Origin of the sequence: Pontiella sulfatireligans (assembly GCF_900890705.1) — a bacterium.
Lineage (GTDB): Bacteria > Verrucomicrobiota > Kiritimatiellia > Kiritimatiellales > Pontiellaceae > Pontiella > Pontiella sulfatireligans.
This window is the reverse complement of sequence record NZ_CAAHFH010000002.1, coordinates 691,332-748,290: the sequence shown is the minus strand read 5'-3', so window position 1 is coordinate 748,290 and position 56,959 is coordinate 691,332. Positions and strand designations below refer to the sequence as shown.

General features: G+C 55.3%; 52 protein-coding genes, 1 tRNA gene and 1 pseudogene (1 of these 54 running past the window's edge). 28 read left to right on the top strand and 26 right to left on the bottom strand.

Annotated elements, in window-relative coordinates; all coding sequences use genetic code 11:
• Positions 1-986: 986 nt before the first annotated feature.
• Together SCARR_RS16195 and SCARR_RS16190 are read left to right on the top strand one after the other, a co-directional pair.
• Positions 987-4,757, top strand: coding sequence for an autotransporter domain-containing protein (locus tag SCARR_RS16195; protein ID WP_168433368.1), 3,771 nt, complete (start codon positions 987-989; stop codon positions 4,755-4,757).
• A gap of 483 nt (positions 4,758-5,240) precedes the next feature.
• A complete protein-coding gene (locus tag SCARR_RS16190; protein ID WP_136062710.1) occupies positions 5,241-6,065 on the top strand; it encodes a hypothetical protein in 825 nt (274 codons plus the stop codon).
• 84 nt (positions 6,066-6,149) lie between these two features.
• Here the strand turns inward: SCARR_RS16190 and prmC are convergent, their stop codons facing one another.
• The 3 genes from prmC to SCARR_RS16170 all read right to left on the bottom strand — a co-directional run bounded on the left by prmC (position 6,150) and on the right by SCARR_RS16170 (position 9,782).
• Positions 6,150-7,013 carry a peptide chain release factor N(5)-glutamine methyltransferase gene (gene prmC, locus SCARR_RS16185; RefSeq protein ID WP_136062709.1) on the bottom strand — a complete coding sequence of 288 codons (864 nt, stop codon included), beginning with the start codon at positions 7,011-7,013 and terminating at the stop codon, positions 6,150-6,152.
• A gap of 195 nt (positions 7,014-7,208) precedes the next feature.
• Entirely contained in the window at positions 7,209-8,741 is a 1,533-nt protein-coding gene (locus tag SCARR_RS16175) for a sigma 54-interacting transcriptional regulator (RefSeq protein ID WP_136062707.1), read from the bottom strand.
• 123 nt (positions 8,742-8,864) lie between these two features.
• A complete protein-coding gene (locus SCARR_RS16170) occupies positions 8,865-9,782 on the bottom strand; it encodes a DUF368 domain-containing protein (protein ID WP_136062706.1) in 918 nt (305 codons plus the stop codon).
• A gap of 93 nt (positions 9,783-9,875) precedes the next feature.
• Between SCARR_RS16170 and SCARR_RS16165 the strand changes: the two genes are divergently transcribed.
• From SCARR_RS16165 to SCARR_RS16135, 7 genes and pseudogenes are all read left to right on the top strand, one after another.
• The gene (locus tag SCARR_RS16165; RefSeq protein ID WP_136062705.1) at positions 9,876-10,121 is read left to right on the top strand and encodes a NifU family protein; all 246 of its coding nucleotides are present in this window, start codon (positions 9,876-9,878) and stop codon (positions 10,119-10,121) included.
• Between the two features lie 199 nt (positions 10,122-10,320).
• A complete protein-coding gene (locus tag SCARR_RS16160; RefSeq protein ID WP_136062704.1) occupies positions 10,321-12,570 on the top strand; it encodes a response regulator in 2,250 nt (749 codons plus the stop codon).
• An 83-nt stretch (positions 12,571-12,653) separates the two neighbouring features.
• A complete protein-coding gene (locus tag SCARR_RS16155; RefSeq protein ID WP_136062703.1) occupies positions 12,654-14,138 on the top strand; it encodes a type IV pilus twitching motility protein PilT in 1,485 nt (494 codons plus the stop codon).
• A 185-nt stretch (positions 14,139-14,323) separates the two neighbouring features.
• Positions 14,324-14,788 (top strand): annotated as a pseudogene (locus tag SCARR_RS29310) (AMP-binding protein); the annotation flags it as partial.
• A gap of 2 nt (positions 14,789-14,790) precedes the next feature.
• Positions 14,791-14,973 carry a hypothetical protein gene (locus tag SCARR_RS16145; protein ID WP_136062702.1) on the top strand — a complete coding sequence of 61 codons (183 nt, stop codon included), beginning with the start codon at positions 14,791-14,793 and terminating at the stop codon, positions 14,971-14,973.
• A gap of 541 nt (positions 14,974-15,514) precedes the next feature.
• Positions 15,515-15,736: a translation initiation factor IF-1 gene (gene infA, locus SCARR_RS16140; RefSeq protein ID WP_136062701.1), complete on the top strand. Its 222-nt coding sequence runs from the start codon at positions 15,515-15,517 to the stop codon at positions 15,734-15,736.
• 97 nt (positions 15,737-15,833) lie between these two features.
• Positions 15,834-17,375, top strand: coding sequence for a sodium-dependent transporter (locus tag SCARR_RS16135; RefSeq protein ID WP_136062700.1), 1,542 nt, complete (start codon positions 15,834-15,836; stop codon positions 17,373-17,375).
• On the opposite strand, the gene SCARR_RS16130 is transcribed toward SCARR_RS16135, so the two are convergent.
• From SCARR_RS16130 to SCARR_RS16085, 11 genes are all read right to left on the bottom strand, one after another.
• The gene (locus SCARR_RS16130; protein WP_136062699.1) at positions 17,309-17,824 is read right to left on the bottom strand and encodes a hypothetical protein; all 516 of its coding nucleotides are present in this window, start codon (positions 17,822-17,824) and stop codon (positions 17,309-17,311) included. The two genes, SCARR_RS16135 and SCARR_RS16130, sit on opposite strands and share 67 nt — an antisense overlap.
• A gap of 144 nt (positions 17,825-17,968) precedes the next feature.
• Complete coding sequence (locus SCARR_RS28235) at positions 17,969-18,106, bottom strand: hypothetical protein (protein WP_168433367.1); 138 nt, start codon at positions 18,104-18,106, stop codon at positions 17,969-17,971.
• Positions 18,107-18,147: 41 nt separating this feature from the next.
• Positions 18,148-18,963: a 3-deoxy-8-phosphooctulonate synthase gene (kdsA, locus tag SCARR_RS16125; RefSeq protein WP_136062698.1), complete on the bottom strand. Its 816-nt coding sequence runs from the start codon at positions 18,961-18,963 to the stop codon at positions 18,148-18,150.
• A gap of 163 nt (positions 18,964-19,126) precedes the next feature.
• A complete protein-coding gene (gene tnpA, locus SCARR_RS16120; protein WP_136062697.1) occupies positions 19,127-19,573 on the bottom strand; it encodes an IS200/IS605 family transposase in 447 nt (148 codons plus the stop codon).
• Positions 19,574-19,639: 66 nt separating this feature from the next.
• Positions 19,640-20,431: a 3-deoxy-manno-octulosonate cytidylyltransferase gene (gene kdsB / locus SCARR_RS16115; RefSeq protein WP_136062696.1), complete on the bottom strand. Its 792-nt coding sequence runs from the start codon at positions 20,429-20,431 to the stop codon at positions 19,640-19,642.
• A complete protein-coding gene (locus tag SCARR_RS16110; protein WP_168433366.1) occupies positions 20,432-21,277 on the bottom strand; it encodes a DUF3108 domain-containing protein in 846 nt (281 codons plus the stop codon).
• Between the two features lie 44 nt (positions 21,278-21,321).
• On the bottom strand, positions 21,322-21,789 hold the full coding sequence (locus tag SCARR_RS16105) for a deoxycytidylate deaminase (protein WP_136062694.1): 468 nt from the start codon (positions 21,787-21,789) through the stop codon (positions 21,322-21,324).
• Positions 21,790-21,985: 196 nt separating this feature from the next.
• Positions 21,986-22,837, bottom strand: a complete 852-nt coding sequence (locus SCARR_RS16100; protein WP_136062693.1) for a peptidase — start codon at positions 22,835-22,837, stop codon at positions 21,986-21,988.
• Between the two features lie 39 nt (positions 22,838-22,876).
• Positions 22,877-23,152: a type II toxin-antitoxin system RelE/ParE family toxin gene (locus SCARR_RS16095; protein WP_136062692.1), complete on the bottom strand. Its 276-nt coding sequence runs from the start codon at positions 23,150-23,152 to the stop codon at positions 22,877-22,879.
• Positions 23,149-23,406: a type II toxin-antitoxin system Phd/YefM family antitoxin gene (locus SCARR_RS16090; RefSeq protein WP_136062691.1), complete on the bottom strand. Its 258-nt coding sequence runs from the start codon at positions 23,404-23,406 to the stop codon at positions 23,149-23,151. Before SCARR_RS16090 ends, SCARR_RS16095 begins: the two co-directional genes overlap by 4 nt.
• Before the next feature lie 154 nt (positions 23,407-23,560).
• Positions 23,561-24,238 (bottom strand): transposase, encoded by a 678-nt coding sequence (locus SCARR_RS16085; protein ID WP_136062690.1) that lies wholly within the window; start codon positions 24,236-24,238, stop codon positions 23,561-23,563.
• Positions 24,239-24,440: 202 nt separating this feature from the next.
• Here SCARR_RS16085 and SCARR_RS16080 point away from each other — a divergent pair, with 202 nt between their 5' ends.
• The 3 genes from SCARR_RS16080 to SCARR_RS16070 all read left to right on the top strand — a co-directional run bounded on the left by SCARR_RS16080 (position 24,441) and on the right by SCARR_RS16070 (position 26,683).
• The gene (locus SCARR_RS16080) at positions 24,441-25,565 is read left to right on the top strand and encodes an epoxyqueuosine reductase (RefSeq protein ID WP_136062689.1); all 1,125 of its coding nucleotides are present in this window, start codon (positions 24,441-24,443) and stop codon (positions 25,563-25,565) included.
• Between the two features lie 94 nt (positions 25,566-25,659).
• The gene (locus SCARR_RS16075; RefSeq protein ID WP_136062688.1) at positions 25,660-26,175 is read left to right on the top strand and encodes a nitroreductase family protein; all 516 of its coding nucleotides are present in this window, start codon (positions 25,660-25,662) and stop codon (positions 26,173-26,175) included.
• On the top strand, positions 26,162-26,683 hold the full coding sequence (locus SCARR_RS16070; RefSeq protein WP_136062687.1) for a hypothetical protein: 522 nt from the start codon (positions 26,162-26,164) through the stop codon (positions 26,681-26,683). Before SCARR_RS16075 ends, SCARR_RS16070 begins: the two co-directional genes overlap by 14 nt.
• Positions 26,684-26,745: 62 nt before the next feature.
• On the opposite strand, the gene SCARR_RS16065 is transcribed toward SCARR_RS16070, so the two are convergent.
• The 3 genes from SCARR_RS16065 to serC form a co-directional block, all read right to left on the bottom strand.
• Complete coding sequence (locus SCARR_RS16065) at positions 26,746-27,117, bottom strand: hypothetical protein (protein WP_136062686.1); 372 nt, start codon at positions 27,115-27,117, stop codon at positions 26,746-26,748.
• Between the two features lie 75 nt (positions 27,118-27,192).
• Positions 27,193-27,267, bottom strand: a tRNA-Arg gene (locus SCARR_RS16060).
• A 153-nt stretch (positions 27,268-27,420) separates the two neighbouring features.
• Positions 27,421-28,494, bottom strand: a complete 1,074-nt coding sequence (gene serC / locus SCARR_RS16055) for a 3-phosphoserine/phosphohydroxythreonine transaminase (protein ID WP_136062685.1) — start codon at positions 28,492-28,494, stop codon at positions 27,421-27,423.
• A 265-nt stretch (positions 28,495-28,759) separates the two neighbouring features.
• On the opposite strand from serC, the gene SCARR_RS16050 reads away from it, so the two are divergent.
• The 9 genes from SCARR_RS16050 (at position 28,760) to SCARR_RS16010 (ending at position 39,084) form a co-directional block, all read left to right on the top strand.
• Entirely contained in the window at positions 28,760-30,061 is a 1,302-nt protein-coding gene (locus tag SCARR_RS16050; protein ID WP_168433365.1) for a homoserine dehydrogenase, read from the top strand.
• 80 nt (positions 30,062-30,141) lie between these two features.
• Positions 30,142-31,488 carry an aspartate kinase gene (locus tag SCARR_RS16045; protein WP_136062683.1) on the top strand — a complete coding sequence of 449 codons (1,347 nt, stop codon included), beginning with the start codon at positions 30,142-30,144 and terminating at the stop codon, positions 31,486-31,488.
• Between the two features lie 208 nt (positions 31,489-31,696).
• Complete coding sequence (locus tag SCARR_RS16040) at positions 31,697-32,176, top strand: DUF6036 family nucleotidyltransferase (protein WP_222846340.1); 480 nt, start codon at positions 31,697-31,699, stop codon at positions 32,174-32,176.
• 146 nt (positions 32,177-32,322) lie between these two features.
• Positions 32,323-33,915 (top strand): citramalate synthase, encoded by a 1,593-nt coding sequence (cimA, locus tag SCARR_RS16035; protein WP_136062682.1) that lies wholly within the window; start codon positions 32,323-32,325, stop codon positions 33,913-33,915.
• 19 nt (positions 33,916-33,934) lie between these two features.
• Positions 33,935-34,396, top strand: a complete 462-nt coding sequence (locus SCARR_RS16030) for a PIN domain-containing protein (RefSeq protein WP_136062681.1) — start codon at positions 33,935-33,937, stop codon at positions 34,394-34,396.
• Positions 34,386-34,616, top strand: coding sequence for a hypothetical protein (locus SCARR_RS16025; protein WP_136062680.1), 231 nt, complete (start codon positions 34,386-34,388; stop codon positions 34,614-34,616). The genes SCARR_RS16030 and SCARR_RS16025 overlap by 11 nt, the downstream gene beginning before the upstream one ends.
• An 82-nt stretch (positions 34,617-34,698) precedes the next feature.
• Positions 34,699-37,350, top strand: coding sequence for a valine--tRNA ligase (locus tag SCARR_RS16020; protein WP_136062679.1), 2,652 nt, complete (start codon positions 34,699-34,701; stop codon positions 37,348-37,350).
• 132 nt (positions 37,351-37,482) lie between these two features.
• Positions 37,483-38,361 carry a lipoyl synthase gene (lipA, locus tag SCARR_RS16015; protein WP_136062678.1) on the top strand — a complete coding sequence of 293 codons (879 nt, stop codon included), beginning with the start codon at positions 37,483-37,485 and terminating at the stop codon, positions 38,359-38,361.
• Positions 38,362-38,376: 15 nt separating this feature from the next.
• On the top strand, positions 38,377-39,084 hold the full coding sequence (locus SCARR_RS16010) for a glycosyltransferase family 2 protein (RefSeq protein WP_136062677.1): 708 nt from the start codon (positions 38,377-38,379) through the stop codon (positions 39,082-39,084).
• Here SCARR_RS16010 and SCARR_RS16005 read toward each other — a convergent pair.
• Positions 39,053-39,889, bottom strand: a complete 837-nt coding sequence (locus SCARR_RS16005; RefSeq protein ID WP_136062676.1) for an MBL fold metallo-hydrolase — start codon at positions 39,887-39,889, stop codon at positions 39,053-39,055. The two genes, SCARR_RS16010 and SCARR_RS16005, sit on opposite strands and share 32 nt — an antisense overlap.
• Before the next feature lie 168 nt (positions 39,890-40,057).
• Between SCARR_RS16005 and rpoN the strand changes: the two genes are divergently transcribed.
• The gene (rpoN, locus tag SCARR_RS16000; protein ID WP_136062675.1) at positions 40,058-41,503 is read left to right on the top strand and encodes an RNA polymerase factor sigma-54; all 1,446 of its coding nucleotides are present in this window, start codon (positions 40,058-40,060) and stop codon (positions 41,501-41,503) included.
• Between the two features lie 64 nt (positions 41,504-41,567).
• On the opposite strand, the gene yidC is transcribed toward rpoN, so the two are convergent.
• Genes yidC through rpmH form a run of 4 tightly spaced genes read right to left on the bottom strand, consistent with a single transcriptional unit; the run spans position 41,568 to position 44,204 of the window.
• On the bottom strand, positions 41,568-43,328 hold the full coding sequence (gene yidC / locus SCARR_RS15995) for a membrane protein insertase YidC (RefSeq protein WP_136062674.1): 1,761 nt from the start codon (positions 43,326-43,328) through the stop codon (positions 41,568-41,570).
• Positions 43,329-43,346: 18 nt separating this feature from the next.
• A complete protein-coding gene (yidD, locus tag SCARR_RS15990) occupies positions 43,347-43,583 on the bottom strand; it encodes a membrane protein insertion efficiency factor YidD (protein ID WP_136064647.1) in 237 nt (78 codons plus the stop codon).
• Complete coding sequence (gene rnpA, locus SCARR_RS15985; RefSeq protein WP_136062673.1) at positions 43,573-44,052, bottom strand: ribonuclease P protein component; 480 nt, start codon at positions 44,050-44,052, stop codon at positions 43,573-43,575. Before rnpA ends, yidD begins: the two co-directional genes overlap by 11 nt.
• Before the next feature lie 14 nt (positions 44,053-44,066).
• Positions 44,067-44,204 carry a 50S ribosomal protein L34 gene (rpmH, locus tag SCARR_RS15980; RefSeq protein ID WP_136064645.1) on the bottom strand — a complete coding sequence of 46 codons (138 nt, stop codon included), beginning with the start codon at positions 44,202-44,204 and terminating at the stop codon, positions 44,067-44,069.
• Positions 44,205-44,451: 247 nt separating this feature from the next.
• Here rpmH and SCARR_RS15975 point away from each other — a divergent pair, with 247 nt between their 5' ends.
• The gene (locus SCARR_RS15975; protein WP_136062672.1) at positions 44,452-45,000 is read left to right on the top strand and encodes a hypothetical protein; all 549 of its coding nucleotides are present in this window, start codon (positions 44,452-44,454) and stop codon (positions 44,998-45,000) included.
• Positions 45,001-45,240: 240 nt separating this feature from the next.
• Entirely contained in the window at positions 45,241-45,711 is a 471-nt protein-coding gene (locus SCARR_RS15970; RefSeq protein WP_136062671.1) for a tetratricopeptide repeat protein, read from the top strand.
• A 21-nt stretch (positions 45,712-45,732) separates the two neighbouring features.
• On the opposite strand, the gene SCARR_RS15965 is transcribed toward SCARR_RS15970, so the two are convergent.
• From SCARR_RS15965 to SCARR_RS15955, 3 genes are all read right to left on the bottom strand, one after another.
• Positions 45,733-46,521, bottom strand: coding sequence for an alpha/beta hydrolase family esterase (locus SCARR_RS15965; protein WP_136062670.1), 789 nt, complete (start codon positions 46,519-46,521; stop codon positions 45,733-45,735).
• Positions 46,522-46,618: 97 nt separating this feature from the next.
• Entirely contained in the window at positions 46,619-47,842 is a 1,224-nt protein-coding gene (locus SCARR_RS15960) for a SpoIIE family protein phosphatase (RefSeq protein WP_136062669.1), read from the bottom strand.
• A gap of 68 nt (positions 47,843-47,910) precedes the next feature.
• Positions 47,911-49,035 carry a substrate-binding domain-containing protein gene (locus SCARR_RS15955; protein WP_168433363.1) on the bottom strand — a complete coding sequence of 375 codons (1,125 nt, stop codon included), beginning with the start codon at positions 49,033-49,035 and terminating at the stop codon, positions 47,911-47,913.
• 110 nt (positions 49,036-49,145) lie between these two features.
• Between SCARR_RS15955 and SCARR_RS15950 the strand changes: the two genes are divergently transcribed.
• The 4 genes from SCARR_RS15950 to SCARR_RS15935 all read left to right on the top strand — a co-directional run bounded on the left by SCARR_RS15950 (position 49,146) and on the right by SCARR_RS15935 (position 54,678).
• Positions 49,146-50,057, top strand: coding sequence for a carbohydrate kinase family protein (locus SCARR_RS15950; RefSeq protein WP_136062667.1), 912 nt, complete (start codon positions 49,146-49,148; stop codon positions 50,055-50,057).
• Positions 50,054-51,790, top strand: coding sequence for a purine-cytosine permease family protein (locus SCARR_RS15945; protein WP_136062666.1), 1,737 nt, complete (start codon positions 50,054-50,056; stop codon positions 51,788-51,790). The genes SCARR_RS15950 and SCARR_RS15945 overlap by 4 nt, the downstream gene beginning before the upstream one ends.
• Before the next feature lie 79 nt (positions 51,791-51,869).
• On the top strand, positions 51,870-53,363 hold the full coding sequence (locus tag SCARR_RS15940; RefSeq protein ID WP_136062665.1) for a mannitol dehydrogenase family protein: 1,494 nt from the start codon (positions 51,870-51,872) through the stop codon (positions 53,361-53,363).
• Between the two features lie 109 nt (positions 53,364-53,472).
• Positions 53,473-54,678: a carbohydrate porin gene (locus SCARR_RS15935; RefSeq protein WP_168433362.1), complete on the top strand. Its 1,206-nt coding sequence runs from the start codon at positions 53,473-53,475 to the stop codon at positions 54,676-54,678.
• Positions 54,679-54,696: 18 nt separating this feature from the next.
• On the opposite strand, the gene SCARR_RS15930 is transcribed toward SCARR_RS15935, so the two are convergent.
• Positions 54,697-56,959: the 3' portion of an SNF2-related protein gene (locus tag SCARR_RS15930; RefSeq protein WP_136062663.1), read on the bottom strand. The gene runs 353 nt beyond the window's last position; the window shows 2,263 of its 2,616 coding nt (coding positions 354-2,616); its start codon lies off the right edge, out of view; the stop codon is at positions 54,697-54,699.

Genomic DNA, 56,959 nt, shown 5'->3' with positions numbered 1-56,959 from the left:
AAAAAAGTGTAGTCGCGGTCCGTGACCGCGGGGAACTGTTTTCCAGGCTTAGCCCCTGCGGACTGCGAGATCTCGGATCTCACCTACACAAACAGTCCTTTGCTCAATATTTTGTTTAATCGTTCTTGTTTATTGGCGTGAGCGGTGACCATGCCTTTGTGTGGCGCGGACATTCCTGTCTGTGTGTTTTTGCCGCGGAAGAGGTCGCGCTACATCTTGGGCGAGATTGCACCATATTTTTCGCGCATTAGCTTGGAGTGCGACGCTTTGTCGGAGCTTATTCCGCCAATAGCTCGGACAGAGCCTCGCCCTCCATTTCTCTAGCAAGGTTAAAAGATATTCGACGTTATGGGCGGTTCCCGGGTGGAGCGGACAATCATTGACGCTTCGCTGCCGTATCTTCGAGCCAGCCTCACTTTGTGTTTGCCACCAAATCATTCTGCCCAATCGGCGACCCCGCTCTCTGGTGGCTCGGGGTATCAGATTGGTTTTATCCTGTGCAATCGCGGCAGGCGGGGCGCCTGCGGTACGTATCGCGGGCGTCCCGCCTGCTCGCAATAGCGTGGCTGGCAATGTTAATTGGATGGAGTCTGCAATAAAGATGCACCGCTGTGTCCATTATGTTCCGGTCTCAGGCTATGCGCAGAGTCGGGGTAAAGCCGTTGCTTAGAAATGGCTTCCTGTTGATGAGGGGGCTTTGCGCAAAGCTATTCTCTTTCGCAGCCGAACCGATGCGACATCTTGTTTGGTATAGTATCGTTTCACCTACAAGCTTGCAAAGACGCGAAGTGAGAGCGAAGCTCAACCGGTGGCAGCGAAGTGGCAATAACGTCTTCTTCGGCAGTGATGTCTCAGTTAAGGGCGATGATTGTTGAGTTTGGAAAACAATGGTTATCGCGTTTTTCCACACTTTCCGCATGACATCCCCTTGGCTTTATGAGAACTTTTTGAACTGTTATACAATCCAATCTTTCCGAGGGGGAATCATGAATAGGTTATTAGCTGTTATCGCGGTAGTTTCTCTGTCTACCATCACTTTTGCTGCCGACAACGAATGGGACGCAAACAACTCAGGATACAATGGGGCTTTTGGTGTAACCAACGGAACCTCCCCTGATTGGAGTACGGAGACCGATATTTATACCACGGAGCCCGGAAATACTAATAATTTGGGTTATCTGAAGCTACTGAACTCGGTCAGCACGACGGTAACTCTTTCCAACTCGTTTAACGGTTTCGTTGAAACCACTCTTGGCGATAAGGTGCTAGTGACAAACCGATATGTCGCTACGGCAGGAACCTCCGTAACGGGTAGTGATGCAGGTAACGCAACTTCCGAGGATCGTTCTCTGCCCGCGAGCGCCTTCATTGCTGATGGCCACAAAACTACCGGACCTGTTCCTGGTTTGGGCTTGGTCACCACGTATTATACTTCATTAGAGTTGGACGGAGGGCGTTATGCCGGTGGCGCCGGCAGTGTCGATGATGTGATGCAAGCCGGCGCAGGGCATGATGCCGTACAGGCCGCTGAGCTTGCCACTTTGTTGATCAACGATGTGATACTTGAGGGTGGTGCAGGAACCAATCTCTTAACTAATGGTAATGATCTTGATGCAAGTGGTGGGAATGGATTGTATTTGAGCAATACTAAGGACACCCTCTTCTCAGCTTCGCAAGCTGTTGGTGGAAATGCAGGGTCTGTTGTTCAGCAAACGGTTGGAAAAGCTGCTGTTTCATCTGGAGGCAGCGGAATTGATTTTCGCGCATTGGTTTCTCCGATAGATAAGAACGCTCAATTTCTTCGCGTCACTAATTCGATTGCATTGGGAGGTTCTGGAGGGAATATTTCTGGAACCACAAGCAGTGTTGCAGATGGCGGCGCGGCGATATCGACTTTGGGAGGGGCTCTTGATATTTCCTATAGCGAACTAAATGGAGGTACTGGAGGAGTCGTCAATGTTTCTGGGGCTTCAATCACATCTTCCGCCAAAGGTGGCGATGGACTTTCTGTTTTAGGAAATCCATTTAATCCATCTGATAATAGTATTCTAGAAAATACGACTGTCTTTGGAGGGATTGGCGGTTCGGTGACCTCTTCAGGTAATTCCTCGACCGGCGATGCTTCTGGAGGCCATGGGGTAGCAGTTTCAACAGCGTATGAAGGACTAACGGTAGTAAACGGAAGCTATGCTGGAGGCAAAGGGGGAACCGTTGTCAGCGCCGCGAGTGCGACGGCAGATGGTGGAGATGGGATTAATTTTTCTGGGAATATAGTTACATCATTTGTGGCAAATGTCGATGGTGGGACCTTTACCGGGGGAGATGGAGGAGTTGCGGATAACACTTCCGGCGGTGTGGCCTCGGCAGATGGTGGTGATGGTTTCCAGGCTAGCGTTGCTACCGTAACTATTCATGATGGCATATTTTCTGGGGGCTTGGGTGGAGTGGCCAATGGTGTAGCAGGTAATGACGGCTATGCGGCAAGATTTTCCGATGTTGCTCTTACAGTCAGCAACGGCACGTTCGGCGGTCGTGGGGTATTGCTTGAATCTAGTGCTTCCGGTACAAATGCTATTAATATTGCTGGCGGTTCATTTTCAACGGCTGAGTTTAGCGGAAACAACGTGCTCAACATTTCAACGGGGTCGTTTGACAATCTGCTCTTTAGTGGTTCTGGCCTGAATCAGGCGTCGATCACAGGTGGCCAATTTGACCAATTGATGTTTGATGGTTCGGGTATCAACAATGTTGATGCAACCAACGCTAGGTTAACGCAGCTTCGGTTTGACGGAAGCACTGTGAACACGTTGAACGTTACCAACAACGGCATGGCAATCGATAGACTTGAGCAATACGCTGGTATTGCGAACCTGGCGTTCAATACCAACCACACCATCAACAACATTTACATTGCTGGCGGTGAAATGAATATTGATGGCTCCGACCTCTCAGTTGCAGGTGGAAATATGTACCAGCTGGAAGCGGCTAGTGCTCAGCTGAATATTTCTGATGATTTTTCTGTTAGGGATGGGGGCAAGGTCAACCTTGGATTGGGCAAGGTTGTGGTTGGCGGCGACACGGTGGCCGAGTCCGGCGCTGAGTTTACGACCGTGTATGACGGAACGAAAAACGGCGTCATCCAGGGCGAGACCATGACTTTCAACGAGGGTGTTAAATGGACCATTAATGGTGGGGATAACGCAATTGCTGTTGGCCATTCGTTTACACTGGCTGAGTCGACCTCCTCGAATCTGGCTTCATCGATACTGCTTGGTGATGTTGAATATGTTGGATCCGGAGGGAACTGGCTGGAAGGGATCGGGGATGTGCTGGTTGTTGATGATGCATATTTGAACGCGATCTATGGAACTTCGGACCTCAATGATGCATTAGGCGTTAGCGAAGACGACAAGTCCAACTATGGAAAGGCGGTTAATGATTTGACGCTGGTTCTCGACAAGGAAGGCGATGCGTATGCATTGCTTAAAGGAATGTCGGAGACGGAAGCGGATTATAATCTAAAAACAGCCTATGTGCGCACGCCGGAGATGGCGAATGCGCTGATTGGCTTGCAGTCGGTATTTACCGATCAGATCAAGGACCGCTCGCGCAGCTATCTGCGCTACAAGAACTGGGGTGGCGCTGGCGCCCATTCGCCTGAAGGAGCGGCGGGGCCGGAATTTTGGTATGAGGATACAAAGGCTTGGATTAACGATCATCTGCCGACTTGGGATGCAAAGGGAACGGCCCGCCGCGTGGATGATGCCGCTCCGAAACCGAGCATAAAGGGTGATCCGGGTAGCGTTGAAAAGCCGTATGTCGCGAGCACGGCAGGTCAGGACGCCAAGGAATACGGTGCTTTCCGCGACTGGTTTGAGGGCCTCTTGCCAAAACCATCTGCCGATGACGTGGAAATTCCGGCCACCTATCAAATTTGGGGTCGTGGCTATGGTTCGCGCATGAAGCAGCAAGGCACCGGCGGTCACTCAGGCTATGACACCACTCTGGGGGGTGCGGTGGTTGGCGCAGACAAGCGTTTCAACAACCTCCTGCTCGGCTTGGGCGGCGGTTATGCCCATACCAAGGTGAATGGGGACGATGATAACGATGGCGAGGCGGACACGGCCCACGGCGTGGCCTATGCCGCGATCAACGGCGAGAGGGCTTATGTTGATTTGAATGTGAACTATGCCTTCAGCGATGTGGATACTGACAGCATCCGCACCATAGGATATAAGGCAAATTACAAAGCCCGGGCGGTCAGTATGTATATTGGCGGCGGTCTTGGATTCGCGATGTTTAATGACACCCTCTTGTTCACGCCTGAGGCCTCGCTGCTGACGACCTATTATGATCGTGACAGCTATACCGAGCGCTCCTCGCAGGGCTTCCCGCAGAAAAAATGGGATTCATACGACCAATGGTCCTACCTGAGTTCGGTCGGTGCGACGCTTTCAACCATCCATAACTTTGATGCACTCAATATTGAGATGGAATTCCAGCCTGAAATCCGTGCCCATTGGCTGCATGAATTCAACGACGACATGGATGATCCCAGCTATAGGATGGTGGGCGGGGTGAATAAGATTGGCGTGGATCTTCAGGCCCGTGAAGAGGATTTGTTCAAGTTCGGGGCTGGAGTGCGCTTCTCTAAGTTTGCATCTGATTCATTTGAACTCGGCGTGGATGTCGATGGTGTCTTTGGCGACAACTACGAAGCATACATTATCAGCGGCAAGCTGATGCAGCGCTTCTAATCCTAAGCGGAGCTTGGATTCGCAGATGCACACAGAAGGGTGCAGATAAGCGTGAAGGCCGTCCGCGAGGGCGGCCTTTTATGTTGTTTTACGGGGATTTTTATGGTGAAACGGGTGGTTTTGGATGCCTCAGTCCCGCACATAGGGAATTAATCAGCAACGAATGGAGGAAAAGCAACTAATCCAAACGACCGGAATATTCGTTGGCTGCCGCTACGTTGCCGTCGCTTCGCGTCAGCCTCACTCTGTGTTTTCTTCATTCGTTGCCATTTCACCTGCCCTATGCTGGGAAATTTGTTGTACTGTATCCGCAACGATTTTTATTTTTATGTTTAGGAAATGCAGTGGAGCTTGTCTGCTTTTTTACACGACCTCTATGAAACGGATAAAACACTTTACATCGCACTGCCCAGTCCGTTTAATTTAACCAAGTCGCGTCGGGGTTTGTGCGACTGCATGGGACAGGGACTAAAGGAGAATGGAATGAGAAAAACAATTGCAGCAACTGTAGTGCTAGGGTTCGCCGTATCAGTTATGGCGGCCTCTGATGATGAGTTCGGCGGGATCGTAAAAGTCTATAATGCAAAGTTTACGGGACAGACGCTTAAGGTTAAGGAAGGCGCGGGGAGAGTAACGGTTAACGGTGTAACAGAGGTTTCTGATAAGTTGGCCAAGGATTCAGTTTCGGTTGACGGTTTCATCATTGAGTACGAGGATTATACTTCGTTTCTCGCGGTGGAGAAGGATGACTATGAGCAGGGAGGGGCCATTCTGACTTTTGCTGTTCCCAAGATGATTGATTTCCAGGACCTGGGTTCTACGGGAGCCGGGAAGTTGGCCGTGGAAGGCTCTGAAACCAATGCGTTGGCTGTGGCTCTGCAAAAAGGCCTGAGCATGGAGTACTGCGCAATTGATTTGGAAAGCGCAGATTTGCAGGCTAGCGTATCCGCTAATTACAAGGCTCAGGTTCAGGAATCAGGCAAAGGAAAAATCCTTGAAAGTCTGTCGATGAACTCTTCTGGAACAGGCAACGGCGAGATTCGCGTGTACACCGACGAGGATGAAACAGAGTATTTCATTGCTGGTGTTGCTGTTAAAAACGCGAGAATCAAATACAACCGCAACAAGAGCGATGAGTATTCAGAAATATTCTTAAACGCTTCTGGAGGCACCAACGACGCGGCGGGCGTGAATGCAGTCAATACAGCCGTTGAAAATGCGATCGAGGAGCGCCTCGAGAAATCCGGTGTGGAACCTCTTCCCAGCGTGGATTTTGAGCTGGAATATAGCGCTGGTGATGCTAACTAATGAGCAGGTGGTTGTTTGCTGAAGGGCTGGCCTAGAGCCAGCCCTTTTTGTTTGCCCGGCAGGGTATGCGATGATTGTCGATTGCTACGGATTTTTGGCGATGGCGATGCGGTCGTGCCCGGCGAGGTCGTGCTTGATCTGGATGTCGCGGTAGCCGAGTTTTTCGAGGCATTGACGAACGGATTCGCCTTGATCAAATCCAAATTCGAGGAAGAGCATGCCTCCGGGGACGAGGACGTAGCGCGACTGGGTGGCCAGCTCGGCAATCAGCTCCATTCCGGAGGGGCCGCTGTCTAATGCTAGTTGCGGTTCGTGGTCGCGGACGGAGGGGGAGAGCTGCTTCCAGTCGGCCGTGGCGATGTAGGGCAGGTTGGCGACGACGGCATCGGCACTCGCGGGTGCAAAGCGTTCGAGCAGGTGGTTTTCCATCCACAAGATGCGGTTTTCCAGATTGTGGGCAAGCGCGTTTTCTCTGGCGAGTTCCAAGGCGTCGGGCGAAATATCCACCGCCTTAAAGTTTGCATCGGAGCGTTGATTGGCGAGCGTGAGGACGATGCACCCGGTGCCGGTGCCGACTTCGACGACGGTGGCGGGCTTGTTGTCCCATATCTTGGAGCTGAGGACTTCTTCGACGAGCAGCTCGGTTTCGGGGCGGGGGATGAGTGCGCGTGGGTCGCATTTGATTTGGAGCCCCCAGAAGTCGACGTGCCCAACGACGTATTGCAGGGGCTCTCCTTTTTCGATGCGTTCGGCCAGCGGTTCGAGCTTGCGGATGATGTCGAATTTTTCGGCGGTAGTAGAGGCTTGGGGCGCGGCGCCGGTGTAGATTTCCAGCGGACGGCAGGAAAATACATGGGCAATCATTTCTTCTGCGACGCGCTTGGGGTTGTCGACCCCGGAGGCTTTGAAGCGAAATTCGAAGGATTCAACGAGTTGGGTAATGTTCATGACGGGGTTTGGTTGAAGGGTTGCAGGGTTGAAGGGTTGAAGGGTTGCAGGGTTTGCAGGGTTTCAGGGTTGAAGGGTTGCAGGGTTGAAGGGTTGCAGGGTTTCAGGGTTGCAGGGTTTGCAGGGTTTAAGGGTTGGTTGAAAAGTTGAAGGGCAAGGTGCTCTGAAACCCTTGAACCCTTCCCCAATTAAACCCTATTTATAGTTCTTCGGTTCGATGCCGAGGTTTTTGATGCGGTAGTTGATGATGCGCTGGGTGGTTTCGAGGTATCGCGCCACGCCGGCGGCGTTGCCACGGTGCTTCTTGAGCGCGTCGATGAGGATCTCGCGTTCGTAAGCCTCGACCATCTGCTTGAGGTTGGCGCCGTTCTCGGGCAGCAGGTTGGTGTGCGTTTCGTCGCTGGTCTGCAGCGAGGGCGGCAGGTTGAAGCCGTGGATGACGCCGTCGGAGGAGGTGAGCACGGCGCGCTCGAGGCAGTTCTCGAGTTCGCGGACGTTGCCGGGCCAGTGGTAGGCCATCATCATGTTGATGGCCGACGTGGAGATTCGCTTCATATTCTTGCCGTACATTCCGTCGTACTTCTGGAGGAAGTGGTCGGCGAGCAGCATGATGTCGGACTTGCGCTCGCGCAGGGGCGGCAGCAGGATCGGGAAGACGTTGAGGCGGTAGTAGAGGTCTTCGCGGAAGGTTTGTTCGATCATGCCGGTTTCGAGGTCGCGGCTTGTCGCCGCTACGACGCGGACGTTGACGCTGATGGTTTCGTTTCCACCGACGCGCTCGAAGGTTTTTTCCTGCAGCACGCGCAGCAGGCGGACTTGGACGGCGGGGGAGATGTCGCCGATTTCGTCAAGGAAGATGGTGCCGCCGTTGGCGAGTTCGAAGCGGCCCTTGCGCTGCTGCTGCGCGCCGGTGAAGGCGCCCTTTTCGTGGCCGAAGAGTTCGGATTCGATCAGATTTTCGGGCAGGGCGGCGCAGTTGACGCTAACGAGGACGTTGTTCTTGCGGGGGCTATTGAAGTGGATGGCGCGGGCGACGAGCTCTTTGCCGGTGCCGGATTCGCCGCGGACGAGCACGGTGGCGGCGCTGTTGGCCACTTGCACGATCTGTTCGTAGACCATGCGCATGGAGTTGCAGTTGCCGACCATGTTGTCGATGCTGTAGCGGTCGCCGAGCTGGCGGCGCAGCATTTCGTTTTCGGACTCCAGGGCGGTGCGCTCTTCGTTTTCCTCGCGGATGGTGGATACGGCGGAGGCGAGGATCTGGGCGACGTGCTGCAGGAAGAGGAAGTAGCCTTCGAGCTCCTCCTCTTCGCGGGAGGGCAGGTCGATGCTCATGGTGCCGATCACCTCCTTGTGGTGGATGATCGGGACGCAGAGGAAGGCCGTTTTCTGGTCGCCCCGCGCCTTGGTGCGGTTGAGAAAGTCGGGCGATGCGTTGATGTCGGGAATCAACTGGGGCTGCCCGGTTTGGGCCACGATGCCGGTGACGCCTTCGCCGAGCTCGTACTGCCCGCGACGCGCTTCGCTGTTGGAAAGGCCGCTCGATGCCTCGATGTTTAAAATGTCGGTGCCGGGTTTGCGCAGGTTCAGGGTGCCGCGCGACACGCCCATGTCGGTTTCCATGATTTGGAGCACCTCACTGAGCAGTCCAGAAATATTGTGCTGGCGCGACGAAATCGTCTGCGAAATTTTATAAAGAACGCTAAGTTCCTTTCCGCTTTGGTTCATGCTTGCATCCTCGTTTGCTTTTCGGGCTAATGCGCCAAAAGCTAAGAACAAAAATGTAGTGTATTTGAGGGCGATAACACAACTGTAATTCTAGTTGAGTTTTCTGCGGGCAGTGTATGTGCGCTATTGGTCGTTTTTGAGCTTGGATGCACCGGTTTCGACGAGTGCAATGGCTATAATGCCGATCAGCATAATGGCGACGGCAACGGCGGTTTCGGCATTCATTTCCGGCAGTGAATAGTCGTATCCGATGACCTTTTCCTTAATTTCATTGCCCTTTTGAAAAGTTTGGGTGAGGGCTTTCTTCCAAGGCCATAGAATGCTGAGGGAACCAAAAATGAAACCGGTGAGAATGGCGATGGTTTGGTCGTGGAACTTTTTAAAGATCCAGGAGAGCAGGCGGGCGAAGGCCGCAAGGCCGGCGGCGGCGCCGATGCCGACGGGAATGAGGACGGCGAGGTTGAAGCTGGAGACGGCCTTGATCATGACGAGTTCATAGTTGCCCATCAGCAGGAGCACAAATGAACCGGAGAGGCCGGGCAGGATCATGCTGCACATGGCGATGGCGCCGCAGGCGAGCAGGTAGGGGATGGATTCGTTTTCGGCGGCGGGCTCCATAAAGGCCATGCTGCCGGCGATCGCAGTGCCGAGCGTAAACAGGACCACAACGGGAATGCTGATGCGCCCGATTTTCTTGCCCACAAAATAGACCGACGCGAGGATCAGGCCGAAGAAGAAGGCCCAGACATGGAGGGCGTGGTTGATGAACAGGAACTCCAGCAGCTTGGCAAAGCTCACGATGCTGACCACGACGCCGATGCCAACGGCGGAAAGGAATTTGAAGTCGATGTGCTCAAAGAGCGCTTTGAACTGGAAGCGGCTGGCGAGCTTCAGGGCTTGCAGGTCGAACGACTTGATGGTGTCGATCAACTTTTCAAAAATGCCGGTGAGCAGGGCCATGGTGCCGCCGGAGACGCCGGGAATAACATTGGCGGCGCCCATCAAGGCCCCTTTGAGGATGTTGAGGATATAGCTGATCATAAATGCGTTTTCCAATGCTTGTTAAAGTTGGAGGAAAGTAGTAGGGATTAACGCACGCGAAGTCAATTTCACGCTAAAAAAAAGGATTAGAAGATGACAGATCAAGAAATTTTAGATGCGGTCAATGTGATCATGGCAGAGGAAGTTTCGCCGGCGCTGGCGTCGCATGGAGGTGGCGGTACGGTCACGAAGGTTGAGCATGGCGTGGTGTTCATTGAGCTCGAAGGTGGCTGCAAGGGTTGCCCCGGGGCGCGCATGACCATGAAGAACGGCATCGAAACCCTGCTCAAGGAGCGCGTGCCGGAAGTCAAGGAAGTCATTGACGACACTAACCACTAACGGGTGGCTTTTCCGGTTTTGGAAAAGGCTTGCAACGCATCGGTAAACTCTTTTTCCGGTGCGTTTTTCTTGTTGTGTTCTTACTCGGGAAAATAATTGTATCCCTGTTGCTGATTTGCGACTATCCGCATTCGTGGAGCGCCAACCGGGAAATCGTGCGTTGCGGTGTTAAGGGGACGCTCCCGCTGGAGACCGTTAGATGAAGATTCTTATTGCCGAGGACAATGCGTTCTCCCGAACCCTGCTGAAAAAGACGCTTACGAAAGCGGGCTATGATGTGATTACCGCCGAAAACGGCGACGCTGCCTGGGAGGTGCTCCAGCAGGACGACCCGCCTCGGCTGGCGTTGATCGACTGGATGATGCCCGGCCTCAGTGGCGTCGAGGTCTGTCGTCGCGTCCGCGAAATCGACACCGCATTTCCGGTATATGTTATTCTGCTGACGGCCAAGACGGACAAGGAAGACGTGCTCGAAGGTTTTTCCGCCGGTGCGGACGACTTCATCAAAAAGCCGTTCGACAGCGGCGAGCTGCTGGCCCGAATCCAGGTGGGCCGCCGGTTGGTGGAGCAGCATGCGCTGTTGCACTGCCTGATTGATTCCATCCCGGACCCGATCTATTTCAAGGACAGCCGCGGCTACTATTTAGGTTGCAATAAAGCGTATGAAAGCTTTGTGGGCAAAAGCGAAGGCGAAATTATTTCCAGTACGGCGGCCGAGGTCCTCAGCCCTGAGCTGGCGAAGGTTTCGCACATGGAGGATTTGCGGGTGCTGGCCAACGCCGCTCCGCTGGAGCAGGAGGGCTGGGTCTGCGGTGCCGACGGCACGCAAGTCTACCACAGTTCGCTCAAGCTGCCCTATCTTGAATCGGCGGCCGGATCCACCGGCATGATCGGCATCAGCCGCGACCTCACCAAGCGCATTCGCATGGAGCAGGAGATGCGGCGGTTGGCGGTGGCGGTGGAGCAGTCCACCGAATCGATCATGATCACCGATGTCGAAGGAAAAATCTTGTATGTCAACGCCGCGTTCGAGACAACGTCCGGCTATGCTTCTGGCGAAGTGCTGGGCCAGACGCCTTCTCTGCTGAGCAGCGGCAATCATGATGCTGATTTCTTCAAGAAGCTGTGGGGCACCATCTCTGCCGGATGCACTTGGGACGGCCGTATTACCAACTGTGCCAAGGACGGAACGTCCTACTCTGAAGATGCGGTCATCTATCCTATCCGCGCCCAAAGCGGGGAGGTGGTCAACTATGTGACGATCAGCCGCGACATCACGCAGGAGATGGCGATTGAAAAGCACCTTCGCCAGCAGCAAAAGATGAACGCCATTGGCGAGCTGGCCGGCGGCATCTCGCACGACTTCAACAACATCCTGACGGCGATCCTCGGCTATGTTGCCCTGTGCATGAACTTGGTTGCCGAGGACAGCAAGACTTATGGTTATCTCAATGAGGTCGTCAAGGCGGGCGACCGCGCCACCAAGCTGGTGCGGCAGATTCTTACCTTCAGCCGGCAGGAGGAGCAGGAGTTCCATGCCACGGAGCTGCAGTGCATCATCGAGGATTCCCTGAGCATGGTGCAAACCACCATGAAGAAGAGCGTCAAGGTTGAGAAGGACATTGATGCGGACTGCGGACCGATTCTGGGCGATACGACCCAGCTGCAGCAGGTGATGGTCAACCTGTGCACCAATGCCTCCCACGCCTTGGGCGGGGAGGCGGGGGGGGTGCTGTCGGTTTCGCTCAAGCAGGTTGAGGTGCTCGGGCGTAAATCAGACGAGCTTCAAATGCTCGACCTTGATCCGGGCTTCTATGCCTTCATTACCGTCAGCGATACCGGATGCGGCATGCCTCCGGAAGTGATGGAGCGCGTTTTCGAACCCTATTTCACCACGAAGAAGAAGGGGGAGGGCACGGGGTTTGGCCTGTCAATCGTGCACGGCATCGTATGCAAGCATCGCGGCAGCATCACGGTGGAGAGCGAAGAGGGCAAGGGCACGACGTTCAAGCTTTATTTCCCTCTGCTCATCGGCTCGTTGGAAGAGCGCCGGAATGTCGCCAACCAGTCCACGCTGGAGGGCTATGGACGGCTGCTGTTCGTCGATGACGACGAAGCGGTGCTTTCCATGGGGCGTGAAATCCTAGAATCCTTCGGCTATTCCGTCGTAACCGCCACCAACGGTCGGCGTGCGCTGGAAATCTTCCGGCAGAAGCCTGATGCGTTCGATGCGCTGGTTTCGGACTACAGCATGCCGGAAATGAACGGCCACGAATTGATTAGCCAATGCCTTAAAATCCGCCCAGAACTGCCAAGCATTCTCTGTAGCGGCTATATGGAAAAAGTAGAAGGAGAAAATCTACAAGACCTAGGTCATGCGGACTTTATGGCGAAGCCTCTCGACTGGCGGGAGCTGAGTCGCGCTATTCAAGGGAAGATCGAGAGCTGAGTTTAATTTCCCCTATTTAGCCTCTTGTTGAAGGATGGCACTGTAGTTGCTTTTATTTCCCCTGGCTTTCTAAGGACGCGACTATGAAGAGAATCGACCAGTATCTTGAAAATATGCTCGAACAGGGCGCCAGCGACATCCATTTGGCGACCAATCACCAGCCCTGTCTCCGGGTGGACGGCGAAATGCATTTTCAGCACGGGGTGGACAAGTTTACGGAGGAAGAGCTGCGCGAGCTGCTATATGAATTCACTCCCGAACGCAACCTGCAGGAGCTGGAAGAGCTTTGGGACACCGACTTCGCCTACGAGCTGCCCGGCACGGCGCGCTTTCGCGTAAACCTTTTCATGGACCACGAAGGCATCGGCTGCGTTATGCGCCAGATTCCCTCGCGCGTCCCAACCTTCGAAGAGCTAAACATTCCCGAGGGCGTGCGTCAGTTCTGCTTTTTGAAGAAGGGGCTCGTTATTGTGACCGGCCCGACCGGCAGCGGCAAATCCACGACGCTCGCCGCCATGGTCGATTTGATCAATCGCACGCGCCGCGAGCACCTCATCACCATTGAGGATCCGGTCGAGTTCAAGCACCGATCCATGGGCTGCCTGGTGAATCAGCGCGAAATCCATGTCCATACCAAAAGTTTTTCCAGCGCGTTGCGCGCGGCGTTGCGCGAAGACCCCGATATTGTGCTGGTCGGGGAAATGCGCGACTTGGAAACGATGGAAATCGCCATCGAGACGGCTGAAACCGGCCACTTGGTTTTCGGCACGCTGCACACCAACACCGCCGCCACCACCGTAGACCGCATTATCGATAAATTTCCGGCCGACCGCCAAAACCAGATCCGCTCGATGCTGGCCGACTCCCTCAAGGGCGTAATCGCCCAGACCCTTTGCCGGCGCATTGGCGGCGGGCGGATCGCTTCGTGCGAGATCCTCGTGGTCACGCCGGCGGTGGCCGCCAACATCCGCGAAGGCAAGACCCACCAGATTCCATCCATCATGCAGACCGGACGCAAGGTCGGGATGAGCACCTTTGCCGACGACCTGCTCAGCTTGGTCAAGCGTGGCATTATTTCGCCGGAAGAGGCCTATGCCAACGCGATCGACAAGCCCTTCCTCCAGAAAAAGTTCGACGAGGAAGACATCGAGCTCGATCTTTCGCTTACGGCGCTCGACGATGTTGATATGCTTTCTGATGGGACGGAACCGGCTTCCAAGAGCGACAAGGCCCGCAAGAAGCTGCATGTCAATCCGCGCGACACCGCGGCCCTTCGCGAGCTGATCCTGATTCTCGCAACCGACGAAAACCCTGACGAGCGCAACGGTCACGAAGCCCTTGAATATGCCCAGAAACTCCTCGATATTACCGGCCAGAGCGACGCTTTCACCCTCGTTCTCATCAGCTCCTCCTATGCCGAAGTGCAGCACTTTACCGAAGCAACCGAATGGGCGAAAAAAGCGCTTAAAGTGGCCAAGGCCAACAAACAGAAAGATCTTTGCACGCGAATTCAGCGCTACATCAACCTCTACAAGCGCAACATTCCGCTGCGCGGCGAAGCCACATAGCCTTCAGTCCTTGGGGCTCGAATCCAATGGGTGGAGAAATATATTTACGTGAAACCTGATCACTATTATAATGTATTTTTGTTTTAACACGGAGGTACATCTATGGCAGATCAGAAGAACGGCTAGCAAACCTTTGCTCCGCCTCAACGGGTGAGTGAAGATTCTTACTATCCCACCCCGGCCAGCTGCGAAAAAATGCCCAAAGCCTCGCCAACCCCGACGCCTTCTGGGGATCGCAGGCCGAGGTTCAGATCGACTGGTTCCATAAGTTCACGCAGGTGAGCGACTGCGACTTTAAACACGGGATGGTGGCTTGGTTCCTCGGCGGGAAGCTCAACGTTTGCCACAATTGCGTGGATCGCCATCTCTAAACCCGCGGCGACAAGGTTGCCATCCTGTGGGAGGGCAACGAGCCCGGCGATGTGCGGCGCATCACCTACCGCGAGCTGCACCGTTAGGTTTGCCGTTTGGCCAACGTCCTCCGCCACAATGGCATTCGCAAGGGCGACCGCGTAGCGATCTATATGCCGATGATCCCCGAAGCGGCTTTCGCCATGCTCGCTTGTGCCCGCATCGGCGCGGTGCACAACGTGGTCTTTGCCGGTTTCAGCGCCGAAGCCTTGCGCGACCGCATCCAGGACGCTCGATCGCCGTGCCCGACCAGATTCTGATTGCGTCCGGCCTGCCCAAAACGCGCTCCGGCAAGATTATGCGCCACCTCCTGCGCAAGATCGCCCGTCTGGAAACCGACAGCCTCGGCGACGTCTCCACTCTCGCCGATCCATCGGTCGTCGACCTGCTCATCGAAAAGCGGGAGGCGCTGGCCGAGCATTAGCGCATATTCGGCAATTCGTTGGCCGCGAAAGAGCGCATGGAAATGCAAGGCGTTGCGGACGGGTTTTTAACCGCAGATGGACGCGGAATGGCGCAGAACCCTATTCGTTGATGCGATGTCCCCATCGCATTCTTTCGTGACATGGGCAATTGTTTGCGCCCGAGCCACCTTGGACTGCTGAGACCCTGTCTCCGCTTTTAAAGCGCCGAGTCGGCAGGGTTCAACAAAGTCGAAGTCCGCTTGAAATAATCAACTCGCGGGGCAGGGGATTCTCCCTGCTCCGTTATTCTTTATCCGCGTCCATCCGCGGTTCAAAACAGTTTTGCCTCCGTGTCCTCTGCGCCCTCTGTGGTGAACAATTCTTCTCCCCGTTTGAAAATGCATCAGCGGTTCAGCCGCTTGGGTTCGCCCGACCCGCTGGGAGGGCCTCTCACGAGTAATAAATGCTAGCAAACACAGCAAAAGCAGCAAGGGTTAGGGTTGCAAACGGCTTTTATCCGTGTAGCATGCTCCACCTATAAATTTTCAGAAGGAGCATTTTATGGCTAAAGAAGAATCAATCGAAGCAGAAGGTGTGGTGAAAAAAGTACTTCCCGCCACTATGTACCGTGTCGAGTTGGAAAACGGACACGAAATTTTGGCGCACATTTCCGGCAAGATGCGCAAGCACTTCATCCGCATCGCCGTGGGCGACAAGGTAACGATCGCAATTTCCCCCTACGATCTGGAAAAGGGCCGAATCACCTTCCGCCACCGTAATTAACATGGATTAAAGGATTTTTGGAAGGTTGCGTTTCCCGCTCTCCATCTATCCAAGAATCCAGTAATCTATCACTCCATTTTTTAGACGGAGCGCAGCGATGACTGGAAAGAGAAGCCTGTGGGGCAGCAAGGCTGGTTTCCTGCTGGCGGCCATTGGATCGGCCGTCGGGCTCGGCAATATTTGGCGCTTCGGCTACATGGCCTACGAAAACGGCGGGGGCGCTTTTCTCGTGCCCTACGTTGTGGCTCTCATTCTGGCTGGCATTCCGCTGATGATTCTCGAGTATACGCTCGGTCATCGCGAAAAAGCTTCTCCGCCGCTGGCTTTCGCCCGGATTGACCGGCGATGGGAAACCATCGGCTGGTGGATGCCGGTCGTCGCCTTTTTTGGCATCACGCTCTTCTACGCCGCCGTCATCGGCTGGTGCATGAACTATTTCGTCTTTTCCTTTAATCAGGCTTGGGGAACGGATACGGGCGATTTTTTCATGAACACGTTTTTGCAGGTGTCCGACTCGCCGTTTGAGCTCGGTGGCATCCGTTGGCCGATTCTCGCCGGCACCGTGCTGACTTGGATCATCAGCTGGTCCATCTGCTACCGCGAGGTGAACCACGGAATTGAAAAAGCGAGCATGGTTTTCATGCCGCTGCTGGTGGTGCTGACTTTCGTACTGGTCGGTTGGTCGATGCAGCTCCCCGGCGCTTGGGAGGCCATCAAGGAAAACTATTTAACGGCCCGCTGGGAGAAGATTAATCCGTTCACTGCCGCCGGGAGCAAGGTTTGGGTGGCGGCGTTCGGACAGATTTTCTTCACGCTGTCGCTCGGCTTCGGCATCATGATCACCTATGCCAGCTACCTGCCTAAAAAGACGGATATTGTCGGCAACGCGCTGATCACTTCCGTGCTCAACTGCCTCTACTCCTTCATCACCGGCTTTGCCGTTTTCGGCACGATCGGCTTCATGGCCGCCTCCAAAGGCGTTCCGTTTGCCGAGGCTATTAAAAGCGGCCCCGGACTGGCCTTTGTGGTCTATCCTGAAGCGATCAATCAACTGCCTGCAGGCCAGACCATTTTTGGTCTGCTCTTCTTCTTGGTACTGATCATGGCCGGGCTCTCCTCCGCCATTTCGCTGATTGAAGCGTTCTGCTGTTCGCTCATCGACAAGTTTGATTTCAGCCGCAAGAAAACCGTTTCGGTGGTCTGCGTGGCGGGCTGCCTAGGCAGCGTGGTGTTCACCACCCGGGCCGGGTTGTGGATTCTCGATATCGTGGACCACTTCGTGAACAACTATGGCCTCGTAGCCGGCGGTATTTTTGAATGCCTTTTGGTGGGTTGGGTGCTGAAGGCGGCCATCGCCCGCCGGCATGTGGATCAGGTGGGTGGAGTCAAACTGCACAAGGGGTGGGAGATACTGGTCAAGTTTGTCACGCCCGCCATTCTGATCGTGGTGATTGGCTTTGCGCTGTACAGCGAGTTATCAGGAAACTATGGCGACTATTCCACTAAGGCCCTTCTGTGCCTCGGTGTCGGCTGGTTGGTCGGCGCGTTGGTGATTTCCTTCTTCCTGATGCTTTATCCGTGGGGCGGCGCCAAGCTCGACTGCGAACATGAGCCCGAAGAAGACCACCTGCTTGTATAGTGTGGCGGCGGACTCCGATCCGCCGTATTCTTATTCGCACGGACACCGGATTGGAATCCAGTGTCGCCCGAGCGTCGCGTCTGCCGATTTTTAGCCGATGAATCAGAGCGTTGGCGATTAACCGGCCGATTGCTCGGTTTGGCAGCGTCGATGATCTCAACTGGATTGCGCGGGATTTCAAGAATGATCTTTTCCTGACGCAATTTGTCCTTAAGAGATTTGTAGATGAACTCCTCCGACTCTAGGTTTGCCTGAGCAATGCGAAGGGCGCGAAGTTGGGTTAAGTGCGATGGGGAGTTTCTGGAACGGATATCGGATGCCATAGCGTTCAAGCTATCGAAGTTGTTCTTGGTCAGTTGATATTCGGTCTCCAAGCCTTCTTCCACGTTTTGCATATGCCGGTTTAAAGCTTTTTCCAGCGCTTCTTTTTGTGCGTTGGCCCGTTTCATTTCCGGATGGCCTTCTCCATAATTAGCGTCGTCCAGCTGGAGTTGCTGTTTTTTTTAACATCTTGGAGTTGTTCGATGAGGGATGAAATAAACGTGTCCGTCGGTTTTAAGCGTGACCCCTAATCTTGCCTTCAAGGACTGATCCTATCCCCAAAAAATATCCTTCCATAGCCGTTTATCAACGGCTTGCATTTTTTCCTTTTCGTTGATCGGTTCTATATTGCTTTCCATCACTGAGCGTTTGCTGCCTTCGGGGTCTTCGTCACGTGATTGTTCAGTCACCCCTCCAATTTCCTTCGGTGAACGGCGGAGTGGGCTATTTGTTACTTTATTTGGTCGATGGCATCCAGTTTTTTCCAGAGTTTGGAAAGGTCTTTCAGCGGAATCATGTTGGGGCCGTCGGACAGGGCCTTCGAGGGATCGGGGTGGGTTTCGATGAACATGCCGTCGACGCCGACCGCGGCCGCCGCTTTCGCAAGATAGGGGGCGAAGCGCCCGTCGCCGCCGGAGGTGTCACCTTGCCCGCCGGGCGACTGTACGGAATGCGTCGCATCAAAGATAACCGGGTAGCCCAGCTCGGCCATAATGATCAGGCTGCGCATGTCGGCTACGAGCGTGTTGTAGCCAAATGATGCGCCGCGCTCGGTGAGCATGATTTTTTTGTTGCCGGTCGATTCGATCTTCTTCACGACATTGACCATGTCCCACGGAGCGGCAAACTGCGCTTTTTTCACGTTCACCACTGCGCCGCTTTCGCCGGCGGCCACCACAAAGTCGGTCTGGCGGATCAGGAAGGCGGGAAGCTGGATAATGTCGACCACTTTTGAAGCAATGTGGACTTCCTCGACGCTGTGGACGTCGGTCAATACCGGCACGTTGTATTTTTCTTTAATCTCGGCGAGGATTTCGAGGCCCTTCGAAATGCCCGGTCCGCGGTAGGAATTAATCGAGGTGCGGTTGGCCTTGTCGTACGAGGCTTTGAACACGAGCGGAATGTTCTGCCGCTTGGACAGCTTCACCAATTTGTCGGCAATTTCCATGCAGCCCTCGCGGCTTTCGATCACGCACGGTCCTGCAATCATTGCCAATGGGCTGCGCCCGCCAAATTTCACGCCTGCTACGTTTATTGTTTTCGTCATTATTTTTCCCCGGTCCATGGGTTTCACCCATGGCTAATCATGGTCTTCCCCTTCGGGGAAATTGGTTGATAGCCCCAGAGGGGCTTCCTATTAATAGCCATGGGTCAACGACCCATGGAAACGGATGCAATGAATACCAGACCCTGCAGGGGTCGCCCAATAGCTATTCGAAATATTTTTGTTCATATTCGATATTGGCTTCGGACAAAAGACGCCGCAATTCCTCCGGAGACGATTCCTTTGTGTGATGCTGCTCCTGTCCTTTGATGTATTCGATGATCCGGTCTTTGGAACCGACCGAACAGGTGAACGCGCCGTAGCCGTTTTGCCAATATCCAAAGTCTGCAAACACGTGTTCTGTTTTTATCCAGCTTACCGAGGCGATCTTGATTTCCTTGACCAAATCCGCGAGCGCGACCGACGGATGCAGGCTGGCGAGAAGGTGGACGTGGTCTTCGATCCCGCCGATGCGGTAGAGGTGGCAGTCGCGCTTTTGGGCGATGCCCCAGATGTATTTGTACAGATCGTCGCGACGGTCTTTGGTCAAAACCGGTTCACGGTTCTTTGTAGCGAACACGATATGATATAGAATTTGCGTGTACGTTGACACCTGTTGGGCAACCCCTCCGGGGTTTGTTGTTTTCCATTTCCATCATCCATGGGTTGGCACCCATGGCTATTCGTGGGCTTCCCCTCCGGGGAAATCTGTCGGTGCCCCTGCCGGGGCTTTCCCTAGAAGCGCCTCGGCCTTGGCGACGTCTTCGGGGGTGTCGACGCCGATGCCGAAGTCCTGCGTTTTGATAACCTTCATCCGGCAGCCCATGTCGAGCGCGCGGAGCTGTTCGAGCTTTTCGAGGTTTTCAAGTGCGCAGACCGGTTCCAGAACCAGTTTGAGCAGATAGTCGCGCCGGTAGGCATAGATGCCGATGTGGCGCCAGTAGACGCCTTTGGTCGAAACGCCTTCGGGCTCGCGGATGTGCGGAATGGTGGAGCGCGAAAAATAGAGCGCCTGCCCGTGGCGGTTGAAGAGGGCTTTCACCACCGAGGGATCGGTGATCTGCGCTGCGTCTACGATGGGTGTGGCGGCGGTGGCCATATCCCATTCGCCCGTTGAAATCACGTCGGCGAGCTCGTCGATCAGCGCGGGATCGATCAATGGTTCGTCGCCCTGCACGTTGATGACGGCATCGACATCCAAGTCTTGGACGGCCTCGGCGATGCGGTCGGTGCCGGACGGATGGTCGGGGCGGGTCATGGCCACCTGCACATCTGGAATTTTCAAGGATTGGACGCATTTGGCGATGCGTTCGTCGTCTGTAGCCACAATCACGGCATCGAGCTTTTGCGCCTGCTTCACGCGTTCGACGACCCACTGCACCATCGGCTTGCCAGAAATCATCGCCAGGCTTTTGCCCGGAAACCGCGTCGATCCCCAGCGGGATGGAATCACTCCAACTATTTTGCTCATTTATTTTTCCTCAATTTTTTCCCAAAAACTGTCACCGGAGCCGGAGACCTTCTCCAGCTTCACGTTGACTTTGCCCACGGTGATTTTGGCCTGGATGCAGGTAACCATACGGGGGGACTGCTTTGAAATCCAAAACATGACTTTCCCTTTCCGAAGGAAAAAACCGTCGAACGCGGCGATCGGCTCAAATTCGAAGCACTCGACTTTCCCATACTCGGAAAGCTTGATGCGGTCTTCCTTGTGGAGCTTCAAGCCGAGCTCGTAGATCTTGCCGTCGACGAGCAGCTTGTGCGTTTGGCCGGCCAAGGTCTTGAGGTTGCGGCGGCGGCTGGAATAGATGAAGCTGAAAAGATCCTGCGTTGTTTTTTCGATGGGGACTTCGCGGATGTCTTTGCTGATGCGGTCCTGAAAGATGGCGACCTTTTGGTCGTGATAGAAGGTGGTGAGGTGGCTCTTGAACAGCGGGCCTTCGTTGATCTGCAAATCGACGCGTACGGGCAGAGCGGTTTTGGGGTCGATCAGCACCTCGGTGACGTCGTCTACTTTGTAGATATGGGCATAGGTTTTGTAGCTTTTCGAGACCATCCGGATGCGGATGAGTTCGCGGCCGTTGTGTTCGACCGTATCGGTTGTGGCTTTTGACCAAGCGATGGGGAGGCCCATCCACGAAGCCTTGTATTCGGCCGTCTCACCGGGGATGAAGCAGGCGGAATAATCGGTTGCGCCACGCGCGGTTTGCAAGCCAAACGCGCAGAGGAGACAGACGACAATGGTTAATGCGATGGAGGGTTGGATGGGTGGATGGTTGGATTTCGCCCCGGCTTTGCTGTTGTTAAACGCATTCATCCAGAATTCCAATTTTCCACCAATCCGCCATCCTCCGGCTGGCATCACGCCCTTGTGAACTGCCGGCAAAGAATGCCGGCGGTATCGAACAGGCCGCGGGCCTGCTCGGTAAAGTGATATTCGGTTTCGTAGACCACTTCCTTGATGCCGGCGTTGATAATCATTTTGGTGCACATCAGGCACGGGCTGAGGGTGCAGTAGAGCGAGCCGTCGCGGACGCTGATGCCGTGGTAGGCGGCCTGCACGATCGCGTTTTCTTCGGCGTGGGCGCAGATGCATTCGCCGAGGCTCTCGCCCGACGGCGCATCGGAGGCGCAGCGCGGGCAGCCGCCGTCGCAGCAGTTTGCGATGCCGCGGGGCGTGCCGTTGTAGCCCGTGGAAACAATGCGGCGGTCGCGAACGATCAGTGCGGCCACCTTGCGGCGGCAGCAGTTGCCCCGCTTCGACACCACGTGGGCAATGTCCATAAAGTATTCATCCCAGTCCGGGCGCTTTTCTGTAATTTCACTCATAGACAGGAACATAGCTCCTGCAACGCCCTCGTTCAAGAGCCATACAGGCGAAAGGATCTTGAATTCATCCCGGCAGAATTAATAAACTCAACTTCTTTGGAAAGAAAGAGAATGTAATGGAGGCGTAAAGAATGAGTGCTCGGCCATGCCAGCGAGATAGCAACGTTTGACCGCAGCTTTGCACGGCTCGAAAACGTTAAGATGCTTTAAACGCGTTTAAGATGGCCGGCGTTACGTCGGTTAAGGTTTTCAGGGTTTGGAACCTTTCCGCTCCCGTTCCGAGAGCAACAAGCGGGACGGGATTCTTGGTGTGCCGGGTGGTTGTCGGGTCTTCGATGTTTCCGTGGTCGCTGCAGAGCAGGAACAGGTGGTTAGGCTGATCGGCGAAGGTAGCGGCTTTTCCAAGAAAGCGCTCCATCGTTTCCAGGCATTGGAAAACCAGCTTCAGATCGCCGGAATGGCCGGCGCGGTCGGTCAGGAAATATTCAAACAGCGTAAAGTCGTGCGCTTCGGCCACGGCCAGCAGGTGTTCGGCCGCCTCTTCGGGCTCAATCAGCGGGCCGTCGTAGCCACGCGTGTGCATGGTCCAGCGGGTGATGTCGTGGTTGACGGCCAGTCCGGCCATCAGCTCTTCTTTATGGCGGACGTCGCCGAGCGCTTTCAACGTCATGACGGTGGTGACCGACTGCCGGCGCAGCGGGATGCGGTACGGATCGTCGATCCAATAGGAATTCGCGAAGGTGCAGTGCTTGTGCAGTTTCCGCAACTTGGAAAACAGGTTGTCGTGCTCGATCAGCTTTTTTAGCGCGGCAGGGGGAAACCCTTCGATGTGGCGCCCCATGGCTTTGGCCGCGTTGACGCCGGTGAGGAGCGTGGCCTGCCCGGTGGCGCTTTGGGGAAGCCCCTCCACGCCGAGGCAGGCGTCGAGCGGCGTCGCGCCTGCGAGCAGGTTGGCAAGGTTTGGAAAGCGCGGATCGCACAGCGGATTGACGTCGGGATCGTCGGCGCCGAGTCCGAGTCCGTCTATGAATATGAAGATGATTTTCATGTATTGATCTTCCGCAAAATGGTTTTGGAGTCACGGGGTTTATCGATAGGCTTGGTCGTGGGTTCCGACATCGAGCAGGATGATTTGATCATCTTCGAGCGCAAGGATCAGAACGATGCGGTGGCTGTAGGTCAGCGATACGGCGTGCTTTCCGGCTAGTTTCCCTTTTAGCGGGTGCAACCTCAGCTTGGGGTGGGAGGGGTCTTCTTCCAGCTGCCGGAGAGTATGCTCAAATTCACCTCGCAAATGCGGGGTCCTTTTCAAAAAACGCCGGGCCGTGCGGGCGAAGGTATGGGTCCAGACTAACTGGATCATGAGTCTGGCTCATCCAGCGTTTTCAGTAAATCCACCGAACTGCCGCGCTGAACACGACCGGTGGCCAGATCGGCTTCCGATGCTTCAATGCGTGCAAGCGCCAGATCCTCCATCATGGTTTGGTAGTCGTCTTCGCGCATCACCACATAGTGGGGATGGTTGTTTTTCACAATATGAACCGGTTCGCGCTCAAGCAGCTTATCCACCGCTCCGATGCCCCGACGTTTAATATCCTGTGCTGGAATCGTAACCATTGCAATTCTCCTGTACTAATTACGGTATTCTATTTAGCACTTATATTCGGTGCTGTAAAGAGTCAAGTTGCTGCGCAGGTAGTAGCTCGAAATTCTGTTTCGAGTCCGCGTGCGCACCGCCCGACCGAAACGCGAAACGGAATTTCGCGCCACGCTACTTCTCGTCTAACCAGTCGGCAGTTGCGTGAGTGAATGCATGCGGGGAAAGGTTGGCCTTCTTCGGGTTGTCGGCAATGTATGCGCGGATGCGGTTGAGTTCGGCACGATTGCGGATGAGATGGTCGTAGGTTTCGTTTTGCCACAGTTTGCCTTCATGCAGTTTCTGGTGGGTCAGCTGTGTTGCGGTAAAACGCTTGATGGCGCGCATGCTTTTCCAGAGTCTGGAACCTTTCAGAGGTTGGATGATCCAGTGGACATGATTGGGCATAATGACGAAGTCGCCGGAATGGTAGTGTGTGCCGTCGTTGTGATGCAAGGACTCTGCTAAGAGGTTCCGGGCAACGGAATTTTTGAAGAGACAGCACCCGCGGCAACGGTCCAGCTCGCTGAGCAGGCGGCGAGCATTCTGACGCTCGAAGTTGCGACGCTGTCGCGGATCAATTTTTGCGTAGGCAGTTGCCCGGTCTGCCTGCTCCATGGGTTCCATAATGCCATGCGCTTTAAGCCAGAGTTGCCGTTCTTCAATCCACTGCTCCACCAAGGCGCGGGGGATGGAGTCGGCGAGCCGGAAGGTAATAAAGCACGTTGCGCCATCCTGATGCCAGTGGGGCAGGTTGCGGTAATAAATTTCAATCGGTGCCCGTTCATTAAAGGCCGTGAAATGCGGAGACATGAGAGCAGGATAATTTTCAGAAGAAGCCGGATCAAGTAATAGTAGCTAGAAATTCAGGAGTAGCTCGAAATTCTGTTTCGAGATTGCGCATGCACCGATCTGACGCATCGATCGTCCGGGAACGCGAAACAGAATTTCGCGCCACGCAAGTTCTCGAAATGGAATTGAACCATGCGCTGCCTGTGTTGCGGTAGGATGAGAGGTGAACAAGAGTTGCGTTCGTAATGGCTTCTCTGAAACGGGTTTTGTTCATAGAGTGGAGGGCGTGGATTTTTCAGATACAGATCAGTTTGGAGCATGGCTTTCAAAAGCGGCGCAGGGGGCCGGTGCGCATTCCGCGGCGTGCATCCGCATGGACAACCCTTTGCTGAAACAGCGCGTTGAGGAAAACAACGCGCTGGTGGCTGGTTGGCTGAAGGACGGTCTGCACGGCGACATGGATTATCTCGAACGTATGTTTCCCGAAAAATCCGCTCCTTGGAAAACCTTTCCGTTTGCCAAGTCCGTTATTGTGCTGGCCTTCACGAATAGGTGGGGCGACCCTGAAGCGACGCATCCGTTTCCTGCGCCAGACAAAGATGCCCTGCTGGGCTATATCTCGGCTTACGCCAAGGAAACGGACTACCACATCAACGGCCAAGCGATGCTCGCTGAGCTGAAGAGCTTGCTGGGCGAGGGGGTTCAGGTCGAGGCCGCGGTCGACACCAAGGCGGTGTATGAACGCCTCTTTGCCTCGGTCGGCGGGTTGGGCATTGTGGGCGGCAACGATTTGTTGCGCGTGCCCGGCCGCACCAACGTGCGGGTATTTATCGGCTGCCTGTTTGTCGATACCGAACTGCCTGAGGTTATCCTCGAGCCGAAGATGCCGTTTGCCTGCGACGACTGCCTGGCCTGCGTGAAAAAGTGCCCGACCGGCGCCATCCAATTCGGCGAGCCGATCGATGCGCGCAAGTGCATCAGCTATCTCACCATCGAGAAGCGCGGGGTGCTGAATCGAGAAGAAGGGAGCATGATTGATGATTGGCTTTTTGGTTGCGACTGGTGCTCGGTCGTCTGCCCGCCGCGCGACAAGGTGGATACGCGCATTCCCGTCGATCTTGAATGGCTGCTGAAAACGCCGGCCGGCGAATTGCGCCGCTTGATTAAGGGGAATGCGGCGTCCTATGCCGGCGTGACCCAGCTTCGGAAGAATGCCGTCGTGGTGCTAAGTAAAAGCAAATCGCCTCGGGCGCGGGAACTGCTCCAGTGGGTGGAAAAAAATACAGGCAGCAAGCTGATCCGCGACCAACTCACTGCCTGCGAGGAGGAGATGAGGTTTAATATTTAGCAGGTCGCATGCCAATTCAGGCTGTGGCAGAATGAACTTCGTTTAATGGCCCGTTTTGTTAGACTTTATCCCATTTCAAACCCTTGGAGTATTCATGAAATTTATCGAACTTGCGGAAAAGCGGTGCAGTATTCGCAGTTTTAAGCCCGATCCGGTGCCGGACGTGCTGCTGAACGAGGTTTTGACGGCCGGCAGCCTTGCCCCGACCGCAAAAAACCTGCAGCCCTTCCAGTTTATTGTAGTTCGGGCGGAATCCGGCTTGGACGCGCTGTCCGCCGCATATCCCGCGCCGTTTCTTCGGGAAGCGCCGGTCGTGATTGTCGTTTGCGTTGAGGCGGAGAAGGGCTGGGTGCGCAAGCGCCACGACAACAAAAACTATGCGGAAGTCGATGCGGCGATTGCTGCGGATCACATGACGCTCGCCGCGGCCGACCTCGGACTCGGAACCTGCTGGATCGGAGCATTCGACCCCGGCGCGGTTTCTGAAGCGATGGGGCTGCCCGACGGCGTCGAGCCGATCACGATGCTGCCGCTCGGCTATCCGAACATGGCCGGTCTGGCAAAAATCCGCAAGCCGCTCGAAGATCTGGTGCGTTATGAGCATTGGTAAAGCGGCAGGAACCCTCGGATCGATCTGGGGCGTTGGCGGGCTTAGCCTGGTGTTCGGGAGTGCGCTGTACCGGCTCTACCCCTATGCCGAAGAGTTACAGGGCATGTCGTTTACGTGGCTTCACTGGGTGGCGCTTTTTGCAAGCTTGGTGTTCATGGGCTATGCCGAGGGCTATAAAGGCTTCCATCTCAAGTTTTCGCCGCGGTGCGCCGCCCGCGCGCTGTATTTGAAAGACAATCCAACCTTCATCCGCGTTCTGTTTGCGCCCTTCTTCTGCATGGGCTATTTCCATGCCACCCGGAAACGCAAGATTGTGGCCTATTCGCTTACGCTGATGATTGTGCTGCTGATTGTTGGGGTGCGGAAACTGGAGCAACCTTGGCGCGGCATTGTTGACGCCGGCGTACTGCTCGGCCTCGGCTGGGGTCTCGTCTCCGTTTGGATCTTTTCGGCTAAAGCCTTCTTTGGCCAAGGATTCGACGTTTCCCCTGAAACGCCCGACGCATAAAAAAAAGGCGCTCCTCGCGGGGCGCCTTTTGTTGTTTGAATAGCCACAAGGGACTGTCTCTACTAGATGATGATGTCGTTCTTGCCACCGCGGAGCTGATCCGGAGTGACGATCTGGGAAGCTTGCTCCTGTTGCATGCGGATCATGTCATCCTGCAGTTTTTTCACGGCGGCGTTGATCGCTGCCGGGAACTTTTCAACTGCTTCTTCGAGGTTGGTTGCTTCAATTTCGCCGGAAATGGGCAGTGCGCCGCTCGGGGTCATGATGTTGGTGGTCGCCGAGTAGGACGCCGTGCGGGCTTCGTCTTCGGTCCCATCCAACTTGATGGGAGTCAGCTTGCGGATGCTGCCGACCTGCAGGTCGGTAAAGTTTTCCTCTTTCCAGAGATTGCTTCCGTCGATCTTAATGTTTTCAAGGCCTGTTTCTTCGCTCATGGAATTACCTTTGGTAAGTGACCCGTGAGGCGTGAAGGAATCTGTTTCACGTTTCACTTTTCACGTTTCAAAAAATGGTGCGCCCAACAGGAGTCGAACCTGTATCTATGGCTTCGGAGGCCACTATTCTATCCATTGAACTATGGGCGCACGAAAGGGCAGGTTTATAGGGGGATTGCGACGGGGCCGCAATTAAAAAATGAAGTATGAATTTCTCAGGCTCTATTTTCAACACCCGCTACGCTCAAGACACGAAGAGCACTAAACTTAGTGGCCTTCGTGTCTTGGTGTTTAATTTTGCCCTTAAGAATGTTTCGCTTCAAACGCTGCCATGAACGAAATCAGCGCATCGACGCCTTCTTCCGGGAACGCGTTGTAGATCGAGGCTCGGATGCCGCCGACGGAGCGGTGGCCTTTGAGCGTTTTCAGGTTCCGCTTGGAGGCTTCTTCGATGAAGACCGGCTCGAGGTCTTCGTTCGCCAGGCGCCACGTCACATTCATGTTGGAACGGAATTCCGGAACCGCAGTGCCGGTGTAGAAGTCGGTGCCGTCGATGCAGTCGTAGAGTTTTCCTGCTTTTTCGGTGTTGAGCTTCTGCATGCCTTCGAGGCCGCCCAGGGCCTTGAGCCAGCGGGTGACGAGGCAGAGCATGTAGACGGGGAAGGTCGGTACAGTGTTGTAGAGCGAGTTGTTCGCAATGTGCGTTTTGTAGCGCATGATGGTCGGAACGGTGTCGGGGCAGCGTTCGGCCAGCTCGTCTTTGATGATGACGAGGGTGATGCCGGCCGGGCCGAGATTTTTCTGCGAACCGGCATAGATCAGTCCGAATTTGGAAACGTCCAGCGGACGGGACAGGATGTCGGAGGACATGTCAGCAATCAGGCACTCGTGTTCGGGGAAAACCTTCCACTGTGCGCCGGAAATGGTTTCGTTGGAGGTGATGTGCAGGTAGGCTGCGCCGTCGGTCAGGTTCAGTTCATCGACTGCGGGGACGCGGGTCGGAATTTCTTTGCCGCAGTCGGCCGCTACGTTGATGTTGCCGAGCATCTTGGCTTCTTTAATGGCTTTGGAGGCCCATGCGCCGGAATCGGTGTAGTCGGCGGTTTGGCCTTCGCCGAGCAGGTTCATCGGGATGAGCGGGAACTGGGTGGATGCGCCGCCGGTCATGAAGAGTACGCTGTAGCCTTCCGGAATGTTGAGCAGTTCCTTGATGTTGGCAATGCACTCGTCGTGAATTGCGCTGTATTCTTTGCCTCGGTGGCTCATTTCCATGATGGACATGCCGGTGCCCTGATAATCGACCAGTTCGGCAGCGGCTTCTTTGAGTACTTCTTCCGGCAGAATCGCCGGCCCAGCGGAAAAGTTATATGCTCTCATGTTTTGTATGCCCTTTGGGTTGAAATTTACGAAAACGAGAATCTAGCAATTCGCACTTAAGTGCTCCAACTCAAAATCCGATATAAAATGATCGAAATGGTGAGCGGATGATAATTGATTGTCCGTGACGGCGGTTGCGTCAGGTCGGGGCGCCCGGCCTTTATTTGAATACCCGATTGCGTGCGAAAGGCGTGTTTTCAAGCTTGAGTCGAAAGTCCATTTAACTATGGTTGCGCTTCGTTTTTTCACTCAACAGGAAACAGCTATGAAAGAAATCAGAATCGGTATACTCGGATTCGGCACCGTCGGCGCCGGCGTGGTCGAAGGCATCCAGAAGAATGGAGCGCTGATGGCCGACCGAACCGGCATCATGCCCATCGTAGCCAGAATTGCTGATCTCGATATCGAAACCGACCGCGGAATTACTGTGCCTGATGGCGTGTTGACGACCGATGCGATGTCGGTGATTGCTGATGAAAATGTTGATTTGATTGTGGAGTTGGTGGGTGGAACAACGGTTGCGCGCACCTTTACACTTGAAGCGCTGAAGCAGGGCAAGCCGGTCATTACGGCCAACAAGGCGCTGCTGGCCGACCACGGCGAGGAAATCTACAAAACCGCCCGCGAAAACAACATCGGCATCTATTACGAAGCGGCGGTTGGCGGCGGCATCCCAATCCTGCGCTCGCAGCGCGCCGGCTTGATCGGCAACCAGATCGAAAGCATTTACGGCATTCTGAACGGCACTTGCAACTATATGCTCACCCGCATGGAGCGCGAAGGCCTTCCGTTCGATGAAATTTTGGCCGATGCCCAAGCGCTCGGCTACGCTGAAACCCCGCCTGATCTCGACATCGACGGCATCGATACCGCCCACAAAGCGGTGGTGCTGGCCTCCATGGCCTACGGTGCGCCCGTTCCGATGGACGCTTGCCCGACCAGCGGCATCCGTGGACTCTCTGCATCGGAAATCGTCAATGCCGCCGATCTGGGCTACTGCATCAAGCTGCTCGCCATCATCAAGGATAATGATGGGGAAGTGGAGCTTTCCGTTGAGCCGGCGCTGGTGCCGAAAGAGCATATGATCGCCTCCGTCAGCGATTCTTTCAATGCCGTGTTTGTGAAGGGCGATATTGTTGGCGATACGATGTACTACGGTCGCGGCGCCGGGCGCCTGCCGACCGGAAGCGCCGTTATCGGCGACATCATGGAAGCGGCCTCCGACAAGCTGCACGACGTTGGAACGCCGGTCAGCGTTACGATGATGCTGCAGAAGGATGCATTGACCTATTGCTCCGGCGACAACATTATAAAGCGTTGCTACATCCGCCTCTGCCTGGAAGACAAGCCGGGCTCCATGGCGCAGGTCATGACGATTTTCGGCAAGCACAACATCAGCATTGCCTCCGTTGTACAGAAAGAGCGCCACGAAAGCGGCTCCGCCCCTGTTGTGATCCTTACGCAGGCCGCCAAGGAATCCGATTTCGTGGCCGCCATGACCGAGATCCAGGCATTGGACGTCTCCACCAGCGAGCCTATCCGCATGCGCCTCGAAGATTTTGAATAAACTATTAAACACTAAGACACGACTCAAAGATCGGTTCTTGGTAAACTTCGTGCCTTTGTGTTTTAAAAACGGTGAATGATATGAAAGTTGTAAAGTTTGGCGGGTCGTCTGTTGCGAATGCGGTGCAGATTTCAAAAATCATTAATATTGTCACGGCTGAAGCCTCCCGCCGCATCGTGGTCGTTTCCGCTCCCGGCAAGCGTCATGGTGAAGATACGAAGGTGACCGACCTGCTGATCGCATTGGCGAATGCCGTACTCGCCGGCGACGATTATGAAACCGCGCTGATGGCTGTGATTGCGCGCTATGCTGAAATTCAAAAAGATCTGGAACTTCCGGAAGCGGTGGTTTTCACCATTGAGGCCGATCTGCGCGGCCGCATCGAAAACCGCGGGCCGAACGATCTCCAATTCATGGACACCATGAAAGCTTCCGGCGAGGACAACAACGCCAAGGTGATTGCTGAGGCGTTCATCAAGAAGGGCCATCCGGCGAAGTATGTGAATCCCTGCACAGCCGGCATGCTGCTTTCGGACGAATTCGGCAACGCCGAAGTCCTGCCCGAGTCTTTTGAAAAACTCGCTGCGTTGAAGAACGAGGCCGAGATTCTTGTTTTTCCCGGTTTTTTTGGCTGCACCAAGGCCGGCGATGTGGCCACCTTCCCGCGCGGCGGTTCCGATATTACCGGCGCGATTCTCGCGGCGGCCGTACAGGCCGAGGTCTACGAAAACTTTACCGACGTCGACTCGGTCTATGCGATGGATCCGCGCATTGTTCCAAACGCCCCGGCGATCGACTTGATGACCTATCGCGAAATGCGCGAGCTGGCCTATGCCGGTTTCGGCGTCTTCCACGACGAGGCCGTCATACCCGCCGTCCAGCACGAGATTCCGATCTGCATCAAGAACACCAACCGCCCCGAAGCGCCAGGCACCATGATTGTTCCGGAGCGCAAATTCGAGCAGACCGAGGTGGCCGGAATTTCCAGCGCCGCCGGCTTCTGCGCGATCTACATCGACAAATACATGATGAACCGCGAAGTCGGTTTTGGCCGGCGTTTACTCCAAATCCTCGAAGACGAGGAAATCTCCTTCGAACACACCCCGTCCGGTATTGACAACATGTCGGTCATTCTTGAATCGAAGGAGCTCGGCGAAAAAGAAAAGATCGTTGTTGATCGCATCATGAACGAGCTGAAGCCCAACGATGTTTCCGTTGCGCACGGTCTGGCGTTACTGATGGTGGTGGGCGAGGGCATGCACTATGCCGTCGGTCAGGCCGCCAAGGCCACCAACGCTCTTGCCGACGCCGGCGTCAATATTGAGATGATCAATCAGGGCGCGTCCGAAATCAGCATGATGTTCGCCGTCAAGGAGACCGACCGCAAGAAAGCAGTCCACGCCCTCGGCGGCGCCTTTTTCAGCTAGCCGGCGTCCCTTTTTTGACGGGATTCCGGATGAACTGGATTTGCAATGCGATGCCGGATTTGTCACTATTTGCCCATGGATCGGCAACATACATATAAAGGGAATCTGAGCAGCCACTCGGACGACAACTTTGTGCCGGGCACCATCGAATCGCGACTCGGCCTGGTTTGGCCCCTAACCCGTGAAGTAGCTTCTCTGAGTCCCTATCTTGATCCTGATCAAAGGCTACAGCGACATATCACTCGCCTTAAACGCCGAGCAGGTTGATTTTATCCTTGTTGGTGCCTATGCATTGGCTGCCCACGAATATCCTCGCGCTACGATGGATATCGATATTTGGGTGATGCCTTCGCCCGCAAATGCTGAGGCGGTCATTCGTGCGCTTAGGCAGTTCGGTTCCCCGCTTCATGGCTTGAAGGTGGAAGATCTCCAAAGCAGCGATACTGTTTTTCAGATTGGCGTGGCGCCTCGACGAATCGACTTGTTGACTGGGGCAACCGGATTAGACTTTTCAACTGCATCGAAAAACGCAGTTGCGAGGCGGGTCGATGGGATTGATCTGAAGGTGTTGTCGATCGATGATCTGATTGTTAACAAGCTGGCAACCGGAAGGCCGAAGGATCAGGTCGATGCCGCTGAGTTAAGAAAACTCAAGGGCAGTTTGCGGGATACGGATTCCAAAAAGTGACAGGTTGCCTCTTCTCCAGCTGATCGTGCGTTTTCCGGAGCGTTGCGAAAACACTTAAGTCTCTCCAAAAAAACGCCCTTCGGGCTTGGTTCGGGTTTAGGGGGTGCGGTATGTTCCATCCCTTTGGGAAAAACAGGTTAATCACTATGAGCACTGAAAACAAAGTCTTTATCTATGACACGACGCTGCGGGATGGCGCACAGGCGGAAGGGGTTACTTTTTCGCCGGTTGCCAAGATCCATGTGGCAAAGATGCTTGATTCGTTCGGGGTGGATTACATCGAAGGCGGCTATGCGGCTTCGAATCCGAAGGACATGGCTTTCTTCAAGGACATCAAGAAGGAAAAACTGAAGCACGCCAAGGTGGCCGCGTTTGGCAGCACCCGCCGTGCAAATACTCCGGTTGAGCAGGACAAGGGCACGCTGGCGCTGCTCGAAGCGGACACGGAAGTCTGCACTATTTTCGGCAAGACCTGGCTCCTGCACGTGACCGAAGTGCTCAAGACCACGCCGGAAGAAAACCTGGCGATGATCGAAGATACCTGCCGCTTCCTGAAGGAGAACGGCAAGGAAGTCGTCTATGACGCCGAGCACTTTTTCGACGGCTACAAGGACAGCCCGGAATACGCTCTCCAATCATTGGAAGCCGCCACAAAGGGCGGTGCCGATGTGCTGGTGCTGTGCGATACAAACGGCGGCTGCCTTCCGCATGAAGTATTCGAAATCACCGCGCTGATCCGTGAGAAATTTGATGTGGCCGTGGGCATCCACACCCACAACGATTCGGAAACCGCCGTTGCTAATGCAATGGAGTCCGTTCGGGCCGGCGCCGTTCAGGTGCAAGGCGTGATCAACGGCTTCGGCGAGCGTTGCGGCAACTGCAATTTAATTTCTGTGGCGGCCAACGTCACCATGAAAACCGACAAGACCTGCCTGGCCGATCCGGAGCAGCTTAAAAACCTCAAGAAGCTTTCGCTGTTCGTAAACGAGCAGGCCAAGCTGCGCAACAACAAGCGCGCCGCATTTGTCGGTGATAGCGCCTTTGCGCACAAGGCCGGCATGCACGTCGATGGCGTCCGCAAGGTGTCGCACAGCTTTGAGCATGTGCCGCCGGAATCTGTCGGCAATTCGCGCCGCATTTTGATCTCGGAGCTTTCTGGAGCGAGCAATGTGATGGAAAAACTGCTCGAAATGGGGCTCGATAATATCGACCGCAAATCGCCGGAAGTGCGCGAAATCCTCCAGACGATGGAAAAGATGGAGAAGAGCGGCTATGTGTACGAATCGGCCGACGCATCCTTCAAGATGCTGATCAAGAAAGTGCTTAAGGAGCACAAGAGCTTCTTTGAACTCGACGGCTTCCGCGTGATAATCGAGAAGCGTGGCAAGAACGAGCCATGCATTTCGGAAGCGTCGCTCAAGCTGAAAGTAAACGGCGAAAAAGCGTTCACCGTGGGCGAGGGCGATGGGCCGGTCGATGCGCTTAACATGGCGCTGCGTCGCGCGCTTCACAAATTCTATCCGGGCATTGACGGCGTGTATTTGGCGGATTACCGCGTGAGCATCCTCGATCCCGAGGAAGCCACGGCGGCCAAGACCCGCGTGGTCATTGAGTCGTCCGACGGCGACTCGTCATGGAGCACGGTCGGTGTTTCGGAAAACATTATCGAAGCCTCGTGGGAAGCCCTCGTCGATGGGGTGGAATACAAGCTGTTCCTGAATGAGGAAAAGGCTGACTAGTGAAACGTGAGACGTGATTATGCGTAAGCTTCGTGTATTTGTTGACACGTGCGTTTTTGGCGGGTGTTTTGACGAGGAGTTCGAGCACCACAGCAAGCGCTTCTTCGAGGAAGTGCGGGATGGGCGTTTTGAGATTGTTGTTTCAGAGACGGTGCTCGCCGAACTCAAGGGTGCTCCGGAGAGGGTAAAGGAGTTGGTCGTCGAACTCATGGATTGCATGGAGATTGTAGCACCCTCTATTGAGATTGAGGCTTTGCGCGATGCTTACATCGAAGCTGAAGTTGTCGGCACGTCCAGTCTTGATGATGCCGAGCACATCGCGGTGGCTAGTGCTGTACAGGCCGATATAGTGGTTAGCTGGAACTTTAAGCATATTGTCCATTTCGATAAAATCAGGGGCTATAACGCGATAAATATGTTAAAAGGCTATCAAGCAATCGACATTAGAAGCCCGTCGGAGGTGATCGATTATGAAAAATAAGACATTTGATTGCGTGGAAATGAAAAACGAGATTCAACGGACGTTGCAGGGGGAGTACAAAGGATTGGTGCTGGAAGAGAGGCGCGCTCGAATGAACGAACGAATTTTGTCCGATCCGGTTTTGGGGCCGGCCTATCGTCGGTCGCTGGATAGGAAGGTGCGCGAGCAGATGAAGGTGGCGGAGGAGTCGCCGGAATACAAAACCCGGAAGGAAGCATAACGAGTAAGGCGTAATTAAGTTGCGCGTTATAGAACCTTGTTTCCTTGAATATTTTACGAATTACGAATTACGGATTAGACCTATGGCAGAACTAACACAGAAATACGACCCGAAGCAGGTTGAGGAAAAGTGGTACCAGAAGTGGATGGATGACGGACGTTTCCATGGCGACAGCGCGGACGGGGGCGACCCGTTCTGCATCGTGATTCCGCCGCCGAACGTAACCGGCATCCTGCACATGGGCCACGCGCTCAATAACAACATTCAGGATGTGCTGACCCGCGTTGCCCGCATGCAGGGTAAAAACACCACTTGGGTTCCGGGCACCGACCACGCTGGCATCGCCACGCAAAATGTCGTTGAACGTGCGCTGAAGAAAGAGGGGAAAACCCGCGACGACCTCGGACGCGAAAAATTTGTTGAACGTGTTTGGGAGTGGAAGGAAGAGTATGGCAACACCATTTCGAACCAGCTGAAAAAGCTGGGCGCCTCCTGCGACTGGGAGCGCGAGCGCTTCACGATGGATGAAGGGCTGAGCGATGCTGTATTGGAAATGTTTTGTCGTCTATATGACAAAAATTTGATCTACCGGGGCAGCCGCATCATTAACTGGTGCCCGCGCTGCGAAACCGCGCTCTCGGACGAAGAGAGCGAGCACGTTGACGTTGAAGGCGCGCTCTATCACCTGCGCTATGCCGTCAAAGGCAAGAAGCAGCGCATTGTTGTGGCGACCACCCGCCCGGAAACGATGATGGGCGACACCGCCGTGGCGGTCAATCCGCGCGATGAGCGCTATAAAGATTTGATTGGTGAAATGATCGTACTTCCGATCACCAACCGCGAAATTCCAATCATTGCTGACGACTATGTTGATCCAGAGTTTGGAACCGGCCTCGTTAAGGTTACTCCAGCGCATGATCCAAATGACTATGAAATGGGCATGCGCCACGATCTTCCGCAGATCAACGTGATGACGGATACCGGCGTCATGAACGAAAACGCCGGACCGTATGAAGGCATGGATCGTTTCGAATGCCGCAAGCAGCTGATGGAAGATCTGAAGGCTGCCGGGCTGGTTGAGAAGGTGGATGTACACGCTCACGCGGTTGGCCATTGCTATCGTTGCCACACCGTGGTTGAGCCGCGCCTGTCACCCCAGTGGTTCGTGAAAATGAAGCCGCTTGCACGCCCGGCGATCGAAGCCGTCAACGACGGCCGGATCAAGTTTGTGCCCGAGCGCTGGAACAAAACCTACATGGGCTGGATGGAAAACATTCGCGACTGGTGCATCTCGCGCCAGATCTGGTGGGGCCACCGCATTCCGATCTTCTATTGCGACGACTGCAACCATGTTTGGGCTTCGAAGGTTAAGGAAACCGCTTGTTCGAAATGCCAATCGTCTAATGTCCGTCAGGATGAAGACGTGCTCGACACGTGGTTCTCTTCCTGGCTTTGGCCGTTCAGCGTATTCGGCTGGCCGGAAACGAGCGAAGACCTGAAGTTTTACTACCCGTCCAAGACGCTGGTCACCGGAAACGAAATCATCTTTTTCTGGGTGGCGCGCATGGTTATGTCCGGCATGGAAATCATGGACGACATTCCGTTCGACACGGTCTATATCCACGGCACCGTGCGCGACGACCAAGGGCGCAAAATGTCGAAGAGCCTTGGCAACTCCATCGACCCGCTCGACATCATTGAAAAGTACAGCTCCGACGCGTTGCGCTTCTCGCTGCTGATGATTACTGCGACCGGACAGGACGTTTACATCAGCGACGAAAAGTTTGAGATCGGCCGCAACTTCGGCACGAAGATATGGAACGCCGCGCGCTTCATGGAAATGCATTCGGAAGGATTCGATGTCAAGGATTTGGCGTTCAACGAAGCCGATCTGACGCCGGACGACCAGCATCTGCTGGCCAAGCTGAACGAAGCGATTGCCTCCACGAATGACAACCTGCAACGCTACCGCTTCAACGATGCGACGCTGGCGCTGTATGATTTCTTCTGGCACAGCTACTGCGACTGGTATTTGGAATATGCCAAACCGATCCTATACAAGGGAACGCCGGAGCAGAAGAAGCACACCTTGCAGGTAATGCATTTTTCCTTCTCGACTGCGTTGCGCCTGCTGCATCCGTTCATGCCGTTCCAGACCGAAGAGCTGTGGCACGGCATGGACTATAATCACGAAGACGAAAGCATCATGGTTGCGCCGTGGCCGGAAAAGGCTGTGGTCACCGGCATTGATCCGAAGACCGTCAAGTATGTTGACGGCAAACACGACCTGATCCGCATTGGCCGCATTCTGCGCGCCGAGTATAACCTGAGCAACAAGCAGACTGCTGTATTCTTTGTGCGTCCGGCCAACGAGGCTTATGGTGAGCAGATCAATGCTGACAAGGCTTCGATCGTGGCGGCATTGAATGCGGAAAGCATCGAGGTTGACGTCAACTATACGCCGGAAGGCGCGATGCCGAGCGGCATCAGCGCACTGGGCACCGTCTACATGTCGATCGAAGGTCTCGTTGATGTCGATGCTGAAATCAAGAAGCTGACCGCCGAACTCGACGAAGTGAATGGCCATTTCGCCAACGTGAAGAAAAAGCTCTCCAACGAAAACTTCACCAGCCGCGCGCCCAGAGACGTTGTGGCCGTTCAGGAAAAGCGTAAGGAAGAGCTGATTGAAAAGAGCGAAAAGCTCGCGAAGATGATTGAAATGCTGCGGGGCTGATGTCGCGAATCTAGAATATGGAACAAGGAACAGATGAATGAAGAAGGGCTTCCCTTTGGGATTCAATATGCCATGTTCAATATTCTGCGGTTCAAACGGGGGAAGTTCAGGGGTGAGCTGGAGATAAATTGAATGAGTGAGACTACTGATGCAGTAAGACCCGGTCGTATTCCGAAATGGATGCGCCGCCCGATCCAGACCGATGTGGACTATGCCGAGACGCAGGCCACGCTGAAAAAGAACGGCCTGCATACCGTCTGTGAAGACGCCAAATGCCCGAACCGCCACGAGTGCTGGAACCATGGCACGGCAACGATCATGATTCTCGGCAACGTCTGTACGCGCGACTGCCGCTTCTGTTCGATCGCCACCGGAAAGCCGGAGGGCCTCGATCTCGGAGAGCCGTTGCGCGTGGCCGAGGCTGTCGAAACAATGAAGCTCAAGCATGTGGTGATCACTAGTGTAACGCGCGACGATATGCTCGACGGCGGCGCCGAAATTTTTGCCCAGACCATCACTGCGATTAAGGAACGGGTTCCCGGCTTAACGGTTGAAGTGCTTACGCCCGATTTCTGGGGGCGGAAGGAACCCCTCTACAAGGTGCTCGATGCCGGTCCATTGGTCTTCAACCACAACGTGGAAACCGTGAGGCGCCTGCAGCGTTCGATCCGCTCTGGCGCCACCTACGAGCGGTCGCTCTCCATTTTAAAAATGGCGTCGGAATACGGCGACGGTTCGATCAAGGTGAAAACCGGGATCATGCTGGGCCTCGGCGAGACCAATGAAGAAGTGATGGAATGTCTGCAGGATATCTACGAGCACGGCGTCCGTCTTCTGACGATTGGCCAATACATGGCCCCGACGCGCGATCACGCGCATACTAAGCGCTTCGTGACGCCGAAAGAATTCGCCGACTTTGAAGAAGCGGCCTACAAAATTGGTTTTGATGCGGTGGCTTCCGGACCGCTGGTTCGCTCCTCTTACCGCGCGGATAAGATGGTGTCTGCCTGACCGAGGTTCCTTCCCATGGAAAACGGCAACAACACAAAGAGGATTGATAAGTTCTGTGTGTTGATCTGCGCGTTTAATGAGTCGAAGCATATTGAAAGCGTTGTTCGAGGCGCCGTAGAGCAAAATCCCTGCCGGGTGGTCGTTGTCGACGACGGATCGACCGACGGCACCGCTGAACTGGCGGAAAAGGCCGGTGCGTATGTGGTGCGCAATTCCGAAAATGCGGGGAAGGGCGCTTCGCTCAAGCGCGGCTTCGAGTTGGTGCAGGAGCATCAGTGCGATGCCGTTATTGTCGTCGATGGCGACGGCCAGCACGACCCGCGTGAAATCGGTCGTTTTCTCGATGCTTACGAGCGCACCAAGATCCCGATTCTGGTCGGCAACCGGATGTCGGACATAAGGGGCATGCCGATCATCCGGCGCTGGACCAACCGGTTCATGGCTTGGATTTTGAACCGTTTGGTGAAAATCTATGTCGCCGATCCACCTTGCGGATACCGCTTCTATCGCACAGACGTGCTGCCGTTCATCATGAGCGACATGCCCCGGTTCGCCTTCGAGTTTGATATCCTGCTGCACGCCGCGCTGCGACGGGTGCGGATCGACTCGGTGCGGGTTTCAACCATCTATAACCGCGGGCGTCGAAGCTATGTGTCGCCGTTTCGCGATGCGTGGCTTTTGTTCAAAGTGGTTAAGCACCACTTTCTTGAAGGCAGGCGCTAGGTTCGTTTCCCGCTTTTTTCCCGCCCCGGTTCCAGATGCTGGAAATCCGGCTCGCATGGGAGATCTCTAGCTTAATGTGGCCAAGGCCGTCGAGGCGCAGCTGCGAGGCGACGGTGCGCAGAGCGGTGTCGGGCGTGTTGCAGTCGGAGCTGAGGTGCGAGAGGAAAACATGTTCGAGTGCATCTGTTGCGCATTCGGCAATCAGCCGCGCGGCATCGGTGTTGGAGAGGTGTCCCTGCCGGCTGCGGATGCGCTGTTTGAGCGACCACGGGCGGGGCGCTTCGCGCAACAGGTCTTCGTCGTGGTTGGATTCCATGATGATGGCCCGGCAGCCTTTGAGCTTTTCGCGGATGAGCGAGGTGCTCATGCCAAGGTCGGTTACAATGCCGACGGCGGTTTTTTCGGTTTGAAGGCGGAAGCCAACCGGTTCATAGGCATCGTGCGGAACGGAAAAGGGCTCGATGGTGATGTCGCCAATCATGAACGGTGCTCCGGTTTGGAACACTTTGGCTGAAATTTCGGAGGCCTTGGGCTGGCGCATGATGCCGTTGAGCGTGCCGGCGTTGGCGTAGACCGGAATGCCGTGGCGTTTTTGCAGCACGCGGATGCCGGCTACGTGGTCGCCGTGCTCGTGGGAAACGCAGATGCCGTTGATGCTTTCCGGGACGACGCCGATTTGGTCGAGCCGCACGGCCACCTGCTTGGCGCTCAGCCCGGCATCAACGAGTATCCGGGTCTTTTCCGAGGCCACGTAGATCGAGTTTCCTGAACTCCCGCTGGCCAATATGCACACTTCCAAACTCATGAATAAATCTCCTAAAATCGCCACCCATCATAGACAACGCCCTTGAGATGGAAACAACTTTTATCGGGTGATTGGGTTATTCGGCATTTGAATGCGCAATAAAGCGGTCTGAGGGGGATCTGCCTGCACGAATCGGTTATCCATTCTTTTCTAAACTTGGCTTGAGATATGCATATGAAAGGGTACATTCGCGTTATGGCATATCCCGGACTAGCTCTCAGTCAAGAAATGAAGATGTCGCAAGTTCTTGCGCCACATCTTTTCCAATCGTTGGAAATTCTCCAGATGCCGCTGCTCGACCTGCAGCAAATGATCAAACAGGAGCTTTCCGAAAACCCCACGTTGGAGGCCACGCTCGAGCAGGCCGACGAGCAGATCGAGATTGAACAGGGCACCAAGGATGTCGAGCGAGATGAATTCGACAACGAGCTTGAAAAGCTGGCGGCGCTCGGCGAGGAGTTCGACAGCTATCAGGATCGGGGGCAGATTTCCGGAGGCACCGACGCCGAAGAAAAATACCAGTATATGATGGATTCGCTTTCCGAGGCGTCTTCGCTCCACGACCAGTTGCTTGACCAGCTCGCCCTTTCCGGGTTGGACGACTACGAAAAGAAGATTGCCGAAATCGTGATTGGCAACATCGACGACGAAGGTTATCTGCAGCTCGACGTCGAAGACCTGCTGGCGCTGCCCAACTTTCCGGTCGAGACTCTGGATAAGATTCTTGATACGATCCACGATTTCGAGCCAGCGGGGGTAGGCGCGCGCGATCTGCGCGAATGCCTGCTGCTTCAGCTCAAGCGCATGAAACGCGAAGACTCGCAGGAATATCAGATGATCGACCAGCATCTCGATCTGATAGGCCGCCACAAGTACGAAGATATTGCTCGTGCCATGGGGCTGACCTCCGACCGTGTGAAGGAGCTGGCCAAGGCGGTCGCCAAGTTGGACCCCAAGCCGGGTCGTAATTTTTCCGAGGAGCGGATTGAATACGTCACTCCGGAAATCCTCGTTGAGAAGAAAGACGGCGAATACGTCATCACGCAAAACAAGAAGCCGTACCCCCACCTGTTTATCAGCCAGAAATATCTGCAGATGCTCAAGGATCCCAAAACCTCCAAAGAGGTGAAGACCTACATCCGCGAAAAGATTGCCAAGTCGAAGCAGTTCATTCAGAGCATCGACCAGCGCATGGACACCATCTACCGCATTGCTGTGGAGATTGTCCGCATTCAGCGCGACTATTTTGATTACGGTGTTTCAAAGCTCCGCCCGCTCAATATGAAGACAGTGGCTGAGCTTCTGGAGGTTCACGAAACCACCATCAGTCGCGCCACGGCAGGAAAATTCATGCAGACCCCGCGCGGTCTGTTGAGCATGAAGTATTTCTTCAAGCCCGGAATCATGACGGCCAGCGGAGAGGCGATCTCCAACGAAAGCGTCAAAGCGGCGCTGGGCGATATTGTACGTGCTGAGGACAAGAAAAAGCCTTACTCCGACGCGAAGATTGTTACGTTGCTGGAAGAGAAGGGGATGAAGATTGCCCGCCGCACCGTCGCCAAATACCGCGACCAGCTCCGCATCCTGCCTTCGCACCTGCGCAAGCAGCATTAGGTATTACGTACTGCGTATTACGTATTGACCAGGCCGGAAGAGTCCGGAAGTTTCCCGCAATACGCTACGCTTCAGCCTTCTTTTTCTTCAGATTGCGCAGTCCGGTCTGGGCGATCATCAACAGGTTGCTGGTGGTCCAGTAGAGCACTAGGCCCGACGGCATGGTGTAGAAGAAGAACAGCATCATGATCGGCATCATGAACGTCATCATTTTCTGCTGTTGCTGTTGTTCTGGGGTCGCGACCGCAGTAGGGGTCATCTTTTGCTGCCAAACCATTGAGGCCGACATTAGCAAGGGAAGGATGTTGAGCGAGCCAACGAATGGAATCTGGCCGGCGAACAGGTTTTCAGCCGTGCTGAGGTCGGAGATCCAAAGGAAGCCGGCATAGCGGAGCTCGATGGCGTTGCGCAATACGGTGAAGAGCGCAATAAATACCGGAATCTGCACGACCATCGGCAGGCAGCCTCCCATCGGATTGACCTTCTTCTCTTTGTAGAGCTTCATGGTTTCCTGTTGCAGCTTTTGCGGATTGGCCTTTCCGTACTTGGCCTGGAGCGCCTTGACTTCCGGCTGGATCTCCTGCATGCGCCGCATGCTTTCCGTGCTCTTGTGCGTGAGCGGCCAGAACAGGATGCGGACGAGCAGGGTCAGCAGGATAATGGCGATGCCGTAGTTGCGGACTATGCCGTAGAACAGATTGAGCGTCCACAGCAGGGCTCTGCGCGCCGGTTCCATCAGCCAGTTCATGAAGGAGAAGATTCCGGTGGTCTCAAATTCCATCACGCCTTGCATGTTGTTGCCGACGGCTTCGAGAGTGGAATATTTTTTTGGGCCGATGAAGTAGGTGTAGTCGAGTTCCAGTGCGTCGCCTGCATTGACGGCGGCTGGCTTGAAGGCCAGTGCTGCTCTGATCTCGCTTGGAAGGATGCCTTTCTCGGCAGGATCGCGCTGGCAGAGCAGGGCCATCGTGGCGATGGGCTCTGTTGGGCTCAGGATCTGTGTGAAAAACTTGTTTTTGGCCGCCACCCAATCGACCGGCATGTTGGACATGCCTTCCGGAACCGCATCCAGTGTTTCCGGTTTTCCGGCTTCTTTGAACAGCTTGTTGAGTTTGCGCCCCCAATAGTTGATGCCGGCGATGGGAGCGTAGGAGTCGACGCCGAGGATGCTGACGCCTTTCATGGCCTTTATGGTGGGCGGGTTTTGCATCGGGCCGGTCAGGATGCGGATGGCCGGAATGTTCCAAGGCTCGGGGCTGGAGTTGATGAAACGGTCTTTGATGGTCAGCAGGTAGCCGTTGCCCAGCGTGATGGTGCGCTCGAAGGCGGTGCCGCCTTTCCAGGTTTTGGTGAAGACGGCGGTTTTGCTGTCATCAAGGGTTTTAATGTTGAGCGATTCTTGGTCGCCGATGCCCGCAAGGCCTTCATAGGCGAGGGCTGTTGCGCCGGAAAAGTCGAGCACGACCGGGTCGGGCTCCCCTTTGAACTTCGGGTATTCCAGCAGGGTGGCGGTCTTGATGCCGCCGCCCAGCGAGGTGACCGTTAGTTTGACGATATCGTTTGAAAGCTCGCCGGTTACTTCCTCGTCTGGAACGACCACGGCCTCGGGAATGGCCTGCGCAACTTTGGTTGCGGCTTCCGCGGCTGTTTCGGGAAGGGCGACGCCTTCCGTGTTGCCGGCCAGTGGTGCTTCCGTTGCTGCCTGTTCAACCGGGGCGGGGGTTTTGGCCGGATATTTCGGGGCAATGAAGGTGCGGTCGATAAACATCCAGGCCGGGATGAGCAACGCCAGCAAGATTACGGGGATCAGGTCTTTTTTATTCATATCATCTCTCTTCTAAAATTATTTTTTCCGGCGGGGAACGGGGTCGTATCCGCCGGGGTGGAACGGGTGGCACTTGCATATTCTTTTAATTCCAAGCCAAAGACCGAGAACCATACCATGTTGTTTGAGTGCATCAATGCAATAGTTGGAGCAGCTCGGGTGGAAGCGGCAACGTTGGCCGAGCCATGGGCTGACCGCCTTTTGGTAAAGCCGGATCAGCAAAACTGCCGCTTTCACCGGCAACTCAATCAACATTCGTCCGGACATTGGTTTGATCAAATTCCTTTTCTGCCTGTTTCAGGTTTTCTTCGGATATGAGGCCTGCCTTTTGGGCGAGCTTGAGCATTTCGCGGATAATGTCCGGCCACTCGGCGGAAAGGATCGCGCGACGCCCGATGAGGAGTACGTCGAAGTCGCCGGAAAAGTAGGGACGCAGATTGCGGTAGGCTTCGCGCAGGCGCCGACGCGCAAAGTTGCGCTGGTTGGCGCGCAAGTGCACTTTCTTGCTGGTCACAACGCCGAGCCGGAGGGCGGTGCCTTCACCGCTGCGCCGCCACATCACCATGTTGCGCCCGACCCATTTCTTTCCTTGACTGAAGGTTTCGGAAAAGAGGGACGAATGGGTCAGCCGGTGCTCTTTCGATAAACGACGATCAAGCCCGCTCTTGTGAAGCGGGCTTGAGTCGATGGAACGGTCCGACTCCCGGTTATGGGGCTCGGGCATGTTCTTTACCTTAATTAAACAGCAGTCAGGCGCTTGCGGCCTTTTTGGCGGCGACGCTTCAGAATGGCACGGCCGTCTGAGGTAGAATTGCGCTTGCGGAATCCGCACTTGCGGGCCCGTTTGATCTTTGATGGATTGTATGTACGTTTCATCTCTAAAATACCCTCTTGTTCTAAAAAGCAGGCTAAACTACCAATAAATTCTGCGATGTCAAACCCTAACAAAGCGAAAAGGGCGTCCTCCATGACTGATTCATATAGAATCGGCTGACACTTTTGGAAGCCATGATGATTTCTTCGAGGTCACGACCCGGAAGGCCAGTTCCGATCTGTTTTTCTTCATCGCCCCGAAAAAACCGTTGGTTGTCGACGGGCGGGCATTGGGCTGGTGGTCAATCCAATGCCGAGCCAGCGAAAGGGCTGCCCGGTGGAACAAGCCGAGGTTATGGGCGGCATTGCGGTTTCGGACGCGGCTTTTGTCTTCCTGGAAGCGGGAGTTGTCGAGCCGCTGGTGGGCGCCGTTTCCGATGTCCCTGCAGCCGCGTTTGAGATCGAGCATCTCTTCCGCCGTCAGCCCGGCGCGACTGGAGAACAGGTAGACGACCAGGTCGTCGATGGATTCGGGATCTTTGCCTTGATCAGTGCATTGCGTGAGCATCGCCGCGGTTTTTGCGTGGGGGAATCAGATCTGCCCGGATGTGGCCGCGTAGATCATGCCTCCATCCTCGGCGCACTTCTTTGCAAGCTAACGGGCGGAGGGAATTTCGTTGGATTTTTCTTCAACGGGCTTGGTGCCGAGCCAGCGGCCGGTTTCCCCGCAAAAGGCGCTCACGAGCTGGAGCCCGCGCGACCCGCGCCGCGCCTTGCGCAGATCCCTGAGTTGTCCGGCTATGGAGGGGTGGGCGGCGAAGAGCTGGCGGGCGATTTCCTTAAACCTCGCTTCCAGTGATTGGCCGCTGGTCGCCGGACAGGAATTCGAAAACAATGGCGAAGCCGCACTTGTATTGCGCGATCCTTCGCCGCCTGCTAGCAACGCCTTCTATCGCGTCTCAATACCTTGAGATATGCAATTCTTCAGTAGATCATACGTTTCCAACGAATGGAATATGACAAATGATTCATGGAGGATGTCATTAGGTTGTCACGTTCATCTGTTCCAATAGCAGCATCAAAGAACGGAGAACTGAGTATGAATTCAGCAGAAACTACTCCCCGGCCGCTTGTTGAAGAACAGGCTTTTGAAATCAGTGAGTCCATTGTGGAAGGCGGCAGCTATATTCTGCAGACCATCTGGAATGAGTCACTCGATGCGGAACTAGATGGCGATCTTACACTGGCGTTGGAAATTCATGGGCAGATCCTAACGGTTGTGGGCCGATCCTGTACGGCTTATCTCCGGGCGGGTTGGCTGCATTATCAGGCCGGCGGATTTAAGCAGGCCCTGAAATTCTACGGGAAGGCCGCAGAATGCTCACCCGATTCAACCGCGCCACTGTTAGGTGCGATGGGGTGTTATGCCTCCATGGCCGATTCCGTTGAGTCCACCCGGTTGGCCAAGAAGATTGCTCGACTGGATGAAGAAAAGAGGAGTAGCAAGGCCGATGCGGCATTTCAGTCCCTCCCTCCGTCCTCCTGTGCGGCCATTGCACAATCCGGCTGAATAACGGTTCAGAGATAGAGCTTATGGAGCATTGGTTTCGGCCCAGTCGGTTTGGAAAAAGCGGACGATCAACGCCGGGGCTGCCGCTGGGAACTTGTGGGTGCCGGGCGAAAGCAGCGTGACAAACGGCGTGCCGCTTTTGGAGGGGTAGAGCGTGCCGGTCAGGTCGCCGGACGATTGCCATGGCTGGCCTTCACCGGAACAGCCGTTCAGCCGCTTAACAACAGCCATCATTGTTTTCTGCCACTTATATTTTACCAAGGTGTCGTTCGTGCCGGCCACGTGCAGGGCCGGTTTGGGTTTCAGATTCTTTATGTGGCGGGACACCGCGGCCGACGGTGCAACGGCTGTCAGCTGCTCCCCGCGCGCCGCCCAGAGGCAATAGGTGAATCCGCCGCCGTTGGAATGGCCCGTGCTGAAAACCCGGTTGGTATCGATTTGCCCTTGGAGCGAAGCATAAACCGTATCGTAAAATTTCAGGTCGCGGTTGGCGGCGTCGGACGGATTGGAATTCCAGCCATTCTTCTTTCCTTCCGGATCGGTCAGCTGTCCGACGGTCGGAAGCCCCTGCATATACACCACGGTCGCTTCTGGCCAGAGTTCATGGATCCGGAAGCTGCGCGCGCCATTGCGCATACTCCCGCCATGGCCATGAAAAACAAAAACCAGCGGGGCAAGCTTTTTCCCCTCAGGCATATGCACCAGCGCAGTGCGCTTCAGCCCATCAACCTTCCAGCTGCGCGTCTCCAGCTCCGCCGAAAAACAAACCTCCGCGGCGAACAACAGGGCAATAAACAATATCCGTTTCATAAGCACCTCCAAAAAACACCAAACGTGACCACAGGGGAAATATTGCACACATGCAGGATGGAGCGCGACGCCCCTCCTCGGTTTCCCACGAGGTAGCTCAGGCTGGGCCGCCTAGTGAAAAACCGAGCAGGCAGACGTCGTCGCCGAGCTTTTTGTGGTGGGTGTGGTTCTGGGCGGCTTTAATCATGCGGGGGAAGAGTTCCTTGAGCGGCAGGCTGCTGTTTTCGAGGAGGATTTGCTGAAGGAGGATCGTGCCGAATTCTTCGCCGGACTCATCGGCCGCTTCGCATATGCCGTCGGTGTACATCAGGATCTGGTCGCCGGGATTCAGTTGGATGGAAAAGGTTTCGTATTGGAAATCATCGGTGATCGCCAGGGCCGGGCCGATGGCGGCTTCTTCGACCGGGAGAAGGGCGGCTTTTTCCTGCCGGGGCTGAAGCAGGAATGGTGCGGGGTGTCCGGCCAACGCCCCGGTCAGTTCGCTGGTGCGGACGTCGATAATCAGACAGCAGGCGGTCACGAACAGGAAGGCATCCTTGCTTTGCAGCATGGGGTGCAGCTGGTGGTTCAGGGAGGTGAGGAAATCGCCCGCCGAGCGGGGGTCGCGGGCAAGGTTGTCGGCCAGCGCCCGGATGATTCCGGTGATCAGCGCGGCGCGGACGCCGTGGCCCATGGCGTCGCAGATGAGCAGTCCGGCGCGATGGTCGTCGAGCTTGTGGACGGCGCAATAGTCGCCACCGATTTCGCTGTCGGCTTCATAGTAATAGTGAAAGTCGATCAACGGCTTGTTTTCAGGCGAAAGAAAAACGGGATAGTTCTGCGGCAGGAAGGTTTGCTGCAGGCGTGCGGCCATTTGCAGATCCTCTGAAATCTGCTCGTTGGCCTGCCGGAGCCGATCGTTGGTGCGGCGCAGTTCGTCGGTCGCCGCCTCCAATTCGGCTTCCTTTTTCTTGAGGTCGGTGATGTCGCGCCCGATGCCGATGCATCCTGCGACCCGGCCGTCCGCGTCGCGCAGGGGAATCTTGGTGGTGGAGACCCATTTCATGTGGCCATCTTCCCATTCGGCGTGTTCCTCTTTGCATTCGAGCGGTTCACCGGTTTCGTAAATATGCACTTCATCGTCGTGCGCCGCCTGTACAAATTCCTCGGTAAAGAGATCACAGTCGCTCTTCCCGACAGCGTCCTGGGGGTTGTCGAATCCATTCCATCGGGCGCAGGCCTTGTTGATCATGATGAAGCGGGACTTCAGATCCTTGAAGAAAATGTTGTCGGTCATGTTGTCCATGAGTTGCCGCAGTAGTTCGCTATTCCCGGGAATCATCGTGTCCTCCTAGTGTCGCTGTAACGCGGAAGAGTATAATTACGGCCCGACTCGGGGACAAGGAGGGACTATGAACCTTTTATGGGGCCGCAGGAGGAGTTGCGGATGACGAGCTGCCCGTTGAGGGAGACGCGCAGGGCGGGGCTGTCGGGGAATTTGATGCGGTTGAGCATGACGCGCGCGGCCGCCTTGCCGATATCCTTGCAGGGCTGGCGGTAGCTGGAGAGGGGAACGCTGAGCAGCGAGGCATATTTTACGTCGTCGAAGCCGCACACCTGAAGCTTGTGCGGGATGTCGGCGCCGAGGTCGAGCAGGGCGCGCAGCAGCGGGGCAGCGGTGGCATCGTTGGCGCAGAGGATGCCGTCGGTCTTGGCTGTCAGCAGCTGCCGGGCGGTCTTTTCGGGGTCGTCGGGCAGGAATGTGAAATCTTTTAGGCTTTGGGCGGATTGATCGCTCTGCACGAGTGCTTCGTGGCTTCCGATGCGCCGCAGCTGCACGGTCATGGCGGGATTGGCCGCAGAGACAAACGCCAGCTGTTTGCATCCGTTGCCGAGGAGGTGGCGGGCCATGATGTAGCCCGCTTCAATGTTGTCGATCCCGATCAGGTCGTAGGGCGTCTGTCGCGGCCAGGCATAGACGTCGCGGTCGAGCAGCACCACGCGGATGCCTTTGCGGGTGAGGCGCCGGATGATTTCGAGGTTGAATTCTTCCTGGTCGGGAATGTGTTCGATGGGCGTGAAGAATACGCCGTGTACCTTGGCTTCAATGAACCGCTCGGTCAGCTGCTCGGCCAGCAGGGCGGGATCGAGTTCGAGGCCGAGCTCCGGCGGGCGGATAATCTGCATGCCGCTTTCGTGCGCGGTTTCGATGATGCCGGCGCAGATCGGCTCGAAAATCTCGGTTTTATGCAGGCGCGGGATGAGCAGACCCGCTGTCAGCGCCGACTTGCCGGGCGGCAGCACTTGTGTTCCGAATCCGGCGCGGCGGCGCACCATCTTTTCGTTGCAAAGCAGCTTGAGCGCCTTGGCGACAGTAGGGCGGGATGCGCTGAAGGTTTTGGCCAGTTCCTGTTCGGTCGGTAGCAGGTCCCCGGGTTTGTAGGTCTGGTTTCGGATTAAAAGTTTGATTTCATCGTATATTCGTAAGTACGTTGGTTTGGAAGGATTCATGATGTAAATATAAAGGTAATGCATCTGAAATGCAAACATAAAAGCAGTAAAAATGTTTACATGAATGGAATCTATGCGATTCTGTGACTATCAACTCAGGAAAACGAAACCACCAACAAGGCTTGGAGACTAACATGAAAGAAAAATTAACAGTAGCGGGAATCGGCGAGTTGCTTTGGGATGTGTTTCCGAACCATAAACGTCTCGGCGGTGCGCCTGCCAACTTTGCATGCCATTGCAATCAACTGGGAGCGGAAGCGTATCCGGTGAGCTGTGTGGGTGCTGATCCGCTGGGTGCTGGGATCCGCGAGCGGCTCGGTGAGATGGGCGTTGATGTCCGCTATGTTTTTGAAAGCGGCGCATATCCGACCGGCACGGTGGATGTGGTGCTGAACGCAGGCAAGCCCACTTATCAGATTCATGAGGATGTCGCGTGGGACCATATCCCGTATTCGGATGCGCTCAAGCAGCTCGCGGAAAAACTGGATGCGGTTTGTTTCGGATCGCTGTCGCAGCGCTCGGGCGAGTCGCGCGGCACCATCCACGCCTTCCTGCAGCACATGCCGAAAGATGCGCTGCGGATTTTCGACGTCAACCTGCGCCAGGCATTCTTTTCAAAACAGCAGGTTGGTGAGTCGCTGGAACTGGCAAATATTCTGAAGCTCAGCGATGAAGAGCTGCCGGTGCTGGCTGGATACTTCGGCCTTGAAGGCGACACGCAGGACCAACTGGTTCAGCTACGCGGCCTTTTTGATCTAAAGTTGATCGCCTACACCCGCGGCCCCGAGGGCAGCCTGGTGCTGGGCGCTAATGAAGTGGATGATTTTCCCGGATGCGAAGGGATGGCCGTTGACTCGGTCGGCGCCGGGGATTCGTTTACCGCAGCGCTGTGCATGGGGCTGCTGAAGGGATGGCCGTTGTCCAAGGTAAATGCATTCGCGAATAAAGTGGCCACGTTTGTCTGCTCGCAGAAAGGAGCCACTCCGGTTTTGCCGGGACATTTGCTGGAGTATGGGGAAGTTAACGAAACGGAGGAAGTGTCATGAAATCAAGATTCCAATCATTGGAAAACGTCAGTGAAGAACAGTTGCCGATCGCGAAACATAAACTGCACGGCTGGACCCATTTCATGGGGCTGTATGCCGGTGAGCATGTCGCAGCCACCGAATTTGTGATTGGGGCCACCTTCGTGGCGCTCGGCGCAAAAACCATGGACATTTTGATCGGATTGCTGATCGGTAATATCCTGGCCATTCTGAGCTGGACGCTCATCACCACGCCGATCGCGGTGGACACGCGGATGAGTTTGTACACCTATCTGCATAAGATTGCCGGCGACAACATGACCAAGTTGTATAACTGGGCAAACGTCATCATATTCACGGTGATATCGGCGGCCATGATAACGGTGTCGTCGACGGCAGTACGGTTTTTATTCAAGATCCCCGCACAGCTGGCCTGGTATCCCACAAACCCCTGGTTTGTGCTCGTGGTGCTGGCCGTCGGAATAATCGTGGTTTTTGTCGCCATGTACGGCTTCAATGCAGTCTCCGATTTTTCGGGCATCTGCGCACCCTGGTTGTTTGTCATGTTCACCAGCGGGGCTCTCGTGCTGCTGCCTGCCATCGCACAGTCGGTGCTGGGAAAAACATCCCTGTCCGGATTCGGCGATTTTCTGACCATCGGTAACGAGTCGATCTGGACCGGTGTGAACGCCGCGGGTGAACCGGGCATTGGATTGCTGGAAGTCATCGGTTTTGCGTGGGCGGCCAACACCATTACGCACTTCGGTCTCATTGATATGGCACTGCTGCGGTATGCCAAAAAGAAAGTCTACGGACTCTGCACCAGCTCCGGCATGTTGTTCGGTCATTTTGTGGCTTGGATTGCTGCGGGCATCATGGGTGCTGGCACCGCGGTCCTGCTGAAGAAAAGCATTACCGATCTCGATCCGGGCGACGTGGCGTATTATGCACTGGGCCTCTCCGGGTTTGTCATCGTGATCATCGCCGGTTGGACAACTGCCAACGCCAACCTCTACCGTGCCGGTCTCGCCGCGCAGGCGATTTTCCACAACCATTCCCGCAAGAAAACAACCTTGGCTGTCGGCGTCGTGACCGTCATCGTAGCCTGCTTTCCGTTCGTGTTCACCAAGATGCTTCCGATGCTGACCTATGCCGGTCTGCTCGTGGTTCCGGTCGGTGGGATTGTTTTTGCCGAGCACGTCATTTTTCCAAAGATTGGATTCACGCGCTATTGGGCGAAATACCGGAAGCTGACGCACAGCACCCCAGCCGTTACCTCATGGATTGCCGGACTCGTATTCGGATTCGGATTGAATGCGCTCAACGTGATGTCGTTCTACTACCTCTTCATTCCGACCTGGATCTTCACCATCATTCTCTACACGCTGATGGCGAAGAAATACGGCGCGGCCGAAAAATATCCGGAGGAAGAAGCGGCGGAAGAAGCCTACGACAGGGAAGTCGAAGCCTTCCAGGAAGAGCAGGCGCTCACCGCGCCCCAACCGGTGAAAGATCGTTCTGTGCTGTCGAAAGTATTCCACATCATTTCGCGCACCAGCCTGGTCATCACCATGATCCTCGCCTGCATCGTGATGTGGGGCAGCCCCGACATGGAAACCTACGAAGTAAACCGCGATATATTCTACCGCTACGGGTTCATCTGTACTGTCCTTTATTTCGTCTTTGCCTACTGGGTTATGCGTCGCCGGAAAGCCCTCATCATCATGCCGCAAACCGAAACCGCAATGTCCTAAGGGCAACAACCTCGAAGGTCTGACTTTCAGACCTTCGACTTTCAGATCTTCGATAAAAAAATTAACCAGGAGTTTAATCATGAAAGAATCAGTTCTATTGAAACAGGAAAACCTTCACCTTCTCTCAGACAAAATAGTGGTGCCAACCTACGATCGCAGCAAAGGCAAAGCGGGCATCATTCATATCGGTGTCGGCGGGTTTCATCGCTCCCACGAAGCCTACTATACCGACGCGCTCATGAACGAAACCGGCGTGTTGGACTGGGGCATCTGCGGCGTCGGACTGCGTGAGGCCGATCGTAAAATGCGCGACATTCTCAGCGATCAGGATTTCCTGTATGCGCTGATCGTCAAGCATCCCGATGGCAAAGTCGAAACCCGCGTCATCGGTTCCATCATCGACTTCATGCTCAGTGTCGAAGATCCCATTGCGGTGATCGATCGCATGGCGCACGAAGATACAAAGATCGTTTCGCTGACGATTACCGAAGGCGGCTACAACTTTAATCCCGCCACCGGCGAATTCAATTTCGATAATCCCGATGTGCAGCACGATCTGGCGAATCCGGGAAACCCGACGTTGGTCTTCGGTTTCTTGACCGCCTCCCTCAAAAAACGGCGTGCCGCCGGCCTCCCTCCGTTCACGGTGCAATCGTGCGACAACGTGCAGCACAACGGCGACATGACCAAAAAAATGCTGCTGGCTTTTGCAGGTAAGCAGGATCCGGAACTGGCTGAATGGATTAAAGCCAATGTCAGTTTCCCGAATGCAATGGTCGACCGCATTACGCCCTGCACCACACCAACGGATATTGAACTGCTCAGAAGCGACTTCGGTGTGCGTGGTGCATGGCCCGTAACCTGCGAACCATTCTGCCAGTGGGTGATTGAAGATAACTTTTCCAACGGCCGCCCCGAATGGGAAACGGTCGGCGCTCAGTTTGTGCCGGACGTGACGCCGTACGAAAAGATGAAGATCCGTCTGCTCAACGCCGGTCATTCCGTACTCGGCCTGCTCGGCTCGATCCACGGCCACGAAACCATCGATGGCGCCGTAAGCGATCCGCTGTTTGCTGAATACCTGCGCGCGTTCATGGACCTCGAAGCCACACCCGTGCTCGACGCAGTGGAAGGCATAGATCTCGAAGCCTATAAGGACAGCCTTATCTATCGTTTCGGAAATCCGAACATTAAAGACAGCCTGGCGCGTATCTGTCTGGAAAGCTCAGCCAAGCTGCCGAAATTCCTGATCTCCACGATTCATGAAAATCTCGCCGCGGGTGGGAGTATTGACTACGCCACGCTCGTGATCGCCGCATGGTGCCTCTACAGCGACAAGGGTCTCAGCCGCCACGGCGTCGAGTTCGATATTGTCGATGCAATGAAAGACGAGCTTCATCAGGCCGCCATGGGCACCGAAGACGACGTGCTTTCGTTCCTGAGGTTGGAGCCCATCTTCGGCGATCTCGCGAACAATGAGCGCTTCTCCGCCCTCTATTCCGAAATGGTCGAAGCGCTTTACGAAGATCCGGACATCGCCCGTCTCATGGAAAAAATCCTGGCCGGCAACTAGCGCCTCGGTTTACCGCAGGAGAGTGCAAAGAACTCAAAGACAGGAAAGCGGCCTCTGCTTTCTTTGCGCTCCTTGCGGCCAAACAAAACCAACTTTGGAGAGAACCTTCATGAATCAACAACTGATTATTGCATTAATCGCAGCATCAAGCATCGCCGTCGCAGAAGAGGCGGAAACGTCAAAACCCTGGTATGAACAGCCCCGCCTGTTCGATGGCCGGAGCGACATGGAGGAGGCCGGCATTTCGCCTTTCCTCTACTTCGATTCCATCTATGCGGCAAACGTTGACGGCGGAATTGATACCGCCGATAATTTTACTGCACAAACCTATGCCGGAGTAGACCTTGATCTGGAAAAACTGATTGGGTGGGACTCGACCACCGTAAAAATTTCGATGGTTAACCGCCAAGGCAACGGCATTGCAGGAGATGTGGGCGGCATTTATGACCCCATGTGCATCAACGGCGGCGAAGCCGGCCAGGTAGCCTGGCTGTATCAGGTCTGGATCGAAAAAATATTCGGCGACGATCTGGCGGTAAAACTCGGACGGACTTCTATGGATGAGGATTTCGCAAATGATGATCTCTATCGGTATTCCCTGAGCACGGCCATCAACGGCCCCATCCGCTCTATGATGCTGGACAGCCCCCAGATTTATTCCTTCCCCTTGGCGCTGTGGGGCGGACGCGTGAAATATACTCTCGATGATCAGCATCAGTTCCAGCTGGGCGCCTACCAGATTAACGATTCCATTTGGAGCGATTATGTGAAGGGAACCGACTGGAGTTTCAAAAGCGATGACGGCGTAACCATCATGGCGCAGTATGACTGGACTCCGGAAATCCTGGGCCGCCCGTCCCGCCTTTATCTCGGCATCGCCGATTCCATTTATGACTACACGGATTTTGACGGAGGCGGCACCGACAACGTTTTGCGTTTTTACGGCCATTTCGATTTCGAAGTTATCGACGGACTGAAACTGTTCACGTTCGGAGCCTATACCGCTCAGGATGAAACCGCATCGGTTCCGCTTCAAGTCAGCGGCGGCGCAAACTGGAAAGGCTTGATCCCCGGGCGCGAAAACGACCACACCATGGCATTTGTAACCTATGGCGGGCTCAGCGATGACTACGGCGATTCCCTCGGCGAGAATGTGGACTACGAAATGGTTTGCGAACTGGGGCACCGCATCCAGATCATCCCCAGCTTCTACATCCAGCCGTCCGTTCAGTACATCGTTGACCCCGGTGGCGGAGCTAATGGCGATATCGACAACGCCCTCGTCCTCGGCGCCTGGATCGGCGCATCGTTCTAAACACCGTCGCCGTCGCCCCTAGCTGGCGCCGATGATGCGGATGGCATCGAGGCGCAGGCGGGCGGCGGAAAGTTTCTCGTCGAGCTCGGTGATGGCGGCGCGGGCGTGGGCGAGTTCTTCTTCCCGTATGTTGTCGTTGACCTGCTTGAGGTACACGAGTCGCTTGTAGTCGGCTCCCAGCGTTTCCAGCATGTCGCGGCGCGCGTCGGCAATGGCGGAGTCGGCTGCTTGCTCCGCAAGGGTGCGCGTGGCGTCGATCATTGCGGGGATCATCTGCGTGCGGATCGATTCATGTTCAAGCAGCTGCCACGGGTCGGTGTTTTTCAGATGCAGCGCACTGGTTTCGTCAAGGGCGTTGCACGCATGGTCGACGGTTACACTGAACGGGGTGGGGGGCAGGAAGCGGTAGACGTTGAGCCCCGGCGGTGCCACCGTTTCCAGTACATAGATGGCCTGGAGCTTCAGCGGTATGGTCTGGGCGGGATCCACGGCCACGGCGCAGCTGCCCCGTTCGGATCCAAGAATCAGCTCGCCGGCGCCGGTCACCAAGGGATGATCCCAGCTCATCAGCATGGCGTCGGGGCGGAGCAGCGCTTCTTCCCGGTTGAAGGTGATCCGGATGCCTTCGGCTTTCAGCGGGAACCAGTCGTCGAACATGTGGTCGGGGCGGATGTGGAACGAGGTATCGTCAAGTTCCTCGGCATGTACTCCGTATTGTTCGAACATTTGCAGCAGATAGGTTTGCAGCTCCGACGACTGCTCGCACTCGTTGATTTGCTGGGCGATGGCGTTTCCAATGTCGGGGCGGAAGGAGGACAGCTCCAGCAGCCGGTCGCGTCCATCGGCGATCTGCTTGCGCAGGGTCGCGTAAAATGCGCGGGTTTCGGTGATGACTTTCTTCGTGACGTTCTGCAGCTGCGCATCGAAGCGCTTCAACAACTCGAAGCCTCCGACTACCGGTTCGGCAAAGGCATTAAGCCCTTCGTGCAGCCATCGTGCAACGTGTTCCTCGGCGGTTCCCTTCAAGTAAGGTACGTGTATGTGGACATCACTGAGTTGACCGATTCGGTCGAGCCGCCCGATGCGCTGCTCCAACAGTTCGGGGTCGCGCGGCAGATCAATCAGGACCAGGTGCGAGGCCACCTGGAAGTTGCGTCCCTCGCCCCCCATTTCTGAAACCACCATGACGCGGGCGCCATCCGGTTCGAGGAACCAGGCGGCCAGCCGGTCGCATTGGATCAACGGCATCTCTTCATGGAAATGGGCCACATCCACCCGCGAGCCGCTCTTGATGGTTTTGACGATCGCGGCCACCTCGTTGCGCGCCTTGCAGATGACCAGCACCTTCTCCTTGGGATTGTTTCGAAGGAATGTGATCAACCAGCCGATGCGCGGGTCGTCTGATCCCAGCAACGCGCGGCCTTCCGGAAGCTGCATCGGCATGAGGTGGGCGTGGCGCTTGGGGAAGCCGCTTACGCATTTGCGGGTGTTGCGGAAGATGACGCGCCCGGGGCCATGGCGATCCAGCGCCTCGGTCAGCTCCTGCTCGTCCATCGACTCAATGCGTTTTCCAATGTCAGCGGCAACCTCGGCATAGCGGTCATGCTCGATCTGATAGGCGTCGAACGAAGGGTATCGTTGCGGATCAAGCAGCCGCAGGCGCGCAAAGTGGCTCTCGAGCCCCATCTGTTCGGGGCTGGCCGTGAGCAGCAGGAGCCGGGGAATGCAATGGGCAAGGCGCTCAACCACATCGTATTCCGGACTGGTTGTTTCGGGCGACCAGTGGAGATGGTGGGCTTCATCGACAATCAGCAGATCCCAGTCGCACCCGACGGCTTGGGCGGTGCGCTCCGGGTTTTCGGTGAGGAACTCGATGCTGGCAATTACAAGCTGGTCGTCGAGGAATGGGTTGCCCGGCTCAGTGGATTCGATGGCGAGGCAGCGATCCTCATTGAAGATGCTGAACGAAAGATTGAAGCGGCGCAGCAGTTCGACAAACCACTGGTGTACGAGCGCGTGAGGGACCAAGATCAATACCCGTTTGACCAACCCGCAGGCCATCAGGCGATGCAGGATGAGACACGCTTCGATGGTTTTTCCAAGCCCCACTTCATCGGCGAGCAGAACGCGAGGCAGCGGACGTGAGCTGACTTCCTGCGCAATGTAAAGCTGGTGGGGCAGCAGGTCAACGCGTCCGCCCAGCAGGCCTCGCACCGGCAGACGGCCATAGCGGTGGCGGACGTTCAGGGCGGCGACCCGCAGCTCAAACAACGCGTTGTCA

Excerpts from the sequence above, each read along its gene's own strand:
- SCARR_RS16195 (WP_168433368.1), top strand. The coding sequence starts at position 987 with ATGAATAGGTTATTAGCTGTTATCGCGGTAGTTTCTCTGTCTACCATC.
- SCARR_RS16190 (WP_136062710.1), top strand. The coding sequence starts at position 5,241 with ATGAGAAAAACAATTGCAGCAACTGTAGTGCTAGGGTTCGCCGTATCA.
- prmC (WP_136062709.1), bottom strand. The coding sequence starts at position 7,013 with ATGAACATTACCCAACTCGTTGAATCCTTCGAATTTCGCTTCAAAGCC.
- SCARR_RS16175 (WP_136062707.1), bottom strand. The coding sequence starts at position 8,741 with ATGAACCAAAGCGGAAAGGAACTTAGCGTTCTTTATAAAATTTCGCAG.
- SCARR_RS16170 (WP_136062706.1), bottom strand. The coding sequence starts at position 9,782 with ATGATCAGCTATATCCTCAACATCCTCAAAGGGGCCTTGATGGGCGCC.
- SCARR_RS16165 (WP_136062705.1), top strand. The coding sequence starts at position 9,876 with ATGACAGATCAAGAAATTTTAGATGCGGTCAATGTGATCATGGCAGAG.
- SCARR_RS16160 (WP_136062704.1), top strand. The coding sequence starts at position 10,321 with ATGAAGATTCTTATTGCCGAGGACAATGCGTTCTCCCGAACCCTGCTG.
- SCARR_RS16155 (WP_136062703.1), top strand. The coding sequence starts at position 12,654 with ATGAAGAGAATCGACCAGTATCTTGAAAATATGCTCGAACAGGGCGCC.
- infA (WP_136062701.1), top strand. The coding sequence starts at position 15,515 with ATGGCTAAAGAAGAATCAATCGAAGCAGAAGGTGTGGTGAAAAAAGTA.
- SCARR_RS16135 (WP_136062700.1), top strand. The coding sequence starts at position 15,834 with ATGACTGGAAAGAGAAGCCTGTGGGGCAGCAAGGCTGGTTTCCTGCTG.
- SCARR_RS16130 (WP_136062699.1), bottom strand. The coding sequence starts at position 17,824 with ATGAAACGGGCCAACGCACAAAAAGAAGCGCTGGAAAAAGCTTTAAAC.
- kdsA (WP_136062698.1), bottom strand. The coding sequence starts at position 18,963 with ATGACGAAAACAATAAACGTAGCAGGCGTGAAATTTGGCGGGCGCAGC.
- kdsB (WP_136062696.1), bottom strand. The coding sequence starts at position 20,431 with ATGAGCAAAATAGTTGGAGTGATTCCATCCCGCTGGGGATCGACGCGG.
- SCARR_RS16110 (WP_168433366.1), bottom strand. The coding sequence starts at position 21,277 with ATGAATGCGTTTAACAACAGCAAAGCCGGGGCGAAATCCAACCATCCA.
- SCARR_RS16105 (WP_136062694.1), bottom strand. The coding sequence starts at position 21,789 with ATGAGTGAAATTACAGAAAAGCGCCCGGACTGGGATGAATACTTTATG.
- SCARR_RS16100 (WP_136062693.1), bottom strand. The coding sequence starts at position 22,837 with ATGAAAATCATCTTCATATTCATAGACGGACTCGGACTCGGCGCCGAC.
- SCARR_RS16095 (WP_136062692.1), bottom strand. The coding sequence starts at position 23,152 with ATGATCCAGTTAGTCTGGACCCATACCTTCGCCCGCACGGCCCGGCGT.
- SCARR_RS16090 (WP_136062691.1), bottom strand. The coding sequence starts at position 23,406 with ATGGTTACGATTCCAGCACAGGATATTAAACGTCGGGGCATCGGAGCG.
- SCARR_RS16085 (WP_136062690.1), bottom strand. The coding sequence starts at position 24,238 with ATGTCTCCGCATTTCACGGCCTTTAATGAACGGGCACCGATTGAAATT.
- SCARR_RS16075 (WP_136062688.1), top strand. The coding sequence starts at position 25,660 with ATGAAATTTATCGAACTTGCGGAAAAGCGGTGCAGTATTCGCAGTTTT.
- SCARR_RS16070 (WP_136062687.1), top strand. The coding sequence starts at position 26,162 with ATGAGCATTGGTAAAGCGGCAGGAACCCTCGGATCGATCTGGGGCGTT.
- SCARR_RS16065 (WP_136062686.1), bottom strand. The coding sequence starts at position 27,117 with ATGAGCGAAGAAACAGGCCTTGAAAACATTAAGATCGACGGAAGCAAT.
- serC (WP_136062685.1), bottom strand. The coding sequence starts at position 28,494 with ATGAGAGCATATAACTTTTCCGCTGGGCCGGCGATTCTGCCGGAAGAA.
- SCARR_RS16050 (WP_168433365.1), top strand. The coding sequence starts at position 28,760 with ATGAAAGAAATCAGAATCGGTATACTCGGATTCGGCACCGTCGGCGCC.
- SCARR_RS16045 (WP_136062683.1), top strand. The coding sequence starts at position 30,142 with ATGAAAGTTGTAAAGTTTGGCGGGTCGTCTGTTGCGAATGCGGTGCAG.
- cimA (WP_136062682.1), top strand. The coding sequence starts at position 32,323 with ATGAGCACTGAAAACAAAGTCTTTATCTATGACACGACGCTGCGGGAT.
- SCARR_RS16030 (WP_136062681.1), top strand. The coding sequence starts at position 33,935 with ATGCGTAAGCTTCGTGTATTTGTTGACACGTGCGTTTTTGGCGGGTGT.
- SCARR_RS16025 (WP_136062680.1), top strand. The coding sequence starts at position 34,386 with ATGAAAAATAAGACATTTGATTGCGTGGAAATGAAAAACGAGATTCAA.
- SCARR_RS16020 (WP_136062679.1), top strand. The coding sequence starts at position 34,699 with ATGGCAGAACTAACACAGAAATACGACCCGAAGCAGGTTGAGGAAAAG.
- lipA (WP_136062678.1), top strand. The coding sequence starts at position 37,483 with ATGAGTGAGACTACTGATGCAGTAAGACCCGGTCGTATTCCGAAATGG.
- SCARR_RS16010 (WP_136062677.1), top strand. The coding sequence starts at position 38,377 with ATGGAAAACGGCAACAACACAAAGAGGATTGATAAGTTCTGTGTGTTG.
- SCARR_RS16005 (WP_136062676.1), bottom strand. The coding sequence starts at position 39,889 with ATGAGTTTGGAAGTGTGCATATTGGCCAGCGGGAGTTCAGGAAACTCG.
- rpoN (WP_136062675.1), top strand. The coding sequence starts at position 40,058 with ATGCATATGAAAGGGTACATTCGCGTTATGGCATATCCCGGACTAGCT.
- yidC (WP_136062674.1), bottom strand. The coding sequence starts at position 43,328 with ATGAATAAAAAAGACCTGATCCCCGTAATCTTGCTGGCGTTGCTCATC.
- yidD (WP_136064647.1), bottom strand. The coding sequence starts at position 43,583 with ATGTTGATTGAGTTGCCGGTGAAAGCGGCAGTTTTGCTGATCCGGCTT.
- rnpA (WP_136062673.1), bottom strand. The coding sequence starts at position 44,052 with ATGCCCGAGCCCCATAACCGGGAGTCGGACCGTTCCATCGACTCAAGC.
- rpmH (WP_136064645.1), bottom strand. The coding sequence starts at position 44,204 with ATGAAACGTACATACAATCCATCAAAGATCAAACGGGCCCGCAAGTGC.
- SCARR_RS15975 (WP_136062672.1), top strand. The coding sequence starts at position 44,452 with ATGCCGAGCCAGCGAAAGGGCTGCCCGGTGGAACAAGCCGAGGTTATG.
- SCARR_RS15970 (WP_136062671.1), top strand. The coding sequence starts at position 45,241 with ATGAATTCAGCAGAAACTACTCCCCGGCCGCTTGTTGAAGAACAGGCT.
- SCARR_RS15965 (WP_136062670.1), bottom strand. The coding sequence starts at position 46,521 with ATGAAACGGATATTGTTTATTGCCCTGTTGTTCGCCGCGGAGGTTTGT.
- SCARR_RS15960 (WP_136062669.1), bottom strand. The coding sequence starts at position 47,842 with ATGATTCCCGGGAATAGCGAACTACTGCGGCAACTCATGGACAACATG.
- SCARR_RS15955 (WP_168433363.1), bottom strand. The coding sequence starts at position 49,035 with ATGCATTACCTTTATATTTACATCATGAATCCTTCCAAACCAACGTAC.
- SCARR_RS15950 (WP_136062667.1), top strand. The coding sequence starts at position 49,146 with ATGAAAGAAAAATTAACAGTAGCGGGAATCGGCGAGTTGCTTTGGGAT.
- SCARR_RS15945 (WP_136062666.1), top strand. The coding sequence starts at position 50,054 with ATGAAATCAAGATTCCAATCATTGGAAAACGTCAGTGAAGAACAGTTG.
- SCARR_RS15940 (WP_136062665.1), top strand. The coding sequence starts at position 51,870 with ATGAAAGAATCAGTTCTATTGAAACAGGAAAACCTTCACCTTCTCTCA.
- SCARR_RS15935 (WP_168433362.1), top strand. The coding sequence starts at position 53,473 with ATGAATCAACAACTGATTATTGCATTAATCGCAGCATCAAGCATCGCC.